Here is a 55,319-nt window from a genome sequence, read left to right on the forward strand (position 1 = left end):
CTGACCAACGGCATCGCCGCACGCGTTCTGGTCAAGCTCGAGTACCTCAACCCCGGTGGTTCGGTGAAGGACCGCGCTGCCGCGGCGATGGTCGCGGCGGCCGAGCAGGCGGGCGAGCTGCGACCCGGCGGCACGATCGTCGAGGGCACGTCCGGCAACACCGGCATCGGTCTCGCCCAGGCCGCGGCCGTCCTCGGCTACCGGCTGATCGTCGTGGTGCCCAACTCCATCGCCGTGGAGAAGATCGACGCGCTGGAGGCGTACGGGGCGGAGGTGGTGCAGACCCCGGCCATCCTGCCCCGCAACCACCCGGAGCACGTGTCGAAGCTGGCCGAGCGCATCGCATCGGAGACCCCGGGCGGATGGCTGGCCAACCAGTACGACAACGTCTCGAACCCGGCCGCGCACCGCGCCACCACCGGCCCCGAGATCTGGGCGGACACGGGCGGCACCGTGACCCACCTCGTGGCGGGCATCGGCACGGGGGGCACGATCTCGGGCGCGGGCGGCCACCTCAAGGAGATCAGCAACGGACGGGTCACCGTGGTGGGCGCCGATCCGGTGACGTCGGTGTACAACGGCGGCGACGGCAGCCCGTTCTTCGTCGAGGCGGCCGGGCACTACCTGCATCCCGACACACCCGAGGACATCTGGCCGCTGTCGTACCACCCCGAGGTGCTGGACCGCATCGAGACGGTCACCGACCGCGAGTCGTTGACCACCGTGCGCCGACTCGCCCGCGAGGAGGGCATCCTCGTCGGCGGGTCCTCCGGACTGGCCACCGCCGCCGCGTTACGGGTGGCGCGCGGCCTCGGCCCCGAGCACACCGTCGTCGCGATCCTGCCTGACTCGGGCCGGGCCTACCTGTCGAAGTACCACTCGCTGACCTGGCTGCGCCGTTTCGGGTTCCTCGACGACGACCGGACCGGCCTGCTTGCCGACGCCCGGTTCGTCGGCACCGTGCACACCGTCACCACCGGGACTCCGCTGGGCGAGGCCGCCGCGACCGCCGCCGGGCCCGCCCGCCACCAGCCCCTGCTGCCGGTGGTGCTCCCCCGCCGGGACCCGGCGTTCGCCACCGCGGTGTCGGAGATCCTGGGGACGCTCGACCCGCTCGGCCTCCAGGCCGAGCTCGCGCGCCACGGGCCGGCCACCCCCTCAGGCGACGTCGCCGGGCCTCCGCCGCTCGCCCTCGGCACGGGAGAAACGGTCGAGGAGGCGCTGGCCCGGCTCGACGCGGATGGACGGCCCCACGCTGTCGTGCTGCGTGACGGGCGACTCGCCGGGGCCGTGTCCCGCGCCGATCTTGTCCAGGCCGTCGAGGTCCGTGATCACGCGAGAACCCAGTTGTGACAGCCTCATCGCCCGCGGGGTTCTTCGGGTCCAGCCGGAACTGTTGCCCACACCGACACCCGAACGTCCGTCAGGCGTCCCGTGCGGCGGTGTCGGCCAGGTGCTGCCGGGTCGGCAATGCGGTCACCGGGGTGCCCCACTGCTCCACCCGGCCGCGCAGCCAGAGGCCGAGCAGCAGCCCGACCAGTACCACCAGGCCGTAGAGGCCGCCGGTGGCCACCATCGCGACGGTCATCCCGGGGCAGGTGGCACCGAGACCGAACCCGATGCCGAACACCGCGCCGCCGTAGATGTGCCGGCGCTGGATCCGGTTGCGGGGCAGGGTGAGGCGCCCGCCCAGCCAGGTGCCCCGGCCCCGGCGCAGCACCAGCAGGCCGACGAACGTGGTGGCCATCGCCGAGCCGATCATGAGGTACATGTACGGGTCGCGCAGCAGCAGGCCGTTGTGGATCGTGTAGTAGTCGCCGAGCCCGCTCGCGGTGAGCAGGAACCCGAAGGCGACCCCGACCGCGCCGGCCACGATGCCGGTGCGGACCGCGGTTCGCCGGGCGGTGCCTGGCTGGCGGTCGGTGCCGGTCGGGCGGTTCATAGCGCACCGCCGGTCAGCGCGTGCAGGCCGAGGGTGACCACGACGGCCACCGCGAAGAACGTGACCGTGGCGGCCCAGCTGTCCGGGGACCCGGCCGGGCAGCCGGCGAGGCCGTGGCCGGAGGTGCACCCGCCGGCCCAGCGCGACCCGTAGCCCAGCAACACCCCCGCGACCAGCAGCACCGGCACCAACAGCGGCGGGCTGAGCAGCACGGACAGCTGGCCGTAGCGGTGTATCGAGACGGGCGGACCGAGCAGGGCCGCCAGCAGTGCCCCGGCGATCAGCCCGACCAGGAACACCACCCGCCACCGGTCGCCGCGCCAGCGCTCCACCGGCGCGACGGTCGCCGCCAGCCACGCCCCGGACACGCCGAGGCGCAGGTTCGCCAGGCCGTACAGCGCGAGCACGCACAGCCCGACCCCGGGCCCGGCCACCCACCACGGCAGCTGCGCCGGCAACACACCCAGCATCAGAACCTCCCGATATTTGCGCTGGTCACCTTCGATGACCAGGCTCGTGCACCATCACCTCACACCGCATCACACGGGGTGGCCCTGGTCATAGGCCACGCCCGAGGCCTGGCAGGTTGCCGCCGGAAGACTTGCTCGGCGCTTGACTATCAGGAGCGCCGCGATCTGAGTTGTTCGGTCGGTGCGGTGCGGTGATCGAATCGAGGCTGTTGCCCAGGGGACCCGAGTTGCGCGGGGTCGCCGCACGGTCCTCGGGTCGGCTCCGCCGCGGTGCCAGGTTGGCCTGGTCCTGGGTCGGGGCGCCTTGCGTCTGATCAGGCCCGACGGGCTGCGGCTCGTCCAGTAGCGGGTCGTTCGGGTCCGCGGCCGGCGGCATCGGAGCGCTTGGTGTGAGCGCGCCATCCGATGGCTGGCCAGAAGGCACCGGGGAGCTGGGCGGCACGGCCTGCGCCGGCGCGCCCTCGGCGGGAGGGGGAATCGATGCCGCCTGTGAGTCGGAGGGCTGCCACGGCGCGGGCGCGACCTGTGCGGGGTCACTCGGCGTGGCGTTCGCGTCTGGCGGCGCCGGGTAGGACGCCGCGGGGCCGGCTGACGGCGCCGCCGGAGAGTCGTCACTGGTCTGCGTGACTTCGGACGCGGAGGTGACGTTCGAGCGAAGCCCGAGTACGACGCAGAGCGCGATCAGGGCGATGGCGGCCCCAATAGCGGCGACAATCCATCTACCCCGCGTGGTACCTACGACACCCGCGATGCGGTGCTGGATCGTGACCCGGCGACGGGCAGGTTCCTCGGCGCCCAGGGCCGATGGCCCGTCACTCACACCAGCAGTGTTCTTGTCCTCCGAAGACTCAGCGGCAGGTGAGAGGGCTGCAGCGGTCGCGGCGTCTGGCTCCTTGATCGCGACTGCCTCCTCACCTGAACTCGCCGTCGGCGAGTCGGTGCGGTGCCCACTCTCTAAGGCGTCCCTCGGGGACGCGGGCACCAGTCCCCTGGGTAGCTGCGCGAGCGGGTCAGCAACTGCTACCGGCATAACGACGCCGGGCAGCGTCGGAGCGTCGTCCGGCCAATTGTCAACGCCGCCGACCGTGCCACCGTTTAACTGACCGCGCACACGCCGAGCAGCGTCGATGAAATCCCGAGGTGCAACTCCTGGCCGCAACCATGGATCCTCATCGAGCTCGGCGCGATGCCGCGGCGCGCTGCCACTGACCTCTGAAGTCGAAAGTCGCGGTTCCCCAATGGTGTTAGAGCTGCCCATCAAACCCAAGTCCCTCCCGTAGCTATCGCCGACTCGGCGCGAAGGTCTGAAGGGTCCGCCGGCGACGATCAGCGTTGTCGTAAGTTCAACGACAACCCCGGTGTCGAGGTGTGATAGCGGCGCCCGACACAGTCGGAAGGGCGCGTCCACGGTTGGCTGACAGCAGGGCTCTCGGCATCACCTTGGTCCAGGTGAGAGGTGCACTCGGGCACTCCGGTGCAACGGGTCGACCCCACAGGTGGGGCGCCGTAGCGTCACCCACTTCGGCGACCAGGTAGAACTCAACCTGCGCTGGGCATGACAGATCACAGCCGCCGGTCTTGACCCTCCGCCACTGATCGGCTTAGCGTCCCTGCGACGGTCACGAACACCAGTGCTCAGCCCCGGCTTGCTGGTTGGCAACCCCCGCGTGCGCTGGGGTGCTCCGGGTGACGACCGGCGGAGGTTCGTCACGGGCCTCCGCAACCGCACGAACACGCAGGAGCGTCGGACATGGTCGCGCTGCTAGCCGCGACATCGATCAGTTGCGCGGCTGCACCACCACCCGCTGTCGCTGACGTCGCCAAGCGGCGGCCCACTGATGTCCCGAGCTGATGTCCTGAGCGCTCCTGCCGCGCCCGTCCGACGGCGCGTTATCCCGAACGGAACAACATGAGATTTCTCCCCCGCGCGCTGGGACACGCCCTGGTTGCCGCGGCGGCCGCGCTCGCACTCACGGCGTGCGCCAACGCCGGCGGCGGCGCCGCACCGACGACCGGCCCCGTCTACTTCGGGGTGTCCGGGCCGGTCACCGGGCCGAACGCCGAGTACGGCCGGCTCTGGAAGCGGGGCTTCGACCTGGCCCTGACCAAGATCAACGCGGCCGGCGGGATCAACGGCCGCCCGGTCGCGCTGAAGTGGGAGGACTCGCAGTCCGACCCGAAGCAGACCGTGCCGATCGCGCAGAAGTTCATGGACGACCGAGAAATCATCGCCGAGCTCGGCGACTTCTCCTCCCCCGCCTCGATGACTGCGGCGAACCGGGGAGGCTCATCTGGCCACCCTGGCCGTGGGCATGGTCGGCATCGGGCTCGGGCTCAGTTTCGGCTGGACGGTTCTCTCGGTGCTTGCGGGGAACGCGGTAGGCACGTTTTTCATGGCCTTCCACTCCACTCAGGGTCCGCAGCTGGGCCTGCCACAGATGATCCAGTCACGGCCGCAGTTCGGCTATCGGGGGCGCACTGCTCATCTGTTCGCCGGGCGGCGCGAAGTCCAAAACGATCTTCACGTCGTCGGGCCGGTACGGCAGCATATCCCGATATTGTTCCAGGGGAATCCGTCGGGTCAGCATTCTTTCAAGCCATGCGGGGTCTGCAGCCGTCAGCGCGGCCGCAGCTTGTGAGAAGTGTCGCGCATTTGCGTTCATACTTCCGAGAAGCACTCGGTTGCCGAGCACAAATTGGAGAGCGGCCAGGCCAAGATCGAGCTGTGTGGACGTGCCAGCTCGCGGGAACCCGACCAAGCAGGTGACGCCGCCCGGGGCGCCAATTTTGACCACCTCCGCAATCACAGTTGCGGAGCCACTGCAGTCAATCGCAATATCGGGAGAGAGACCAGACTCTGAAAGCCGACCGTGATGGTAGGTCGCTCCAAGTGCCCTTACCAAGCTGGGTTTCAGGCCATCCTCGAAAATATCAAAAACATGCACATCGAAACCACGCTGAACTCCAAGCAGGGCGGCCAGCAGGCCGATTGGACCGGCTCCAGTCACTACGACGTTGGACGGGGCCAGCACACTCCGGCGGCCAATGTGCGTGATGTTCTCCCACGCTTTGGCCACGATGGATGCAGGTTCGAGTAGAACACCTAGTCTACCAAGTTCAGCGGGCAGCCGGACCAAGCTTTCCGGATGAGTGCGCCAGCGCTCACGTGCGAAGCCATGCAGATGTTTGATACCGTGCTCAACGTACTCGTGTCCGCGACACATATCCCACTCCCCTTTTAGGCAGGCTTCGCACGGATTCGATCCGAGGCGACGCACCATGCCTACCACGAGGTCGCCGGTAGCGAATCCGGAGCTAGTGGGAGCCTCGACGACTCGGCCCACACTCTCGTGGCCGAGAACAAGAAAATCCGTTCCCCGAGGGGCTTCGCCGAACTCGCCAGCGATGATCTCAACGTCCGTTCCGCACAGTCCTATCTCCATACACTCGACCAACACGGATCCGTCGCTAACTGACGGCTCCGGGAGGTCCCGAATTTCGAGACTGTCCTTTCGACCAGGTTGAACTGTCAGTGCCTTCATGAGCCACCCTGGACCTTTCCGAAGGTTGCTGTGTACGTTCCGAATCTGCGTCTCACGAGTCGGGAGATGCCCCCGCTCCGGATGCCGCCCCGGACCGAGCTCTTTCTATGTCGTTGATATGGGTCTCCGTCCACTCTCGGAGCGCAGTGATCGGCTCGGCGAGGCTGCGGCCGAGTTCCGTCAGCTCGTAGTCGACCCGGGGTGGGATCGTGGGGTGCACGGTACGGGTGACGAACCCGTCGGCCTCGAGACCACGCAGCGTCTGGGTCAGCATCTTCTGCGAAACTCCCCCGATGCGGCGGCTCAGATCCGTGTACCGCATGGTGCCCTCAAGGAGCGCGTCCACGACCAGGACGGTCCACTTGCCGGCGATGTGGTCGAGGACCTGGCGAGTCGGGCACTTCGCGGAGTAGACGTCGGCCGGTAGCCCGGAGGACTCGACGATGGTCTTCATGGAAGGAGAGTAACGCACTAATTGGTGCCTTCTTCCCAACGAAGAGTCACTCTCTCATAGTTTGTCACATGAGAAACCAGACCCTGTCCGTCGCCGAGGCGATCCGCAATCGGCGTACCGTCCGTCACTATCTGCCTGACGCTGTCCCGCCGTCCCTGCTCGCGGAGCTTCTCGCCCTCGCCACAGAGGCACCCACCAGCTGGAACCTGCAGGACCGCTCAGTCGTTGCGATCACCACTGACGAGGGTCGCGAAGGGTTGGAGTGGGCCACCGGAGGGCAGCCTCAGCCGCGAGAGGCACCGGTCATCCTGGTCTTCGTCGCCGAGCCACAGGCCTGGCGTGATGACCACAAGGACGTCTACGACCGGGCACGCCGCGGCGGAGCCTGGAATGAACAGTTCATCGCGATGTTCGCCGCGGCCTCGCAGGCGTTCCAGCAGGACCTGGAGGAACGCGGTCTGCTGCGCGAGTACGCAGTGAAGGACGCCATGATTGCCGCCACCTACGTGATGCTCGCTGCCACGGAGATGGGACTGGCCACCTCGCCGATGAACGGCTGGGACGAGGCCAAAGTCAAGAAGGTCATCGGCGTCGAGGACCGCGACGACCTCGCCATCGCCTTGTTGGTCTCGGTCGGCTACGCGGCCGAGGAGCGGCGTCATCCCGGTCGCCGTCCCGTGGAACACAACGTCTTTCACCAGCGGTACGGAGTCCCGACGAATGCCGCACCTCGGTAATCGCGTTCCACAGCAACGAGGGTAATCAGGACAGAATCTGGCCGCATTGGACACCATGATTGCGAAATGGACCCCACCAAGAGCCACAAACCTCCGACCGCGAAGTTTCGGCACAGCCAGGTCGCCGTGGACGCCTCGTCGATACACGTGGTCGAAGCCGGCGACCCGGCGGGCCAGCCGGTCGTTTTCCTCCACGGCTGGCCCGAGTCCTGGCGCTCTTGGCAATTCTTCTACAACGGGATCACCGCGGACCCGGCCATGATCACCGCCACCGCTCGCGCCGCCTACGTCGCGGCTTACTCCACCGCAGCCGCGCTTACCGCGGGATTCAACTGGTACCGGAGCTTCCCCCGCGACGCCGAGGAGAATCGGCGGACAGGACTGGAGCCGATGACGACTCCACTGCTCTATCTCAGAGGCGAACACGAAAGCGGAGACATCAGCACCTACGTCGCTGGCTTCCTCAAAGCAGGAGCCACCCACGTCAACCACGCAGCGGTCGCAGGCGCACCCAAGAAGAGTCACCGCAAGGAGACATGGCAGCTCATCGCCGACTTCGTCAAACCGTGACGTCGCGTGATGTTTGACATCTGGGGCAGCCCTGGCCTTGACCAACCTCGGGGTGCTCAGTGCTCAGGTGTAGATGGACTGGATCTGCTGGTAATGCCCGATCGACTCCGGACCCAACTCCCGACCCAACCCCGACGCCTTCACCCCACCGAACGGCGCCGTCGGATCCGGCAGATACGTGTTCACCCCGATCGTCCCGGTCTGCACCCGACGCGCCACCCCCAACCCACGCTCCTTGTCCCGCGTCCACACCGTCCCACCCAAACCAAAGTCCGAATCATTCGCGATCCGCACCGCATCATCCACATCCGAATACGGAATCAACGACAACACCGGACCGAAAATCTCCTCCTGCGCAATAGTGTGATTGTTATCCACATCAGCAAAAATCGTCGGCTCCACAAACCAACCCCGATCCTGCCCCGCCGGCCGACCACCACCGACCACCACCCGGGCACCCTCCGCCTTACCCTTCGCGATATACCCCTCAACCCGGTCCCGCTGCCGATCAGAAGCCATCGGCCCGATCTGCGTCGACGCATCCAACGCATCCCCGACCTTCAACGAACCCGCCAACGCCGCGAACACCTCCACCACCTCCGCATAACGCGAACGCGGCGCCAACACCCGGGTCCCCAAAAAACACGTCTGCCCATTATTCAACAACGTCGCCTGGAACAACTTCTCACCGATCGTCGCCAAATCCAGATCAGCATCATCCAACACAATCGCCGCCGACTTACCCCCCAACTCCAAGGTCACCGGCCGCAACAACCGCCCACACGTCTCCCCGATCGACCGCCCCGCCGCCGTCGACCCGGTAAACGAAATCTTGTCCACCCCCGGATGCGACACCAAATACGCACCCACCTCACGCCCCGCCGGCACAAAATTAATCACCCCAGCCGGGACCCCCGCCTCCACCGCCGCCTCAGCCACCAACACCGAGTCCAACACCGTCTCCGGCGACGGCTTGATCACCAACGTGCACCCCGCCGCCAACGCCGGCGCATACTTGAACGCCGCCAACGACTGCGGGAAATTCCACGGCACGATCGCACCCACCACACCAATCGGCGAACGACGCACCACCGTCGTCCCACCCATCAACGCCGGCCGCTCCTCCTCGAACACCGCTTCCTTGATCACTCCCGCGTAATAGCGCAACAACACCGCCGGGAACGCACCCTCGAACGCCGTCGAGATCGCCACCGGCATCCCGTTCTGCGCACTCACCAACCTCGCGATCTCACCACCACGGCGCTCCAACGCACCAGCAAACCGCTCCAACACCACCGCCCGCGCCGACGGCTCCCAGGTGGCCCAACCAGTCGGGTCATCAAACGCCCGCCGCGCCGCACCCACAGCGGCATCAACATCAGCCTCCTGCGCCTCCGGCACCGAACCAATAACCTCCTCAGAACTCGCCGACACCACCGTGATCGTCTGACCCGAACTCGGCGCGATCCACTCCCCACCAATGAACAACGTCTCGTGCTGAGTCATCCGATGTCTCCTTCGTTGCGGGCGGAATCTGGAACGACGCTGCTCACGACTGGTGGGCAGGTGAGATATGGGGCCTGATTTTACTCTAGCCTCCGACTATTTAGCAATCGACCACTCGACGCGACATGTAGGCGCCGTCCGGGCCCAACCACAGGTGTGACGACAGTCATACATACAGCTGTGCGTACAGCTGTCCGGACATGCGTACAGTAGTCTCCTCCGGTCCTGAGAGGGGTGCCTTCAATGACGAAGCCCGCGAGTCGACAGCAGGGAAACCGGCCGGTACCGGTGTGGCCGCACGAGTTGCGGGCCCCCGTGCTGGTCGCGCCGATGTTCGCGGTCTCCGGCCCGAACCTGGTCACCGCATCGTGCCGGGCCGGGTTGATGGGCTCGTTCCCGACCAGGAACGCCCAGACCGTGGGCGAGCTCGCCCGCTGGCTGGATGAGATCAAGGTCGGGCTGGCCGGCCTGGAGAATCCCCAGTGGGCGGTGAGCATGATCGCTCAATCCAGTTACTCCAGGTTCGACCAGGAACTGGAGCTGATCGCCGAGCACCGACCGAACGTCGTGATGACGGCCCTTGGCTCGCCGCGGCGCGTGATCGAGAGGGTGCGCGGTTACGGTGGCGCGGTCTTCGCCGAAGTGACGTCCGTCGAGCACGCGTTGAAGGCCGTGTACGCGGGGGCGGACGGTCTGGCGCTGGTCTGCCGGGGAACCGCGACGTCCGAGGGACCACTGTCAGCACCTGCCTTCGTAGCCGAGGTGCGCAGTTTCTTCGACGGCCCGCTGGTGCTGAGCGGCTCGATCGCGACGGGGGCCGAGGTACGCGCCGCGGAGATTCTGGGGGCGGACCTGGTCTGCGTGGGAGCGCGATTCAACACCTGCACCGAATCACTGGTGGACGACCGCTACCGCGGCCCGGTCCGCCGCGCGACGGCCGAAGACGTGACCGCGACGGCTGCGATGACCGGGGTACCGTCCAGTTGGCTGTTCGAGAGCTTCGGCACCGCCGGCTCCCGCGACGACCAACTCGTCCCCGCGGTGAACCGCGTCGTCGACCAGATCGTCCTCGAGTACCACGCGGCCCGCGCGGCCGAAGAGAACCACAGGGATTTCGCCCGAACTCGTTGAGCGGCTCAGTGCGAACGACGGCGGGCCGGACCGGCGAACTCAGGTGCCGGTCCGCCGAGCCGGTGCATAGAGGGTGTTCCACACGATGCTCGAGTAGGCATCGATCAGCCGCTCGTACTTCGACTGGGACTCTGCCCGCGCCATCCGTGGCAGACCTCGCTCCGCCATCCATTGCAACAGGTAGGACGTCTCGCCCGTAGGCAATTCGGCGTCGACGAAACCCGCCCGCTGGCCGGCCTCGATGTGCTCCCGCAACCCCTTGACGTACTGACGCATCGAATCTTCGACCGTCTCGCGGACATCGTGGTCGTATCCGATGGCCTCGTGCGTGGCCGCCATCAATTCCGGATGTGGACGATAGGCGTCCACGATCTTCTCCAGGGCCGCGCGAAGGTCCGCCTTCGTGGCCGAACCATCCAGTGACCACCAGTGTTGCGCCGCGTCGAGAATCACCTCGGTGATCTCGGCGTACCAGGTCCGCAATAGATCGGTCTTGTCTTCGAAGTAGACATAGAACGTGGTACGGGATATTCCCGCCTCAGCCACCAGGCTGCCGACGCTGATATCGGCAAACGTCTCACCTGCGCGCAGCTGCCGCTCCACAATCGAGAGCACCTTGGTACGTACCTTGTCGCGCCGAGCCCGACCGGACTTCTGAGTCACTCTGCCAGCCGTCACGGCCGCAGTTTACTGTCGCGGCCCACGGGGGCGCTGCTGGTGCCGCGCACTATCCGACGCCGGCGAATTCGAGTGAATCGGCCCAGCTCTTCGACTGCGCGATCAGGCGCCGATATTTCATGATCTGGGTGGGCCGGTCGATGCTGATGCAGCCGGTCAGCCGGTCACCGCGGCGGTAGAGGGCGAGGAACCTGTCCTCACCCAACTCCTCGCTGACCACCCGGATCTCGTCCGCCTGCGGGATACCGACGAACTGGATCCGGCTGTCGTACCAGTCCGACCAGAAGTACGGCACACCCGCCGCCGGCTTCGCCTCAGCCGGGTTGATCGCATTCCGCGCCGCCAACATGCCCTGCTCCGCGGCGTTGGTCCAGTGCTCCAGGCGCATCACCAAACCGTCGAACAGCGGATGCGGAAAATGCGCCACATCCCCGGCCGCGTACACCCCCGCCAACCCGGTAGCCAACGTCTCATCACAGACGATGCCCCCGTCCCGCTCGTGCAACGTCACACCCGAGCCGGCCAACCAGTCCGTATTCGGGGCCACCCCGGTACCCACCACCACCAGATCAGCCGGGATCGTGCTGCCGTCGTCCAACGACACCCCGGTCACCCGGCCGTCCGCACCGCACAGCCCGGTCACCTTCACCCCGCAGCGCAGGTCAGTACCGTTCGCCAGGTGCAGCTCGGCACACGCCCGACCCATCTGCTCGCCCACCGACCGCACCAGCGGCACCGGCAACGCCTCCAGCACCGTCACCGGCAGACCCCGCTTGCGCGCCCCGGCAGCCACCTCCGACCCGATGAACCCGGCACCCACCACGACCACCCGCGCACCCGTATCGAACGCCGCCCGGATCGCCACCGCATCATCCAGCGTGCGCAACGTGTGCACCCCGGCCAACTCCTCGGTACCCGGCAACGTCCGCGCCTTCGCACCGGTGGCGATCACCAGCGAGCCGTACTCCAGCTCGCCACAGCCCGCGCCCTCCAGCGAGAGCATCTTGCGGCCGGCGTCCAACCCGGTCGCCCATGTGTTCAGCCGCAAGTCCAGCTCCAGCTCGTCGCGCAGCTCGGCCTCGGAACGGAACGTCGGAGACTCCGGCCCGTCAACGCTGGCGTCCAGGTAGGCCTTGGACAGCGGCGGGCGGTCGTACGGCAGGTGCACCTCACCGCCGACCAGCGTCATCGAACCTTCGTGGCCCGCTTTGCGGGCCGCCTGGGCCGCACGCAGACCGGCCAGCGACGCCCCCACAATGACCATCCGGTCCGTCATGGCTGATCCTCAGTCCTCGACGATCGACAGTGCCTCGGTCGGGCAGGACTCGACGGCCGCCTCGAGCTCCTCCCGCTTGTCCTGACCGGGCTTTTCGATGAGCACGAGCAGGGACCCGTCCTCCTGCACCTCGAACAGATCCGGAGCCTCGGCCTCGCACATGCCCAAGCCGGTGCATTTCTTGTGATCGATCACGATCCGCATGGCAGGCTCCTTCTCCGCGTCCACGGCGACAAGATATAGTCTAACACTAGAATATCTAGCCTGCGAGTAGTTGCGGTGGACGATGGTCGCTGCCGGGCTATCGACTAGTCGAGGGTCGCCCGGGCCCGGTCGCGGCCGGCGATCCGCCCGATGGCGTTGCCCACCTCGGTGACTTCGTCGGCGAACTCCCGCCGCCGCTTGCTCAGGTAGGGGGCGCCCGGTCGCAGCAGGTCGCGGTGCCCGGCGAGTTTGAGCGCGGTACGGAACATCTCTCCCGACACCGACTCCTCGCTGGCCAGGGTGCGTTGCAGGGACCACTGGTGACCGACCCGCAGGCAGCTCTCCACCAGGATCGCCTCGGCCGCGGTCTCGTCGTCGTCGAGCGCGGCCAGCTGTTCGCCGACCACTCGGTAGGCGTCCAGGAACGGCCGCAGCGCCAGGTGCGCGACGAGCGGGCGGGCCGCCGCCAGCCACTCGCGCGCCTGCTCCCGGGTGACGTCCAGGCCACTCGAGGTGTCGGTGCCGGCCAGAAGCGCGATCTCGGCGGCCAGGTCGTCGATGAACTGCTCGCGCTGGGCGAAGAAGAAGTCGAACTTGAGCAGCTCACGCAGCCGCAGTGCCTCGTCCAGCGCGGGGTGCCCGGCGGAGGTGTCACTGTCCGCGGCACCCTCGGCCACCGCGAGCAGCGCCAGCTCCGCGATCGCCCGGAGCAGCAGCACGTGGATGGCGCTGTTGCGGTACATGGCCGCGATGAGGTGCTGGTCCTCGCCGATCCCCCACACCGTCTCCGAGCCGCCGGAGTAGGAGGTGAGCACGCCGGAGCGGACCAGTTCGCGCAGTGCCCAGCGCAGCGTGGAGCGGTCGGTCAGCGTTGCACCGCCGGCCACCGGCCAACCGCGCGCCCGGATGTAGTCCGCCAGCGGGCGCACGGTGGTGAGTACCTCGTCGAGGGTGAGTGCTCGGTCGGCGGCGAGCAGCGCGATGCAGACCGCGGCGGTCGGCGTCACCGGGGTGGCCGCGTTGATCCGGTGGCAGACGTCCAGGGCGACCCGCTCCACCTGGTTCTCGGTGACCTCGTCGGCGCGCAGCTCCTCCAGCCGTTGGCGCAGCGGCAACGGGGTGCCGAAGTCCAGGTACACCCGGCCGAGGCGCTCGCGCAGGCCGGCGGCGTAGTTGACCAGCCAACGGAGATCCTCGGCCTCCTTGCCCTGCCCGCGCGCCTCGGATGCCATCCGGCCGACCTCGTGCACCGGCAGCTGGTCGTACATGAACGACACTGGCACCAGCAGCGGGTCGGCGTCGGCGAGTCCGTCGACGGCATCGGCGACATAGCGCAGCAGCCCGAACCGCGGCGGGCGCAGCTTGCCGGTCCGGGTGCGACCGCCCTCGATCGACCAACACAGGTTCGCTTTGTTGGCCACCATCTGACCGACGAAGGAGCGCAGCGCCAGCCGGTAGATCGGGATGTCCGCCGTGGACCGCCGCACGTGGATGATGCCGGTGCGCCGGGCCACCGGGCCGAGCGGGAAGAAGTTCAGGTTGTCCCCGGCCATGCCGAACAGGGGTGACAGGTCGCCGGCCTGCACGAGCGGGGGCAGGATGAACTCGTCCAGGTACGAACGGTGCGAGATCAGGAAGATCAGCGCGTGCTTGCGGTCCAGCCGGCGCAGCTCGGCCAGCCCGTCGTCGTCGACAACGATGTCGTATCCCCTGGTCATCCAGGTACCGAAGCGCTGCCACAGGTCGCTGATCCGCTTGTTGTGCAGTGCCGACATCTCGCGCAGGTAACCGGCCGCCTCGATCGTCGCGTCCGCGCTCGACATACCGAGCTTGGCGGCCAGCTTCGAGACATCCGCGCGGAAGGCGTCCGCCTCCAACAGCTGGCGAACCTCGACGGTGTCGGCCGACCGCGGCTCACCGGTGGAACGTTGCCTCTCCCGACCGAGCAGCGCCCCGCCGATCGGGGACCTGCCGAGGAGCGCCATCGCACTGTCCCGAACGGCGGACGGGTCTACCTGCATGAGTGCTTTCCTTCTCCCCGGACGACTGTGGCTGTCTACTCCGCGCGGCGCGGTCGAGGGTTGCTCGCGGTCGGCCAGTCGTCCAGTGTGTCGGCGTAGAGCTGGCGTACCGCGTGGACCTGCTTGTCGATGTCGTCGTGGGTCCAGCCGTCGGTGCTGATCGGCGGCAGCACCGCCACCTGGACCGTGCCCGAGCGGGCGGTGCGGGCGTTGCGCCACATGATCTCCCCGGCATTGCGGATCACGATCGGCACGATCGGCACCCCCGCCTGGCTCGCCAGATGGAAACCACCTTTCTTGAACACCCCCAGCCGCGGTGTCATCGACCGGGTGCCCTCCGGCGCCATCACCACCGACGTACCCGACCGCAACATCTCCACCGCCGGCTTCAACGCCTCCAACGCCTTCGCCCGGTTCGCCCGGTCCAGGAACGCCACCCCGGCCAGATCGAACAACGGCCCGACCACCGGCATCTTCTTCACCTCCGCCTTCGCCACCGCGGTGAACCCGGTCCGGATCACCCGGGTGGTCACCAGAAAGTCGACCAACGTGCTCTGGTGGTTGATGAAGAACACCGCCGGCCGCGCCGACCAGGCATGCTCCTCACCGACCACCTCCACCTCGATATCGGTCAACGGCCCGGCGACCGTCGTGAACAGGGAGGTGGCCAGGTCGACACCCTGGCGGCGGTTTCCGTTCAGCGCACCCACCGCGATACCCGCCCCGGCGGCGGCGAACAGGGTGCCGAACAAGGTCGCGGTGCGCAGTACGGGCGTCGGGTCGAACCGGCCGGTCTTGTGGGACTCGAACTCGAGCACCGGCCAACCCCGCTTCGCCGCCTCCACCGCGAGCTCCGGTTGCGGGTTCACCGGGTGCGGGTGGCCCACGCCGGCCAGCAGCGGCACGTCCTCGTCACCGTTGGCGTAGGCATGGCTGGCGGCCAGGTCGAGGTCGCGCGCGGTCAGGAACTCGCGCACGGCGTCGATCTTGCCCGGCCCCCACAGCGTGCGACCGTCCACCTTCCCGGTCAGCAACCCGCCCTCGACGGCCAGCCGGGTGCACAGCACGTGCTCCACACCCAACTCCCGGGCCAACGGCGCGACCTGCAACAACGTCGCCGACGTCGCGATCACCACGGTGTGCCCGGCCCGCTGGTGCGCCTTCACCAACCGCCACGCCGGATGGAACAGGGTCCCCGCGATCCCCTGGGCGAACAACCGCTCACCCAGCTCCAGCATGTCCTCCTCGGTGCGACCGGCCCAGCCCCGGATACCGTCCTCCACAAGAGCGGTGAACTGGTCCTCGGTCATGGTCGGCCCCATCGAGGCACTGACCATGCGGACCAGCTCGCCGGGACCGATCTCGAAGTTGCGGAACCGGTGCTCGTAGAGCGCGGCGGCGGAGTAGCCGTCGATGAGCGTGCCGTCGAAGTCGAAGATCGCCGCGATCTGAGGTCCGGTCGGACCCGACCGGACCGACTCGATCAGGTCCTCCGTCGGCGTCATGACACCCTTCCGTTCGGGTTGGGTAAGGTCGCTGGCCGCTTGAGCAGCGTCAGCCCTTGAGCAGCGTCAGCCCTTGAGCAGCGTCAGCCCTTGAGTAGTGGCAGCAGACCCTTGAGCTCGTCAGTCACCGAGCCGGGCACGATGTAGCCGTCCTGGTTGCGGATGTCGTCGATGTGCGCGGCCACGTCGTCGGCCGACACCTCCACGCCCTTACCGGCGAACCAACCCGGCGCCAACCCCACGAACACCCGCGCGTACCGGCCACCACCGGCGGAGAACACCTCATGCGTCAACCCGCACGCCTCGCTGGCCAGATACACCACCATCGGCGTCACCAGCTCCGGCTCCACACTCTCGGCCAACGGACCCAGAATGTCCTCCGTCATCCGAGTACGCGCGATCGGACAGATCACATTGCTCTTGATGCCCGCCTTCGCACCCTCGATCGCCAACACATTCGACAACCCCACCAGACCCATCTTCGCCGCACCGTAATTGGTCTGCCCGAAGTTCCCGAACACCCCCGCATTCGACGCCGTGAAGACAAAACGGCCGTAACCGTTCTCCTTCATCACCCGAAACGCCGGCTGGCTCACATGGAACGCACCCCGCAGATGCACATCCAACACAGCCTCGAGGTCCTGGTTCTCCAACTTCGCGAACGTCTTGTCCCGCAAGATCCCGGCATTGTTGATCACAATGTCGACCTTGCCGAACGAGTCCAACGCCGTCGCCACGATCGCCGCACCACCCTCGGGCGTCGACACCGAATCATGCGACGCGACCGCACTGCCACCCTTCGCGATGATCTCATCGACCACCTTCTGCGCGGCCGAAGCATCACTGCCGACCCCCGCCGCGGACCCACCAAGGTCGTTGACCACCACAGCCGCGCCACGCGCCGCCAGATCCAGCGCGTACGTCCTACCCAATCCACCACCGGCACCGGTCACGATGGCCACTCGGTCGATGAAAGAAATCTCGGTCATGCGGGCATCCTCGTGTCTCGTCGCGTTTCAGCAGGAGAGCCGGGGCATCGCCAGTCGCGATGCCCCGGCAGACCATGGGGAGCGGCTCAGCGCTTTTCGGGGGTCCAGGTGCCGGGCATCTTCATCACGCCGTTCATGAAGTTGGACAGCATGATCGTCCGCTCGCCGACCTTGAGGTCCTTCATCCGGGTGTAGATCTCCCACATCTCGGCCTTGAGCATCTGCTTGCCCAGCATGTTGCCCAGGCAGTAGTGCGGGCCGCCGCCGCCGAACGCCTGGTGCGGGTTGCTCTTGGCCGCCCGGGTCACGTCGAGCGTGTCGGGGTTCTCGAACACCTCGCCGTCCCGGTTGCCGGAGATGTACCAGAGCACCACCTTGTCACCGGCCTTGATCGTCTCGCCACCGAGCTCGTAGTCCGACACCGCGGTGCGCCGGAAGTGCATCAGCGGCGGCTCCATCCGCAGGCACTCGTTGACCGCGTCGTCGGCCCGGTTGTCGAAGTCCTCGAACACGTACGCCAACTGGTCCGGATGCTGGTCGAACAGCGCCAGCACGTGCGCCATCGAGTGCCGGGTGGTGTCGTTCGCCGCGCCGGCCAACAGCGCGAAGAACACCCCAACCTCCTCCACCGTCATCTTCTCGCCCTCGTACTGCGCCTGCGAGACCCAGCTCATCAGGTCCTCGGTCGGCTTCTTCTGCCGCTCCTTGGCATGGCGCAACGCGACCTCGCCGAGGCGGCTGGTGGCGTCCGCGAACACCTGCAGCGGCGAGCCGATGTGCTTGTACTCCGGATCGCTCCAGGCACCCATCTGCTCGGACAGATCCATCACGTACTGCCGCTCGTCCCGGTCGGCGATACCGAAGAACGACGCGAAGATGCGACCCGGCACCTCCTTCGTGATCAGCTCACACAGGTCGCCCTCGCCCAGCGGCGCGGCATGATCGATGATCTCCCGCACCGTCCGCCGGGTATCCTCCTCGACCTTCTTGATGTGCTTCGGGGTGAACGCCACACTGATGATGTTGCGGAAACTGGTATGCCTCGGCGCGTCGGTGACGATGAACGACAACATCGTCTCCAACTGCGGGAAGTCGTCCAGGAAGACACCCTCGGCCGAGCTGAACACCTGCGGGTTGCGCGACACCTCACGGATGTCCGCGTGCTTCACCACCGACCAGTAACCCTGGGCGTTGTCCAGGTTGGGGTCCAGCGCCTCCGGCGGGCCGTGCCAGCTGACCGGCTTGTTCTCCCGCAGCCACTTGAACGTCTCGTGGTGCACCTGGCGGGGCTTCGCCCAGAACTCGAGCGGGCTGAGGTTGTGGTCGACGGTCTCGGTGGTCATTGCATCCTCCTCATGCTCTGGGTCACCCGGTGGGAGGCTGGGTCTGGATCAGCTCGAGCCTGAACCAGTTCGAGGGCGTCCCCGATCACCGTCCGGCTCCAGCGCGATACCGATCGACGTCCCTGGCCCGACGCCGAAGTCGATCATCGGCGCTCCCGGAAGGTGTTCGATCCGCTCCCCCAGACGGTATGGCGGAGCGGCGAAAAAGTCTAGTGCTCATTATTTTAGTACACGAGTAACTGTCGAGCCAAGACCGCACCGCGAAGCCGACTGCTCCATAACTCGATAGTATAGGACTAGAGCTTTTCTGATCAAGGCGGACGCCGTACCGTCGCCAGGTGGCCGACCAGCACGATCGCACCGGACACCGACCTGGCGAGGATCCGACGAGATGCGGGGACCAATGGCCGATCCAGATCCCGAACACCGTTCCGGCGAGGGCACACCCCTGGTGCTGGTACACGGCATCACGTCGTCCTGGCGGGCGTGGCGGCCGGTCATCCCGCTGCTGGCCGAACGCCACGACGTGTTCGCCCCGTCGCTCGCCGGTCACCACCAGGCGGCGCCGGTTGCCGCCGATACGGCGTGGTCGGTGCTCAGGTTGACCGATGCGCTCGAGGCACAGCTGGACGCGGCCGGCATCGGCACCGCCCACGTGGCGGGAAACTCGCTCGGCGGCTGGGTGGCGCTCGAGCTCGCCCGCCGGGGCCGCGCGCGCTCGGTGGTCGCACTGTCACCGGCCGGTGGCTGGCGCGAGCCGAAGGAGCTGCGGCGAGTGCTGCGGATGGTCCGGGTCGGGCGGGCCTTCGCACACCATCCGCTGCTCGCCGTGATGCTGGCGCGCCCCCGGGTGCGCCGGGCGATCCTGCGGGGAGTCTCCGAGCGGGGCCAACGGATGAGCCCGTCGGACGCGCGCCAGTTCTTCGACGACATCCTCGGCTGTTCGGCGCTGGACGGCCTGCTCGCGGCCATCGAGCGGGACGGCCCGCTGCCCCCGCTGAGCGAACCGACGTGCCGGGTGCGCATCGCCTGGGGCCAGCACGACAGGACCATCCCGTTCGCGCGCTACGGGCACCCGCTCGCCGAGTGCGTACCGCACGCGGAGCTGCTCAGCATGATCGGGGTCGGGCACGTGCCGATGTACGACGATCCGGCACTGGTCGCCGACACCATCCTGGGCCTCACCGGGCAGGTGGACCTCGATACCCGGCACCCGGTCGATACCCGGCACGCGCGCGCCGTCGGCAGGTTGCGCGGCGTGCTGGGCCGGGTCACCCAGGCCGCTCGCTCGGGCGACCACCGAGGCGACCAGGGCATCCGCCCCGGCGAGGCGGCACGCAACGGTGCGCCGACTCAGCGGGCCGGATCCGTCGATTTATAACGTATCCTCAACTGTCGAGTACTAGACCATGCTGATAGGACGCACATGAGCGCGGAGCAGGATCCGGTCGAGTTCGTCCACGAGCACTGGGCGCAGCGGAGCCAACCCGGCGTGGAGCACTTCGCGGCCATGGGGGCGATGATGCGCGCCCATCAGATGATCGTGGCCGAGCTTGACCGGGTACTGAAGCCACACGGACTGAGCCGGACCGCGTTCCTGCTGATGGCCACACTGCTCATGTCACGCGATCACACCCGACCGCTCGGCCAGCTCAGTCGACACCTCATGGTGCACCCCACCACCGTCACCCTGGTGATCGACCAGCTCGACGAACGAGCACTGGTGACCCGTGCTCCGCACCCGACCGATCGCCGAGCCGTGCTGGCCGCCCTCACCGCGAAGGGCCGCGACCTGGTGACCAGGGCAAGTGCTGACCTCACCGCCGTCCAGTTCGGGCTCACCGGCGTCAACGAGTCGCTGGCCCAGCGCCTCACCGCGGTGCTGGGTCAGATCCGGGTCAAGATGGGCGACGCGTCCTGAGTCACCGCGCGGCGGGCCGGGCCAGCGGGTCGGACCGGAGCGTCACGGCCGAGTGGTCCTGCCCAGCGCGAGCACCTCGTCGAAGCCCTTGTCCAGGCAGTCCTCGAACAGTTCGAGATCCGTGATCACGTCCGGGTCGAGGTTGATCCCGAGGCAGCAGGTGCCGTCCTGGGAGACCATGGTGACCATCGCGGCGACACCGGGTCGCGGACCCATCGGGTACATCCGCAAGACCTTGGCTCCGGCCAGGTAGACCGGGTAGCCGAGGCCGGGGATGTTGGAGGCCTGCACGTCCGACACGTTGGTCAGACCGCCGGCGATCTCGGTCAGCGCGGCGGACGGCAGCCGGCTCAACATCGGGGCGAGCACCTCCAGGAAGCCGATCGCGGGTTCCGACCGGGCGGTCAGGATGAACTCCCGGATCAGCTTGATCCGGACCGCCGGGTCCGGTTCGCCGACCGGTGCCACGAACCGTGCGCCGGCGAACCTGTTGCCGCCCTGTGGGTCGTCGGTGTTGCGCAGACTGATCGGGATCGCGATCGGCATGTGGTCCGGCGACAGGCCGAAGTGCTCGTGGTATCGGCGGAACGCACCCAGGATCCCGGCCAGGAATGCGTCGTTCAACGACCCGCCGGCCGCCTTGCCCGCGGCTTTGAGCGAGTCGAGGGCGACATCGTGGACCACGAGCCGGTAGCCGAACCCGCCGTCGCGCAGCAGCGGTGAGCGGACCGACGCGGGGGGCGTCAACATCCGGCGCAGCGAGAGGCTGTAGTCGACGGCGCGGCCGGCGGTGCCGACCGGGTCCCGCAGGGCGCGCCCCAGCAGTCCGAATGCCGCCCGCCCGCCGCCGAGCAGTCGCGCCGGGGCCCCGGTGAGCTGCTCGCGCAACTGGTCCGCGGTCAGGCTGAGCGGGGTCACCTCGGGTGCCGGGCGCGCCGTCGATGCCGTCGCCGGCCGGAGCGGACGTCCACCCGGCGTGGCGCTCCTGCTGTGTGACAGGCCCAGCAACTGGACGATGCCCAGGCCGTCGGTCATCGCATGGTGCAGCTTCAGCACGTAGCCGGCCCGACCTCCCGCCAGCCCCTCGACCAGTACGACCTCCCAGGGCGGCCGGTTGTTGTCGAGCGGCCGGGCCTCGATCTGCGCCGTCAGGTCGAGCAGCTGTCGCATCGAGCCCGGCTCGGGCAGCCGCAGGCGCTGTACGTGGTAGGAGAGGTCGAAGCAGGTGTCCGGCGTCCAGGTCGGCGTGGCGACCGGCAGCATCGGCTCGACCACCTTGTCGCGCAGCCGGGGGATCGCCCGGGTGGCGCGCTCGTGCGCGGCCAGGAACCGCGGCCAGTCCGGCACCGAGTCGAGCAGCTCCAGCAGGACCCCGGTCGACCTGGTCCTCGGATCCCCCTCGGCCCGCCACATGACGGCCTCCCAGGCGGTCATCTGGGCCGATCCGCCCCAGTCGCTTCCCTCGAGCCGATCGTCGCGGTCCGGCCCAGCGGTCATCTCACTCATCTCTTTCCGTCCGTGCTGGCGGCTGTTGCGCCGGTGCCGGGCGGTGTGCCGGCGCGGCTGTCCACGGCGTCGGTGACCTCGAGAATCAACCGGGCAACCGCCTGTGGGTCGTCTGACATCGGCACGTGCCCGACGTCGTCTAGGAACAGCAGTTCGGCGCTCGGTAGTTTGTCGACGAGCGGCTGACCGAAGACCGGGAACGGGATGACCCGGTCCTTGCGGGCCCAGACCACCCGCACCGGGCAGCCCGGGTTCCGCAGCGGCTGGAACGGGTGCTCACCGAGCACCGACAACAGGGGTAACAACACCGGGGCATGACGCAGCGCCCTGATATCGGCGGCCAGGTCGGCCGGGTCGAACCGCTCCGGGTGTGCCACCATCGCCGAGACGAACATCCCGCGCGTCCGGGGGTTGCGGGCGAGCGCATCGGCTCTGGGTCCGAGCACCTCGAGCAGTTCGAAGGCCACCCGCATGCCGGCGACCAGGGTGGCCAGCCGCAGGTTCGAGCTCCAGCCGCCGGCCGGGGAGAACACCACGACCGAACGGGCCCGGCCCCGGCGGGCCAGTTCGAGGGCGAGCCACCCGCCGAGCGAGTTGCCCACCACGTGCACCTGGTCCAGCCCGAGCGAGTCCAGTTCCGCGATCACCCCGTCGAGCAGCGCGTCCACCGACGGGGCGACCCCCTCGGCGAGCATCGCGGCGCCGCTGTGCCCGAGCAGGGTCGGCGCGATCACATCGTGGTGCCGCTCCAGCAACGGGAGGACCGGCTTCCAGCTCCGCCAGGTCACGCTGAACCCGTGCAGCAGCAGGATCGGTGTGCCGGAGCCGCCGCGGTGACCGGGCGTGTCCGGCTGGATGTGCTCGGCGGTCGCGGCTGGCTCTCCCCCGGCGCGCCGTCGGCGAGCCCTGACCGCCAGGTAACCGGCAAGCAGCCCGGCCGCACCGGCCCCGTGGACGACGCGCCGCCTACGGTTCACCCTCGGTCCTCTCATCTCTGTTTTACTCTAGATATAGATTATCGATCACTAGACCATCTTCCGTGCCCGCCCGCAACCGGCGGCGTCGATTTACTCTAAGATTCAATACTCGACAGCTAGACTATTTCGGCCCTACCATACCGTCAGCCCCGACCTGGAGGACTCCGTGGAGATCACCGCCGCCGTCGCGCACAAGCCGTTGGCCGATTTCACGTTGGAGACGTTGACTTTGGATGGCCCGAAGGCGGGCGAGATCCTGGTGAAGATCAAGTCGGTGGGGTTGTGTCACACGGATCTGGCGGCGCGGGAGGGCATTGTGCCGATCCCGATGCCGGCGGTGTTGGGGCATGAGGGTGCGGGCACGGTGCTCGAGGTCGGTGCGGGTGTCACGAAGGTCAAGGCCGGGGACAAGGTGGCGTTGACGTTCAACAGTTGTGGGTCGTGTGAGAACTGTGTGTTGGGGTCGCCGGCGTACTGCTACCAGTTCCTGATGTTGAACTATGCGGGGGTGCGCCCGGATGGGAGTTCGCCGATCACCTCGGCGGAGGGTCCGGTGAACTCGGTGTTCTTCGGGCAGTCCTCGTTCGCCTCGCATGCGTTGGCGAACGAGCAGAACGTGGTGAAGTTGGCTGATGACGCGCCGTTGGAGCTGGTGGGGCCGTTGGGGTGTGGCATCCAGACCGGTGCGGGTGCGGTAATGAACTCGATGGCCGCGCACGAGGGGTCGTCGCTGTTGGTGCTGGGTGCCGGGTCGGTGGGGTTGGCCGGGGTGCTCGGTGGGGTGGTGCAGGGCTGTTCGACGATCATCGTGCTGGAGCCGCACGCCAGTCGCCGCGCGCTGGCCCTGCAGCTGGGTGCCACGCACGCGTTGGACCCGGCGGCGGGCGAGCTGGCCGAGCAGGTCCGGGCGATCGTGCCGATCGGCGCGCAGTACGTGTTCGACACGACCGGGATTCCGTCGGTGATCGAGGCCTCGCTCGGTGCGATGGCCCCGCACGCCGCGCTGGGCCTGGTCGGGGTGCCGACCGATCCGACCGCGGCGATCGGGTTGAGCCTGATGCAGGCGATGATCATCGGGATCAAGATCTACGGGATCATCGAGGGTGACGCGGTGCCGGACGAGTTCATCCCCCGGTTGGCGGCGTTGCACCGCGAGGGCCGGTTCCCGTTCGACAAGATGATCACGAAGTTCCCGTTCAACCAGATCAACGAGGCGATCGAGGCAGGGCACCGGGGCGAGGTCGTCAAGGCGGTCCTGGTCCACGACTGACCGTGCGGGCCGACCGGGCCAGCGATACCGAAGTTCCCCGCGGCAGCACCGGCGGAATGATGAGTTCGGCCAGGTGCGAGCGCGGGATTGCAGGGCCGCGTTCCGCTCCTCGATGGCCTGCTCGGTCGTCGGGAAGAGGAGAGCGGCTCCCTGACCGGCGATCCGGGCTCGGCCGGTTCAGTCATCCGTCCATGCGTCGGCGGTGAGGGGGTCGTAGAGCTCCTCGATCTCGGCGTGATGCCGCGCGGCGATCACCGCGCGCTTCAGCTTCATCGTCGGGGTCAGCTCACCGGTCTCGATGCTCCACTGGGTGGGCAGCAGCGCCCAGTTCTTGACCTGTTCCACGCGCGACAGCGTGGCGTTGCCCGCGCCGATGGAGCGGGCCACCTCCAGCCGAACCTGCCCGTTGGTGACCGCGTCGGTGAGCGAGTCGACCTCGATGCCGCGCGCGGCGCACCAGTCCCGCCAGCCCGGGTCGAGTGCCACGAGGGCCACCAGGCAGGGCTTGTTGTCGCCGTGCACGTAGACGCTGCCGACCAGCTCAGAGCTCTGCGACAGGGCGAGCTCCACGTTGCCGGGCGAGATCGTCTTGCCGGACGCGGTGTTGATGAGCTCCTTCTTGCGGCCGGTGATGCGCAGGTAGCCCTGCGCGTCGAGCACGCCGATATCGCCGGTGTGCAGCCAGCCCGCCGCGTCGATCGCCTCCGCCGTCGCCTCGGGCAGGTTCAGGTAACCCGGGGTGATGTTGGGGCCCTTCGCCAGCACCTCGCCGTCCCCGGCGGTCTTCAGCTCGACACCCTCCAGCGCGCGCCCGACGCTGCCCAGCCGAGGCGCGTCCAGCGGGCTCGCCGCCAGCATCCCGCAGGTCTCGGTCATCCCGTACACCTCGATGATCGTGATGCCGACCCCGGCGAAGAAGGCCGACACCTTCGGCGGCAGCGAGGCCGCGCCACTCACCGCGAGCACTACTCGATCCAGTCCGAGAGCCGCGCGCAACCGCCGGTAGACCAGGCGCTCCATCAGCGGGTACCGGCGGCGGACCCACCAGTGCGGCGTCTCGCCGGTCAGCCGCGCGATGCCGGCCTCCTGGGCCACCGAGAACGCCGCGCCGACCAGCAGCCGCCGGAGCGGGTTCTTCGAAGCCGTACCCCGCTCCCGGATCGTGGCGTAGATCCGTTCCCACACCCTCGGCACGCCGAGGAACAGGTGCGGCCGGGTCTCGGCCAGCACGTGCGGCAGCCGCGCGGTGTCCCGTACGTAGCTGGCGGTGACCCGCCGCGCGATGGCCTGGTAGTGCGAGAACAGCCGCTCCGCCACGTGGGCCAGCGGCAGGTAGGACACCGTCGACCAGCCCACCGGCACCGGCCCGCCGAGGTGTTCGACCAGCTGCCGCTCCACCTCGTCCAGGACCCACAGCGCGGCGGCGTGGGTGATGACCGTGCCCTTCGGGGCGCCGGTCGTGCCGGAGGTGTACACGATGGTCAGCGGGTCGCTCGGCTGGACCTTCGCGCTGGCCCGGTCGACCTCGCCGCCGCGCGTGTCCAACCCCGCCGCCGCGAGCGCCACGACCTCCTCGAACCGCGTCACACCGGCCGGCGGTGTGTCATCCGGCGGCAGGTCGAGCACGAGCACGTGCCGCAGCTCGGGCAACCCCTCCCGGATCGTCAGCCACAACGGCAGCTCGACGGCATCGATAATCACAACTGTCGCCGCCGAGTCGTTCGCCACGTACGTGAGCTGGTCCGCGGCGAGGGTGTTGTAGTAGCTGCACGGGACGCCACCGGCCATGAGCGTGCCGATGTCGGCGAGCACGTGCTCCGCGCGGTTCACCATGTGCAGGCCGACCACGTCGCCGGGAGCCACGCCCAGATCGAGCAGCGCCAGCGCGATGGCCCGGGCCCCGTCGCGGTACTCCGACCAGCTCAACCGGGTTTCGCCATCCAGGATGGCCGGCAGCTCGGGGTGCGCCGCCGCGTTGCGATCCACCACGTCGAGCAGGGTGGGTCGGCCGTGCCGGTTCCCCACCCGTACCCTCCTCGACCCGATGATCAGCGACTCATCGCAGTATTGGACAGTCACCCGTTCGTGGCAACTCGATGGGCAGGCGGCAGAGCCTGCCGTCCTCAGCGACTTTCCCCTACAAGTGCTGGCGGGCTCAATTTTCCTCACGACCACAGCCATCCCCATGGTTGTGCCTCATCGCTTGGCGATGCGGGCGGGGCCGGTGTGTATCGGATGGGAAAAACGACTCGGGCCGGTGATGAAGGTCGATGTGAGCCGTTGGATCGGCCCGGCCCGCTGCAGGTCAGGGAGTCGCCGGGCAAGTTGGCCGAGAAGCGCGCCGATCTCCAAGCGAGCGACCTGCGCGCCAAGACACAGGTGCGGGCCCCCACCGCCGAAGCCCATATGGGGATTAGGGGTCCGGGCAAGATTTAGTCGGTCCGCGTCGGGCCACATTGTCTCGTCACGGTTAGCAGACGGATAGAACATCACCACTTTATCGCCGGCGGCGATAGTTCTCCCGCCCAGTTCCGTATCGACCATGGCTGTTCGACGCATGTGGATCACCGGGCTGACGTACCGGAGTAGTTCCTCCACCGCGGTCGGCATCAAGCTGTCCGGATTGGCGATGATCCTCGCCCACTGGTCAGGCTGCTGGAGCAGAACCTCCACGCGGGAATCCCCATCAGGTCGGCGACGACCTGGATAGGCAGTTCACTCGCAATGTCGCTCACTAAGTCGCATTCCCCCCGCTCCGCGACAGCATCGACGATGGCGGCAGCCCGCTTGGCGACCCGCGCCTCCCAGGATCGGATCCAGGTTCGCCCCGAACCCATGCCAGTACCGCCGAGCTGTCGAGCACGAGCTGCCGCGCCGGTGGCCACCATGTCGCCATGTCCGCCGGGGCCACGCCTCTGAGCGCGGTCTCTGGCGGTGAACCGGAGTAGCGTCGCGAGCGGTGTGGTGGAGCAGAGAATCGACGGTCACGATTACCGACGCGCAGCCGTCGGCGGACGATCAGCTGCGCCACCGTCGCCGGGTCTACACGGTGATCATGGCGATTCACATCATCGGGTTCGCGGTGGGCGGCGCACTGTACGCCCGCGCCTGGTGGACAGGCATGATCATCATCATCGTGACGGGCCCGCTGCAGTGGGTCGCGGTACTCCTGGCCAACGCTGCCCCCCGCCACCGCCACACGCGCACCCCGCCCTAATCCCTTGGGCCGGGGGCTCTCGGCCTGGTCGACTCAGGTGCTCGACGCCGCGTAGATGTCGCCGATGGCCGTGCCGAGCACGGAGTTGAACTCCTGATCGGACTGCTCCACGGTCAGCCCCTCGGTGAGCGCGCGCGAGAAGCTGGCGATCACGCCGTGGTTGGGCGCCAGCCGCTCGTCGGCCTCGGCGCGGCTGTAGCCACCGGAGAGCGCAACCACCCGCAGCACCTTGGGGTGCTCCACGAACACGCGGTAGAAGTCGACCTCGGTGGGGATGCTGAGCTTCAGCATCACCTGCCGGTCGGCGGAGACCGCGTCGAGGTGCTCCACGATCGCCGCGCGCAGCATCTCCTCGGCCGCGGCCTTCTGCTCACTGTGGATGTCGACCTCGGGCTCGAGGATCGGCACCAGGCCGGCGTCGAGGATCTGGGCGCCCAGCTCGAACTGCTGGTCGACGACAGCGGCGATGCCCCCCTTGTCGGCCGTCGTGATGAACGACCGCATCTTGGTGCCGAACATGCCCTTCTCCACCCCTCGGGCCAGCAGCGCGTCGAGACCGGGGATGGGCTTCATGAGCTGGACACCCTCGGCGGGATCCGCAAGGCCCTTATCGACCTTGAGGAACGGCACGATCCCCTTGACCGACCAGAGATAGTCGCCTGTCTCGCGGCCATCAATATGGCGGTTCATCGTGTCCTCGAACAAGATCGCACCGAGCACCCGCTCGCCGGTGAACGCCGGGCTGGTGATGATCCGTGCGCGCATGGCGTGCACCTGGTCGAACATCTCCGCATCGCCGTTGTAGGACTCCTCGTTGACGCCGTAGAGGGCGAGCGCCTTCGGAGTGCTCCCGCCACTCTGGTCGAGCGCGGCGAAGAAGCCTGTGCCAGAGCCGATGCGCGTGTGCTGTTCAAGGTTCACGCCCACAGTCTTCCCTGCCCCGAGACGCCGAACCATCGCAATCCGCCAGGAGATAGGTGCCTGTCCGGCACGGTTTATCGAAGTCCTGCCTTCACCGCGTCGAGGATGTTGCCGATGTTGGATTGGCCGGTGACGACCGGTCCAGTCGGGACTGACTGCTGGGCGCCGATTACGCTTTTGTTCTTGTGGTAGAGCCACTGCGAGTCTATCGACAGGTAGCCCTGCAGGTAGGGCTGCTGGTCGATGCACGCCTCGTCCTCGACATCTGAGGCCCCACCCGCGCATACCTGGCCGTCGTCGCCACCCTGGGTTTCGGCAGAGATGTCCGCCTCAGATCCCGCCGTGGTCCTTGCCCATGGAGCGTGGGCTGACGGCTCCAGCTGGAGCGCCGTGATCAGCGCACTGCAGGCCACCCTCCGGCCGCACCCCGTCGACCACACCCCACTCGTGACCGCCCCGACCGCTGTCGTTGGCCTCCTGCTTGAGGCAGTCGACCACGTCACGTCCAGCTGAGAACGCAGCACGGTCACCGCCATCAGCTCGGGATCAGCGCCAGCCCAGCTCGGGCGCGACGTGGGTGAGCACGCTCTCGATGACGTGGGCGTTGTACTCGACGCCAAGCTGGTTGGGCACGGTGAGCAGCAGCGTGTCAGCGGCGGCGATCGCCTCGTCCTCGGCGAGCTCGGCGACCAACTTGTCCGGCTCACCCGCGTACGTTCGGCCGAACCGAGCGTTGCCGCCGTCCAGCCAGCCGACCTGGTCGGTGCTCTCCCGCTGCTGCCAGAACAGCTGCCGATCGAGGTCGTTGACGATCGGGAAGATACTGCGGCTGACCGAGACGCGCGGCTCGCGGCTGTGCCCAGCGGTCTGCCAGGCGTTGCGGAACCGCTGGATCTGTTCGGCCTGCAGCTGATGGAAGGGCACGCCAGTGTCCTCGGACAGTAGCGTCGAGCTCATCAGGTTCAGCCCCTGCTCGGCCGTCCACTCCGCGGTCGCCCGGGTTCCCGCGCCCCACCAAATCCGGTCCCGCAGACCCGGTGAGTGCGGCTCGACCCGCAGCAGACCCGGCGGGTTGGCGAACATCGGGCGTGGGTTGGGCTCGGCGAAGCCCTCGCCCTTGATCACCTCGAGGAACACTTTGGTGTGCTCGCGGGCCATGTCGGCATCGCTCACACCGTCCGGCGGCACATACCCGAAGTAGCGGAAGCCATCGATCACCTGCTCCGGTGATCCACGGCTGATGCCCAGCTGCAGCCGGCCACCGGAGATGAGGTCGGCGGCACCGGCGTCCTCGGCCATGTAGAGCGGGTTCTCGTACCGCATGTCGATCACGGCCGTGCCCAGCTCGATCCTGCTGGTCCGCGCGGCGGCCGCGGCCAGCAGCGGGAACGGGGACGCGAGCTGCTGAGCGAAGTGGTGCACCCGGTAGTACGCGCCGTCGGCTCCAGCCTCCTCAGCGGCCACCGCCAACTCGATCGACTGCACCAGAGCGTCTGCCCCCGACCGCACCATCGACTGCGGCGACGCCGACCAGTGCCCGAAGGACAGGAAACCTATCTTCTTCACCCCACCACCAACTCGGCGGCGACGGGCGGCATTCCGACGGCGGAGTTGGGCGGCACCCGCGTTGCTCGGCGCAGGCGGAGAGTGTTGCTCGGAATCACCAGCTAGGCCGATGACGACCGACCATCGACGCGGGATGCTGTTCAGCCCCCTGTGGCAGACCCGGACCGCGCGGACCTCGGTCTGGCAACCGAGGATGGCCCTGGCCTGGACCAAATGCGGCAAGCCGGCGAACTGGAGGGGTACCGAGACCTGTCAGCGCACAAAGGGAGGCCATCATGAAGGCTGTCCGCCTACATGCCTACCAGGAGCCGCCGCGCCTCGACGAGGTGCCGGAACCGGAGATCACCGGGCCGCATGATGTCATCCTACGAGTCGGCGGCGCCGGGCTGTGCCGCACTGACGTGCACATCCGCGACGGCTGGTTCGCCCCGGCGGTGCCAACCGAGCTACCGCTGACCCTGGGCCACGAGAACACCGGCTGGGTACAGGAGACCGGCCCAGGAGTGGAGAACATCGTCGTCGGTGACGCGGTGATCTGCCACCCGCAGCTGTCATGTGGGCTCTGCCCGGCCTGCCGGATCGGTGACGACATGCGGTGCGCGCGCGGTCTGAACTTCACTGGTCTGAATCGTCCCGGCGGGTTCGCCGAGCTGCTGAAGACGACCGATCGTGGGGTGCTCCCGCTGCCGTCCGGACTGGAACCGGCCGCCGTTGCCCCGCACGCTGACGCCGGACTGACAGTCATGCACGTGGTTCGGAAGGCCGTGCCGCTGCTGGGCCCGGGCACTCGGGTCGTAGTCGTCGGGATCGGCGGGCTAGGCCACATCGCTGTGCAGTGTCTACGCGCGCTGTGTGCCGCCGAGGTCATCGCGATCGACCCCGACCCCGAGGCACTCAAGCTAGCTTCGGACTGTGGGGCGCACCATGTTCTCCCGGCCGGCGACGGTATGGGCGAGCGTGTCCAACGGATCACTGGTGGGGCCGGTGCCGAAGTTGTGATCGACTTTGTCGGCGAGGGCGACGCGGTCGGTTCCTCCCTGGCAATGGTTCGGGCGCGGGGCACGTACTTCGTCGTGGGCTACGGCGGCGAGCTTCGGGTACCAACTTTCAACCTGGTTCTGCCCGAGATCAGTGTGGTGGGCAACGCGGTGGGCACCCATGACGATCTACGGGAGCTGATCGCGTTGGCAGCCGCCGGTGGAGTGAGCGTGCGTACCCGCAGCTACCCGCTCGACGCCTTTGCCGATGCCATCGCGGACCTCGAAGGCGGCAAAATGCACGGTCGGGGCGTACTGGTTCCCTGAGGTCGCCTTCGTGAACGAACCGGATGACGGGATCGAACCCGCGTGTTCAACGTGGGAACACGGTCCGCGATCGTGGTCCGATCGCTGACCTCGGGGTAGCGGCATCGTCCGCGGGCTGATGCTCCCGGTCGTCGACGAACCGTCCCCTTCGCCCTGTTCGTCCAAAGCCTGGTCATCGCCTGGTACTCAGTGGTAGTTGGGCATCCACGACGCGAGTAGCAGCAGCGTGCCGGCCTCACCGAGCCGTTTCGCCGCGTCCGCCGCTCGGCGCCGGTTGACCTGAACGGCCCGGCTGATCATCTTCACCCGGGTTCCCGATCCGGTCGCGGTCACCTCGAGACAGTGGGTGAGTGCGCGCATCATTTGCAGGCCCCGACCGCGCGAGCCCGGGGAGACCGCGCGTGGTTTCCACCAGCCGTGGTCGGTGACGCTCACGACCACTCGGTGGGTGTCGTCAGTGGTCGTCGTGTCGCTCACGCACAGTTCCACCCCCAGCCCATCACGGTGGGTCCGTGCGGGGATCGGACCGTTGTAGGCGTGCTCGACGGCGTTGCTGACTGCTTCGTCCACTGCCAGCAGCAGGTCCTCGGCATCCTCGCGCGGCCACCGGAGTACCTCGAGCCACCGCCACAGCTGCCGCCGAACCTCACCGGGCGTACTGGGATGCACCGGCAGGTGCAAGCGCAAAGGCCGCACGATGTGTCCTCTCCAGGTCAACGCGCTGCGATGGCCGCCGACGGCGACACCTACACAGTCGCGTTCCCCGTGCAGCTCTCCCGCACACATCGCGGGGGGCTCAACCCACCACCGGTGTACCGCGTGGGTCGCCCGGGCCCCCTGCGACGGGTTCAGCCGCTTAGGGCCGACACGGCGGCCGCGGCGCTGGGATAGATCGGGAACATCGACTCCAGCCCGGTCACCTGCAGTGCTCGTGACGCAATGCGGTTCATGCCCGCCAGCACGATGGGTACGGACGTGGTGTCGGCGTTTTGCTTGCTCTCGAGGAGCGCCGAGATCCCTGACGAACCCAGGAAATTGCACCCGCTCATGTCGACGATCAGGCCTCGGCACTCGCCACTGAGTTCTTGAATGAGCAGCTGCGCGAGCGAGGGCCCTGTGAGGATGTCCAGCTCGCACCGCACCTCGATCACGCAGAGCCCTGCCCGAGGATGGGTGACCGTCAGCTCAGGCTGTTGCCCGCCACTGTCTAGCTGTGCATCCGCGACCATCGCGAGACCTCCCTGAAGACATCACCCGTGCTCGGCCTGCCTTCTGAAGCCTCGCCGTGGAATCCTCTCAGACCAGCTCGCATCCAGCGACGCCACGAGTCCGCGCGTATCCGCCGGCACCCGTTGCGGCCTGAGGTCGCGTTCCGTCAGCGGCGCGAGTTACAAGAGCCATTACTTCACGCCGCCGTGGCCCGAACACGTGCCAGCATGATGCTGGCTCAGGCTGTACTCCCCATCTGTGCATTGCGCAGTCGCTCCCGACGGCGCCGAGCCTGTCGTCTCCGGCCGGTGAATGCAGTTCCCGCTGGAGTTGATGTAGCTCGTCGACTCGTTGCATGTGGCTGCCCTCGCCTGGGCCACTGAAGACGCTGCCGCAGTGAGCTCGATGTTGCGAATAGGCGCCGGGATCAGATGCAGCCCTCAGCGCAGATAGCCCGGGGGCAGACGAGCCGATCGACGGTGCCAACGCCATTGCAGCGGCAAGCGCGGTCGGTTCGCTGTACCGCTTCGTGCCGCTCATGGCTTGATCTACCGCACCGGCATACCGGAACTTCGTCGAACAACGGGTGATCACCGAGCTCAATCAGCGGGATTCGTCACCCGCGCGTTGTGGAAGGACGCGATCCGCCACTCGCCGTCGTCCTTGACGAGGACGTATGTGAGGGTGTTGCGGCTGTCCTCGTCGGGGGAGGCGCCGGGCGCCGTCTCCACCCCGCCGTCCTGGACGGCGACGACGACGTCGGGTCGCAGGAAGCGGTAGCTCGCCTGTTGGTTGAGCAGCCGCGAGCCGCGGTAGGCGCTGGCGAAGACGCGCCGGTGACCTTCGGCGATCCCCCCGCGGCCGATCAGCTTGCGGCCGAAGTAGGTGACGTACACGGCGTCGTCGGTGAACGGGCGGGCGTACGCCTCGAGGTCACCGGCGTTCCAGGCGGCGACCAGCTCGCTGAGCGTGGCGTCCAGCGCGGCCACCTCGGTCGGGTCGAACTCCGATGATGTTGTTTGGGCGGCGGCAGGCTCCGTCATGCCGACAGCCTAGATGCCGCTGGCCAGGGCCGGTCTGGCCGAACTCGGAGCTATCCCGTTGATCGCTGCTTGGGCCAGCCGCCGAGCCGGACGGTGTTACCTGGCAGTTCCAGATTGCTGACCGTTCCAGGCTGGGTCGAGCCAGTTGGTGGCGTCGGGGGCGCGCAGGAGTTCCACCAGGGTGGGCAGCGCCCGTTCGACGTCGCGGGCCCGGAAATGCTCGGCCGCGTAGAGCACCCCGTAGGTGAAGGCGCTGTGGCCGTGCCGGTCTGCCTGCAGGCCGAGGCAATGCAGGGTGGGGCGCGCGACAGCGGCGTCCTGGTGCTCGCCCAGCATCCCCTGCAACTTGCGCATGGTGCGGCGTAGGCGTTTGGCTGGCTTGCCGACGGCCGGCACGGCCACCTCGCACATGTAGTGCACTCGTTTGGCCGCCTTGCGGGCCTCGTGCAACGCATCCGCCCGTTCCAGCTCGTGCTCGACCCGCAGTGCGGAGCAGATCATCTGGTCCAGCTGCCGATGCGCCTTGGCCACTCCGCGCGGCAACTCCTCGCGGGCCGCGCGGCCGGCACGCTCGGTAAACGGCGGATCGGTGAGCAACTCGTCGAGCTGCTGACGCAGGCCCGCGTACCGGGCGCTGTTCAGTGTGGCCAGGATGCGCCGGGTGTTCTCCTCGACGCGTTGGCCCAGGTGCTCGTCGAGGTCTGCGGCGACCGGCCCTCGGACCAGCTCGTGCGGGAGTGCGTCCAGGACCTGGGCGAAGCGCTCGGCCATCACCTCGGTGTCCCGCTCATCGGCCAGCTCGGCGCCCAGCCACTTGAGGTCGGCGACGATGGGGTCGGTCCGGGCACGGTCGAGGCAGCGGCGGAAGCCGGTGAGGATGCAGCGCAGCTCGCGGGTGTCGATTCGCATGGCGGACACCGCGTCCGGGGCGTGCTCGCGGATGCGGGGCTCCTGGGCGAGCAGATGCTCGGTCCGCTCGGTCAGGGCGTCGAGCAGGACGGCGGCGGCGGTGAGCGCCCCGGTGGCTGTGCGGTCGTCGTCGGGCCTGGTCAGGGTTCCGGTCATCGGGCCTCTTCTCGCGGGGGTGTGGAGATCTCCTCGACCACCCCGCCTCGGTGCAGGTAGACGGTCCGGTTGGCCAGCCGGGTCAGCTCGGGCTGGTGGGTCGTCATGATTACGGTACGACCGTCCATGAGCCGTGTGAGCGCTTGGACAACAAGTTTTTCGGCGTGGACGTCAAGCCCGACGGTCGGTTCGTCGAGCAGCACCACCGGGGAGTCGACCAGCAGCGCGCGAGCGATGCCGACCCGCTGGCGCTGCCCACCGGACAACCCCACCCCGCCGGCGGCGACGACGGTGGACAGCCCGTCGGGCAGCAGGTCGGCAAACTCGGTGACCAGCGCGGCCTCGGCCACGGCGGCGACCTCCTCGTCGGTGGCCTCGGAGTGACCGTAACGCAGGTTGTCCATCAGGCTGCCGGAGAACAGGAAGGTGTCCTGCAACACCATGGCCACCTGCTGGTGCAGCCAGTGCTCGGGCAGGTCCGGCACGGACAACCCGTCGAGCAGCACCTGGCCGCTGGTCGGCCCGTAGAGCCCGCCGATCAGCGACATCGTGGTGGACTTGCCAGCGCCGTTGTCGCCCAGCAGCGCGACCCGCTCGCCGGCGCGTACGGTCAGGCTCAGTCCGGACAGCACCGGCCCGCGCCCGTAGTCCAGCCCGACATCGCGCAGCTCGATCTCCCCGGTGACCCGCTGGGCCAGCCCGTCGATCGGGCCCAAGTGCTCGCGGGGCTCGTCCAGGATGGCCGCGATCCGTTCCGCGCTGGCCGCGCCCTGGTTGAAGCTGGGCGCCAGCTTGGCCAGGTCTTTCATCGGTTTGAGCATGTTGTTCAGATACGTGGTCACCACGACCAGCACCCCGACCGACCACCAGCCGCGCAGCGCCCCGAAGCCGCCGACCACCAGCAGCGCCGCGGTGCCCACCGCGCTGACCGCCTCCAGTGCGGGGGTGAACCGCGCGGACAGGTCAACCCGCCGCAGCCCCAGCCCCAGGACCTGGGTGTTGGTCGCGCCGAATCGGGCGTCCTCGGTCTCCTGGCTGCCGAATGCGTGCACCGTGCGGATGCCCTGCAGCGACTCGGTGACGAACCCGGTCAGCTCGCCGACCGCCGCTCGGCGGCGCCGGGCCAGCACCCTGGTCAGCTTGGCGTAGTGCAGCGCGGTGACGAACACCAGCGGTGCCGTGCACAGCCCGACCAGCCCCAGCCAACCGTTCACGAACAGCAGCACCGTCATGGTCCCGACCAGCGTCAATGCCGCCGGGATGAGGGTGCTGAACAGGTCGACAAGGCTGTCCTCGATGTTCGAGGTATCGCTCATCACCCGATTGCTGAGCTCACCGACCGACTGCCGGTCGTGGTACCCCATCGGCAGGCGCTCGACGTAGCCGAACACCGAGGCCCGGATCCCCGCGGTGATCTTCTCCCCGGCGCCGTTCATCGTTCGGTCGCCGAGATAGTCGAACAGCCCGGACAGCAGCGTGAACAGCACTGTGGACGCCCCGGCGACCAGCAGCAAAGCCCAGGGCGAAGTGCCGAACCAGCGGGCCACGTAGATCAGTGGTCCGCCGGTGCTCTTGCTCCCGCCGCCCAGCAGGTCGTTGATCACCAGTGCCAATGGCCACGGGGTGGCCAGATCGGCCAGCGTCTCCGCCGCCCGGAACACCACCCCGAGCAGCAGGGATGACAGATGAGGCCGAGCGAAGTCGCGGAAGCGCCACAGCTCCCGCAGTGTCCCGATGTCGCGCCCGGAAATGTCCGAGGACGCGCCGGTCCGGGCCTTGACCGGCGCCACCCCGCCCTGGCTCGGAGACGTTGCCGGGTCACCCGTCGAGGCCGACTTGGTCATGATGCTGACCTCCGTACGCATTCGCTGACGCCGCGCCGCGGCGCTGTGTAGCCAGGACTTATAGCGCCTCGAGGGACGTGGGCCCAGCGACGCCATCCCCCCGATGGTGGCAGCGTCCCGGCTTGGCGCTCGTCCGCGTGCCCGGTCACAACCGGGTTGGTGGCGCCCGCCACCGGAACCAGCCCCGCAGGCGAGGCGACGGTCGAATCTGTCACAGCCAAACTCCCTACCCTGAACCGGCCTGCAACCGCCCGTTCATCTCTTGGATCAGCCGCCCCAACACCCTTTTCGGTGCCGGCAGGCACCCCTCGACGACATCTCGGCACCATCTCGGATAACCGGTCACTGCTCAAGACTCCTCATGCCGAATTTCGTCGCAAGTGGTCCGCACCGTGCCGTTGCCGAACCGGCGATTCCTCCGCGGAGTCAGATCCCGGCGCACGCCCGCCGACAGCACCGGTTAACCGCCGCCCAGGATGGTCGGGCACCACAGCAGCTCCACCACGTCCACCAGGTCCAACCGCAACGCCTCGGCAGCAAGTGTGAATGTCGAGGAGAACACGACCGCACCCACCACGCAGCACTCGACGTCATCGACATCCCCGACGCCGAACACGGTTTCGAGGGCTTTGGCAATCCCGAGCACTCCCGAACCGCGGTTCGACAGGTCATGGACCTGGTATCGACCGCTGTTCGCGGCTAGGTGTGAGGTATCGCCGGACGGCAAGGCAGCGTTGGTGACCGGGGGCTCGCGCGGTATCGGCCGGGCCATCGCTACCGGGTTGGCGGCTCGGGGCGCGATTGTCGTGATCGGCTACGTGCGCGGCGCGGAGGCGGTGGTCGCCTGACCAGGTCTTAAGATCGTTGACGTCGAGCCGTTGTGGCCCGCGGCGTGATGGGAGGCTCCGATGGGCTCGTTCGACGTGCTGCTGGACGACGAGCGCAGCCAACTCGATGCGTTCGTCGAGGAGTACCGGAGCGCCCTTGAGGTGACCCTCGACTGTCTCACCGAGGAGCAGGCTCGCCGCCGGCTCGTCTCGTCGGCGACGACGTTGCTCGGGCTGCTCAAGCACGTCACGTGGATGCAGCGGGTGTGGTTCGAGGAGTGCGTCGGCGGCACGTCCCGTCGGGAACTCGGCCTGGTGCAGAGCCCGGAGGACTCCTTCCGGCTCGCCGACGACGACACCGTCGCCTCCGTCACGGCGGCCCACCGGGAAGCCTGCACGACCGCCCGGGCAGCGGTCGCCGACCTCCCGTTGGACGCCGTCACGACCGGCCACCGGTCCGGGCCGCGCACGCTGCGCTGGGTGTACTTGCAGGTTCTGCGCGAGCTGGCCCACCACTGCGGGCACGCCGACATCCTGCGCGAGCAAGTGCTTGCCGGCTGAGTTCCGAGACCCTGAACGAACCAGCTGATCATGAATTTGGCTGGAGTCGGGTCAACCATGCCTCGCGGTCCCGGCTGGTCCTGGGTGTCGAGCTGGGCGATTGCGGCGGAACGAGTTGCTACGACTCGGCGATCTGGCGGCACAGCCAGCTCAGCGCGACCGGGTAGCGGTAGTCGATCCCGCCGTGGCCCGCGTCGAACAGCTCGAAGTGCACCCGTTCATCGGGCAGCCCGACGGCGCGGAGTTGGTCGCGGAACGCTTGCGTGCCCACATCGACGTACCACTCGTCCCGGGTCCCTGCGTCCAGCCACACCGCCCGCAGCGAACGCAACGCTTCGGCGTACCGCGGCACCATCCGCACCGGGTCCCAAACATGCCGACAGGCCCAACAGGCATCGACGAAGATCACCAGCGCGGGCGGCACGTCGCCGGCGGCGAACACCGCGTCGGCGGCTTCCGGGAACGGCTGGCGGTACGGGGTTCGGTTCCGCCACATGGCCAGATGCCCGGTGTAGCCCTGGATCACTATCGATCACCTGCTCGTCGAGCCGACCAGCAAGTTCGGTGGACCAAGGCAGCATGACGCTCATCGGCGCTGCTGCTACGCTGACGGGATGGCCGGGGCCAGCCGGTTCACTTCAGCGAGTCGCCGTCGCAGCGTCTTCAGCTCCTCGAATCGGGCGGTTACGTCCCGCAGGATGGCAGCCATCCCGGCCATGTGGCCCTCCGCGTCGCTCAGCGGCACGATGGTGAACTCCAAGGAGATGCGCTGGCCATCCTTCCGGATACCCGGCACGGTGAGCAGATCCCCGCTGCCGTACCGGCTCCGCCCGGTCCCCATCACCTCGGAGTATCCCTTCCAGTGCGCGTCGCGCAGCCGCTCCGGGATGATGATGTCCAGCGACTGGCCGACCGCCTCAGCGGCCGAGTAGCCGAACACGCGCTGCGCCCCCTGGTTCCAGAACGCGATCATCCCATCCCGATCGGACCCGATGATGGCATCCGACTCACCCTCCAGGATCGCCCGGACGAGGGCGCCAGCAAAATGCTCAGTATTGTCAGCGCTAGTCATGGCGAAGTCCTTGCTCTGGGTACCACCTGTTCGATTCGCCCTCTACATTCGGCGGTGCACGGCTCCACGTCCAAGACTGAGCGCCGACCAGTCGATAAGTGTTGACTATCAACTCCCCGCCTCGCCCGAGGCACGTCATCGATCTCATCGTCGCCCAGAAGATCGGCCAGCACGACGGTGAGGACCCGGCGGCCCTGCGGGCCCGCGCCGCCGAGGCGACGGACGCCCGGGCCGCGCGGGGCACCCCGTACGTCTTCCTCGGCCTGCCCTCGGCGATCACCGGGTCCTTCGACGACGTCGTGCTCCCCGCCCGGGGCACGGAGCACGACTGGGAGCTCGAGCTCGGTGTGGTGATCGGTCGCCCGGCGTACCGGGTGCACCGCGACCAGGCCCTCGAGCACGTTGCCGGCTACACGATCGTCAACGACGTCACGACGCGCGACCTGGTGTTCCGCCCCGACGTTCCCGGGATCGGTACCGACTGGCTGGCCAGCAAGAACGCTCCCACCTTCTCCCCCACCGGCCCCTTCCTCGTACCGTCCGCATTTGTCGACCCCGCCGCGTTGCGGGTGCGGCTGCGGCTCAACGGTGAGGTGATGCAGGACGGTCCGACCAGCGACATGATCTTCGACGTCGCCCGGCTCGTCGAACACACCTCGGCGATCACCGAGCTGCGCCCCGGCGACCTGCTCATGACCGGCAGTCCCGCGGGCAACGGCGCCCACCACGGCCGGTTCCTGCGGCCCGGTGACGTGATGGAGGGCGAGATCACCGGACTGGGGACCCAACGCAACCGCTGCGTGGGAGAACGGGCGTGAGCAGCGGCCCGGTTCGGAAAACCTCTATTGCCCACCCGCGCGGCGGAGATTGACCGAGGATCCAGTCGGCATATCTTCGCCTATACGATCCGAAACGTCAGGCACGTTGATCGTTTGCCTACGTATGCCGATCTATGGCGCCTGGACGGATAACCCGACACTGTCCGCGGCATCTGCCTGGCGCAAGTCGTAGGTCACCATCGCATCAGCGTTGGCTCGCAGTGCGGCAGCAACGTGAATCGCGTCAAGACTGCGCAAATGCGGTCCCGGAAGCAGTCCAGCCTCACGGTAAAGAGAACGATCAATCTCCAGCAGGTCGAAGTGTTCGAGCAACCGGGTCACGACGGACTGCGCAACACCTGTCCGCACCGCAAGACGGCGCAGTTCTGTCTCCAGCAACATGCTCGACAGCAAACCGTCATCTTGGTCCACCGCCCGATCGAGGTGCGCCGCCAGCCGGGACGACTCAGGCTCCTCGATGATCAGCTTCGCCGCCGCCGAGGTCTCAACGTAGAGGATCACCGATCGCCACGAAGCTCGTCGAGCACGCCCTGGACCGGCTCCGCGATCCGCACCCGCTCAAGATCACCGAAACCGCCACGGACCGTCGCCCGCCGAAACCTCAACGACGCATCAGCACCGCGCGGGGGTGGAATCAGCACGGCGACTACCTCACCGTTATTGCTGACATACACGGTCTCACCAGCCTGAACGTCACGCAGCACAGCTCCACTGTTATTGCGCAACTCGCGATGTGGAATCGTCCGCGCCATCGCCACCACCTCCGTAGCAACCGTAGCACAGGGGGCACGACCATCACCCCGACAGTTCGTCCGCCACACCTTCTCGAACATCAACAACACCGGGTCGAACAGGATCTCGTGTTCACCCGCGGCACCGGCCGACCACTACGACCCGAATACGTCCTGCGCCACCTACACAAACTCATCGACGACGTCGGCCTGCCCCGAATACGGGTGCACGACCGACTCGGGGAGACGGTCGTCGCCCAACGTGGCCAGGACCGCTCGTCTTACCCATATTGCTGAGAGTCCCGACACAGAACCTCAGGTCAAGAAGGGCATGAACTCGCCGATCCGACTGTGAGAGCCCGGACACGCTCGCCTGTTCGGGGCCGTAGGGCAGGCCTGTGAGTGCCGGCTGGTGATTGTTCAGCTGCGGGAAACGACCTCAGTGGCGTGTTCGGTGTTTCGAGAAGGCGCCGGCGGGAATGCGGCGCGTGTCCGCGACTACGTAGTTCAGTCCGCGCTGCCGTCCTTGCCTCGAACCCGTGGTCGATCTTCTTGTCGCTCCGGCCGATGGCAGGAGTCCGGCAGCCGCCGATCCAGCGGAGAGGATCTTCATGGAATCGACTGATCTGTTGATCGTGGGCGGTGGACCGGCGGGACTGTCCGTGGCCACGGGCTACCGGGAGGGCGGAGGAACTGGGTCAGTGCTGCTGATCGGCGACGAGTCGGTTCATCCCTATGCGCGGCCACCGCTGTCGAAGGACTTCCTGCGCGGCGAGTGTGCGGAGGACGCACTTCCCCTGCAACCGAGTGCTCGATATGGCGAGCAGGCGGTCAACCTGCGATTGTCCCGGCGCGTCGAGGGTCTCGACCCGGCCACCCGCGTGGTCACCCTCAACGACGGTGAGCAGGTGCACTACGGCGATTGTGTGCTGACCACCGGTGCAGTACCTACGGTGCTGTCCGTATCGGGGGCAGATCACCCGTCGGTCCGCTACCTGCGGTCACTGGCGAGTGCGCAGGCACTGCGGGTCGTGGCGTCGTCATCGAGGTCGGCGGTGGTGATCGGGTCCGGTTTCATCGGCTGCGAAGCGGCTGTGTCGCTGGCCCGGCGCGGACTAGCGGTCACCGTGGCGAGCGCGGAACCCCGACCCCAGCAGGCACGCCTCGGCGCGGACGTCGGCGCGCGGATCGCCGATTGGCTCGACAGCGAGGGAGTCACGCTGATGAGCGGAGCGGCGGTTCGCGCCGTCGTCGACGGGTGTTCCGTCGAGCTCGACGGACACGCGCCGGTGCGGGCCGACCTGGTGCTCGCGGCAACCGGCATCACGCCATGCTCCGGCCTGGCCAGGCGCGCCGGCGCCGAGCTCAACGACGACCGCGTCGTGGTGGACGAACGGATGCGCACCTCGGTGCCTCGCCTGTTCGCCGCCGGCGATGTCGCCTACGCCCGCAACGCCACCGCCGGTCGGCATCTCGTCGTCGAGCACTGGGGGGAGGCACTGGAAATGGGTCGCATCGCCGGCAACACCATCGCCGGCGGGCACACCCGCTGGGCCGAGGTACCGGGATTCTGGTCGACCGTCGGCGACCGCACGCTGAAATACGCGGCCTGGGGCGACGGCTATGACACCACCCGGTTGGTTGAGCACAGCGGGGGCGGCTTCACCGCGTGGTACACCCGAGACGACGTCGCGGTCGGTGTCGCAACGCACCGGGCCGACGAAGACTACGACCTGGGGCGAGAGCTCATCGAGCGCGGCGACCCGGCTCCCTAGCCACCATCCGAGGCCAACCCGCCCCGCGGACAAGCATGGCGAGTTGCCCAGCGCGGCTCGCGTTCTAGCGCCGTCCCTGACTGCGCAGCCCCCAGGCCTGGGCCGCGGTATCCACCAGTCCCAGGACCGCGAGTCCCAAGCCGATTCCGGCAACCGCGCCCACACCCGAACCCGGGACCACCGCCCACCACACCACGGCCAGGCCCGGCCACCACACCAAGATCGCCGCCATGTTGGCGCCCAGCGTGGGCGGCCCGGTCTCGTTCGCTACGTGTGCAACTTGCGGGCCAGGGCCATGCATAGGTGTCCGATACCCTGGCCGAACTGGCCAAAACCGGCTTCGCTGACCTACCCCCCGGTCGGCCTAGACCTCCGCGGGTCGCCGACCTCGTAGCTGCTGTTCCGGCGGCGGCCTCGGTCATGATGTGTTCCCTGAGGTGGGGTCGGGATGGGTCGTCCCGATCTGGGCGTACGCGATGTCGGCGATCTGTGCGTGGGTGGCGAACCAGACGTCCCGGTGGCTTGCGATGTGGGCCAGCAGTTCGCGGAGCACCAGCAACCGGGACCTGTGCCCGATGACGTGCGGATGCAGGGTGAGCTGGAAGAGCCCGCCCTCTGCGTGCGCGGCGTCGAACTCGTCGCGCCAGATCTCGAGCAGGGCCCGCGGTGGCGTGTAGGGACGCAGCGCGCCGTAGCGCTCCATCATCAGGTAGGGCGCGTCGTCGCGGATCCACTCGACGGGGATCTCCACGATCCCCGTCGGCCTGCCGTCCGCGACCAGCTCGTAGGGCTCGTCGTCGGCCATCAGCGACGAGTCGTAGCGCAGGCCGAGCGCCTCGATGATGGCCAGCGTGTGGTCGGAGAAATCCCAGCTCGGGGTGCGGATCCCGACCGGACGGACACCGCCGAGCTTCTCCAGCGTCTCCAGCGAACGGCCGGTGAGGTCCATCTCGTGCTCACGGGAGAGCGTCATGTTGCGCTCGTGGATCCAGCCGTGCACGCCTACCTCGTGACCGCCTGCCACATAGGCCTGCACCTCATCGGGGTGGAGCAGCGCCGAGACCGCAGGCATGAAGAAGCTGGCGGGAACGCCGTATTCGGCCAGCAGCGCAAGGATCTTCGGCACGGCGACCCTGGCGCCGTATTCGCCCTGCGCGAGCTTTCCAGGGCGGGTCTCCCCGTCGCGCAGCGGGATCGTCTCGTGGTCGGGGTCGAAGGAGATCGCCACCGCGACCCTCGCCCCGTGCGGCCAGCCGGCGGGGATCAGGCTCGCACCGGCCCGTACCCGCTCGACATGGCCGCGCCAAGTGGGTTCGTCCCACTGCCACGGTTCGGTCGTCTGGCCGTTCTCATCGGTCATCAGATCGCTCTCCGCTCCGGGCGCCGTCGGCGGCGATGCGGACCCAGGCGCACTTGAGGGTGCGCGCCTGCCGCGTCCTATCGGCGATGCGGACTCCCGGTAACGCACCGACCACACCGGGCCAGTATTGGTAGAGATCGCCGTAGCTGGGAAGTACCCCGGGCAGGCACAGGTTGAACCGTCCGGTGGCGGCGGATCAGTCGCTCGATGGCTCTTGGCCGGACGAGTAGGACTGAGCCCGCCGGGTATCCCGACGTGGTGGGGGCCGAACGGTGGGAGGGCTGGTGAAACCGACAGCGACAACACCGACGCGGTCTCCGGAGCGGGCCGGTAGGCGGCCCCGCCATGACGAGGCGGCCCGGCTGCTGGTCGACTATCTCGGCGCGGTTATTGCCGCCCTGGACGGCGAAGGGTTGTCAGTCACGGGGATTCGGATGGGTTGCGGGGTGACCCTGCATGCTCGACTAGCGCTGGCCCGGACCGGACCCGCGTCGGGGGCGCCCGACCGCATGCCCGGGGCCATCACCTTGATGTGGGCGGAGGACCTGGGCTGGTCACTGTCACACACCCAGCTGCGCGACAGCCGCGCCGGGTGGCGTCATCTGCCCGGTGGGCTAGCACCGAGCCCGGCAACAGTGGCCCGGTTCGTCACAAACGCGCTGTCCGACCGGGTCGACCCCGCGACGGGCTCACCTACCCCGGTCGGCCACCACGGGCAACACCTGGCACCGTTGATCGACGCCCTAGCCCACCACAGCCTGGTCACCACGACAGTGAAGCCAGCCGGCTTTTAGTCCTTGGGTTCGGCAGTGCCTCCGGGGTAGGGCTCTGGGCCGCGACGGCAAGGAAAAAGGCCCGCTGTCAGGCCTCGGACAGCACGACCAAGGTGTCGGGGTGAACACCGTCGAACTTCATCGCGTCGGCCCCGACTTCCGAACCCATGATCTCCTGGAAGGCGTCCATGTCGGGGATCTCCAGGATCAGCCCGACCTGCTTCGACTCCGCTGCGCCCCGGAACACACGGATCGTGATGCCCAGCGGCCCGAAGACCTCCGCCCGCTTCGGCGAGCTCACCCAGTGGTCGACGTCGTCAACGTCGTGGACTACAAGATACGTTGCCATGGGGCATCGTCCGTCCTGCGGCCTCGGCCGCGTGCTGTCCCTCGATCGTGATATTCATCCTGTAAACACCCAGACCACGGACGGCACCTGGTGGTTCATGCTCGCCAGGCACCCCGTTGGTGCCGCCGTGTGCGCTTTGTCTCTGAGAGCACCATGACAGTCCTCGCGCCAGAGACGGCGGTCAATCGGCCATCCAGCGGAGCGATACCTAGCCAATTCAGAAGGCCGTGCCGAGCTGGCGCTCACCGCCGTTGACCTCGTCGCCGGGTCGGCTCGATCACGAGTTCCGGTGCATGTCCTGCGCAAGATCGCCGGGCACGGCTCGTTGACCAGGCCAGAACTTCGGTCCAGGTTCGTCCCGGCCGGACATAGTCCACCCGAGCGGGCATGCCCGATCCTCGAGGATACGACGAATCCCTGAACCGGATCAGACGCGAGGTTTCGCCAGTGTGCTACGCCGAGGAGCTGGTCGAGGGCGGCTTCGCTATCGAGGTGGCCGACGCCGCGTTGCTCCACGACGGGCTCAACGTCGCCGATCTGGCGCACGTGCTGGTGCTGCGCGAGCGTGCGGTCGTGCCCGACGACGCTGCCCGCCGACTGCTCGCTGTGCTGCTGGAAGCGGTCAGCACCCCGGTAGCGGAGTTCGGCTACGACCCGGTGCACGGGGAGGCCTACAACTGTCGCGAGCGCCGCTTCGCCGGGCAGATCGGCCGGGACGCCGGGTGGCTGCATGCCGGTCGGCCGCGCCGCGAGGCGGTCCGGATCGCCATGCGGCTGCGGGTACGCCGGGACACCGCCGACCTCATCGAGGCGGCCGCCGAGTTCGCCAGGGCGGCCGCCGAAGTCGCCGGCGAGCACGCCGAGACGTTGATGGCTGAGCAGACCTACCTGCAGCACGCCCAGCCGTCCACATTCGGGCACTACCTGCTGGCGACGGTGTACCCGGTGCTGCGCGAGATCGATCGACTCACCGCACACCTGGACTGGGTCAACCGCAGCCCGGCCGGCGCGGGCGGGGTGAACGGCAGCCCGCTGACCGGTGACCGGGAACGGATGGCCGAACTGCTGGGCTTCGACGGCGTCATCGAGCACACCCGGGACGCGATGTGGCAGGCCGACGGGCTCACCGGGGTGGTCGGCTCCGCCGCCGGGCTGGTCACCACACTGGCCAAGCTGGCCGAGGACCTGGAGATCTGGAGCAGCAGCGAGTTCGGATACGTGAGCCTCGCGCACCGCCACACCCGCTCCAGCGTGCTGATGCCGCAGAAGCGCAACCCCTATGCGTTGACCATGGTCCGAGGGGAGGCCGGCATCCTGATCGGCCGCGCGACCGGGATGCTGGCGATCGCCAAGAGCCCGTCGGCGCGCAGTGACAACCTGATCTTCGCCTACGGCGAGGTGCCCAGGGCGCTGGACCTGGCCCGGCGGGCGACCCGGCTGATGACCGGCGTGGTCGGCGGCCTGACCGTGGACGCCGACCGGATGTATGCCGCGCTGCTGGCCGGTTTCTCCCAGGCCGCCGACCTCGCCGAGTACGTGATGACCACGTACGGGCTGGACTACCGCTCCGCCTACGACCTGGTCGGGGTGTGCGTGCGGCGGGCCGCGGCCGACGGCCTGCGTGGGGTGGACATCACCGGCGACATGCTCGACGCGGCGGCAGCCGAGCTGGCCGACGTCGACCCGCGGTGGCCGGGTGCGCCGGTGTTCGGCGGCACCGACCTGCGCGAGGTGCTCGATCCCGGCGCGATCGTGCGCTCGCGGCGGTCCAGGGGCGGCGCCGCGCCCGACGTTGTCCGAGGCATGACCAAGGAGTGTCTGAACGCCGCCGACGCCGCGCTCGCCACCGTGCGGGCCCGGCGTGCCGGCTTCGCCGCGGCCGAGTCGGCGGTGCTCCGAGACGCCACGGCCGTGGTGGGCTGATCCGCATGCCTCATCCGCGTCCAGATCTTGCGGTCACCTCATCCCAGCCAGCACCAGGACGGAGTGCACATGGACATCCGGGACTTGCATCTCAACCTCGCCGAGTGGAACGAGCTGATCGAGCGGTGCCTGGCCGACCCCGGGTCCGAGCCTGTGCTCAATCTCGACCGGGACCCTGAGTCCGGCACTGACTCCGGCGCTGACCCGGGCTACGACGCGGTGTTCGTCGGCGGTGGTGCCGGCGGCCGGTTCGGCGCGGCGTACATGAGGGCGATGGGCGGGCGGCCGCTGATCATTGACGCCTGGCCGTTCCTCGGCGGCTCCTGCCCGCACCAGGCGTGCGTGCCGCACCACCTGTTCTCCGAGGCCGCGGAGGAGCTGGACCGGATGCGGTGGTTCTCCGACGAGATGTTCTTCCCGAAGTTCGACGCCTCCCGGGCCAGCATCCTGGAGCTGGTGAAGGTGTTCGTGGCCGGGCGGGGCAGCGCGCACGCGTTCATGAACTGGCAGACGAAGGAGCAGCTGGACGTCGAATACGTGCTGAACGCCCGCGCGACGATCGTCGACAAGCACACCGTGCAGGCCGCCGGCCGGACGTTCCGGGCCAAGAACCTGGTGCTCGGGATGGGCGCCCGGCCGGTGAACCCGGACATCCCCGGCCTGGACAAGCGGGGCGTCTTCGACTTCGTCGGGCTGGTCGAGGAGCTGGACTACGAGCCCACCCGCTGCGTGATCATCGGTGGCAGCAAGGTCGCCATGGAGTACGGGTCGTTCTTCCACGCCACCGGGTGTAACACCACGATCGTTTCGCGCTCGCCGCTGATGCGGACCAAGGCGCTGCACCACGTGGACGAGGACCTGCGGCAGTACGTGGTAGGCGGCATGCGCAAGCGCGGCATGGAGATCCTCGAGGGCGCGCAGCCGGTCTCGGTGAACGGCGGCGACCGGGTGCGGAGCGTGACCGTCGCGCTGGCCTCCGGCGAGGTCGTCGACATCGAGACCGACTTCGTGTTCATGGGCACCGGCGAGCGCCCGAACGTCGCGCAGGCCCGGCAGGTGATCGGCATCGAGGTCAGCCCGAACGGCCGGGCGGTGGTCGACAAACGGATGCGGACCAACGTGCCCGGGGTCTACGCGATCGGAGACATGATCGATGGCCCGATGGAGATGTTCAAGGCCCGCAAGTCGGGGGTGACCGCCGCCCGGAACATCATGGGCGAGGACCTCGAGTTCGACTACACGGAGTTCCCCGACTTCCTGCACACCACCTACGAGGTCACCTGGGTCGGGCTCACCGAGGCCGAGGCCCGCGAGCGGCACGGCGACGATGTGATCATCATCCAGATGCCGCCCTACGTGGAGGGCCTGGACACCCCCAACCTGCCACTCCCCTGCGCCGAGGGCACCATGCTCTACGCCTTCCGCCGCCCGGAGCTGAGTGGGTTCCAGAAGCTGGTGGTGCACGGTGCGTCCCGCAAGGTGCTCGGTGCGCACCACGTCGGCTACGGGGCCAAGGACGCCTTCCAGTACCTGGACTACCTCATCCAGCAGCCGGGGGGCCTGACCATCGATACCCTCGGCTGGATGAACGAGCTGTTCCTCAACCCGGAGCACTTTGTGCAGCTGTCCCGGTTGCGGGCCGGAAAGGCGCAGCTCAAGCACCTCTAGGTGAACAGAGTCGGAGCACCGCCGGACACCAGGAACACCACCGGGCCGGTGACCTGGCCGCCACGGATGGCGGCCAGCAGCCCGGCCATCGCCTTGGCCGCGAAGATCGGGTCGAGGAACACGCCCTCGGTCCGGGCGACCAGCGCCGCCGCGACGTCACCCTCCGGGGAGCGGCGACCGTACCCAGGTCCGACGTGGCCGCCGAGCACACACGGCGGGCGGGTCGGCGCCGGAATGCCGATCCGGTCGGCGACCTCGCGGCCGAGCCTGCCGATGCGGGCCACGCACTCGTCCACCGGCCTGCTGACGGTCACGCCGATCACCTGATAGCCACTGCGCTGCCACGCAGCGCCGGCCCACAGCCCGGCCTGGGTGCCGCAGGATCCGGTGGCCAGCCAAAGCTGGGCGGCGGCGAGCCCGAGTTCGTCCAGCTGACCGGCGAGCTCGAGGCCGGCCGCGAGGTAGCCCAGCGCCCCGGTCGCCGTCGCGCCACCTCGACCGACCGGGTACGGCCGGCGTCCCTCGGCACCCAGCTCGGCGGTGATCTCCTCGATGGCCCCGTCGACCGAGGCGCGGTCGGGGTCACCGGTGAACCGGATCTGCGCGCCGGCCATCGTGGCCAGCAGCATGTTCCCGGACGGCGGCACCGGATCCCCGTAGCAGACCAGCACGCTGTCCATGTCGAGGTTGCGGGCCCCGAGCGCGGCGAGCATCGCCCAGTTCGAACCCGGTCCGCCGCCGGTCACCAGGCAGTCGCACCCTTGTTGCTGAGCCTCGCCGAGCAGGAACTCCAGCCCTCGGACCTTGTTGCCGCCGAGGCCGAGTCCGGTGAGATCGTCACGCTTGAGCCATACCTCCACCCCGGCGGCGGCCGACAGCCGAGGGGCCGGGCGCAGCGGGGTCGGCAAGGTGGCCAGCCGTACCCTCGGCTGCGCCAGCAGGCCACTCACGGCGGCCCGACCGGCTCACTCACACCCCCGACCACCCGGTCCACGAACGCGGTCGTGGCGCCGAGCGCGCGCCCCGGGTCGGAGGCCTCGGCGATCTCGGTGGCGTCCAGCAGACCGTCGGCGAGCAGCCGATCGGCCAGGTCGGTGCCGTCAGCCCGGGCGGCCATCGCGGCCGCATAGACCGCCTCGTGCGCGGAGTGCTTGCCGATGCGCTTGGCCAGCGCCGCCATCAACGGCTCGGACAGCAGCGAGCCGCCGTGGGTGTCGAGATTGGCGCGCATCCTCGCGGCGTCGACCTGCAGGCCCTCCAGCAGCCGCGAGGCGAACCCGAGCGCCGCCCCGGTCAACTGACTGGCCTCGGGCAGCACCAGCCACTCCGCCTTCCAACCCCGCCCGTCCCGCTCGTGCAGGGCGACCAGGCCCTCGACCGCGACGCCCGCGTCGGAGCGGACTATCCGGGCCAGCGTGTCCAGGTGCTCGGACAGCTCCGGGTTGCGCTTGTGCGGCATCGTGATGCTGCCGACGGTGCCCTCGGTGAACGGTTCGGCCACCTCGCCGATCTCCGGGCGCTGCAGCTCGAAGATCTCGTTGCCGATCTTGGCCAGGGTGCCGGTGACCAGAGCCAACAACATGACGAACTCGGCGATCCGGTCTCGGGCGGTGAGCCACGGGAGCTCCGGTACGCCGAGGCCGAGCTGAGCGGCGAACCGGTCCAGCAGCGGCAGAGCCTCCTTGCCCCAGAACTCCATGGTGCCCAGCGCCCCGCCGAGCTGGACGATCTCGACCCTGGGCCGCAGCTGGGCGAGCCGCTCCCGGTGCCTGGCCAGCTCGGCTGCCCAGACGGCGGCCTTGAACCCGAAGGTGATCGGCAGCCCCGGCTGGCCGTGGGTCCGCCCGCACATCACGGTGTCCCGGTGTCGGCGTGCCAGCTCGACGGATGCCGCGTGGCACCGGTCCAGGTCGCGGTCCACGATGTCGGCGACCGCGCGCATCGTCAGCCCGAACCAGGTGTCGGTCAGGTCCTGGACGGTAGCCCCGTAGTACACCCATTCGCGGGCCGCCTCGGGCAGCACCGCGCGCAGGCAGCGGATCAGACCGAGCGTGGAGTGCCCGCTGGCCCGCGTCCCGACGCCCACCTCGGCCAGGTCCAGCCGCTCGACCCGCGCGTGCCGCTCGATCGCGTCGGCGGCACCGGCGGGCACCAGACCGACGTCGGCCTGAGCGTGCGCGAGCGCCACCAGGATGGCCAGCCAGGACCGGGTACGTCCGGTGTCGTCGAACAGTTCGTGCAGCTCAGGCGTAGTCCACAGGTGGCCGTACAGCACCGAGTCGGTCAGGTGCGAACTCATAGCAGGAGCTTCCGCAGGCCTTCGCGGACCTCGTCCAGGTTCGCGCCCCACGGCACCACCGCGGTGTCCTCATCGACCTCGAGTCCGCGCTCCAGCAGGCAACACTTGGTCAGCGTCAGCGATGCGCCACCCGAGGTCGCCGCGCGGGCCCGGGGGCACAGGTCGACCCGGGCGGGTTCGTCACCGTAGAAGTGGCGGTGGAACTGGACCGAGCGCTCGCAGCCGATCAGCAGCCAGTCGGCCCGCTCGGCGGGCCGAGTATCCAGGTAGGCGACCGACGCGCCGCCGAGGTCGACGCCGGACCCTCGGCACGGCAGCAGGTAGCTCTCACAGGGGTGGGTGGCGGCGAGGTCCTCGACCCGGACGGCGTCCAGCACCAGCTGCACCGGCGGCAGGTCCTCGTCGAACTCGACGGCCTGGCGGGCCTGGGCCAGCAGCTTCGGCGGTTCCGGCGGGACGACCTCGGTCACCCGCACCCGGATCGGCTCGGGGTGGTAGATGAAGTTGACGTGCTCGAAGCGGCCGAGCACGACCGTGGTGTCCGCACCCGGTACGGCGGCGCCGGCCAGCGCGGTGGCGTTGCCGACGTCGAGATCCGGTTCATGTACCCACGCCGTCCGGTCGGGGCCGGAGATGACCCGGGCGGCCACCACCGGCGCGAACAGCGGCCCGGTGCTCGCCTTGCGCACCTCGACGAGCGCGGTGGCCGACCCGTTGCGCAGCGCCAGGAAGTCGGTACGGCGGTAGACCTCCCGACCGTCCAGATGGGACAGGATGGCGTGCTCGGTCAGCGGGATGTCCACCTCCTGCACCGACAGCCCCCGGTACGGGTGTGCCCGGGTGTTCGGCGTCGGCTCCGGGATCGGGATCACCATCACCGCACGGCTGTGTCGGCGCGCAGGCCGAGGCGGAGCGTCTCCAGCGCGAGGACGTCGTCCACCGCGATGTTGCCCAGGTTGACATCCGGCCCGAACCGGCGGATGAACCAGGCCTGCTGCGCCTTGCACGGTGCCTCGAATATCACCCGGTCGACCGGTACGGAGCCCACCAGGTCCTCGACCAGCGCGGTACGGATCGACCCGTCAGGCTCGTAGAGGCCGACCGTGCCGGACTCCCGACCCTCCGCGACCACCCAGGTGGCGCCGGCCGCGAGGTCGGCGTGCATCTCCCGCGCCCACGCCGCCGCCGCGACTGGAGCGGCGGCATCCTTCGCGCCGGCCTCGGCCAACACGATGAACTCGGCCGCGAGCTCGGCGACCAGCTCGCGTTTGCGGCCGGCAGGCAGCCAGCCGAGCCCGTTGGAGACCTCCAGCGCGTCGATGCCCTCGGCCGCCGCCCATGCGGCGAGTGCGCCGAGTTTGTCCTGCGCCACCGCGATCTCGAGCAGGGTGCCGCCGAGGCAGACCTGGATGTCCTCGCGCTGGTAGGCGGCGACCCGCTGCTTGAGTGCTCGGTCGAGGTACCCGATCCCCCAGCCGATCTTCACCACGTCGATGAAGTCAGCGGCCGAGGACAGCAGACCTTCGACCACCGCGGCCGGCGCGCCCTTGTCCAGCACGTGCGTCACACCGGTCGACCTCGGCTTCGCGGCCCGCTCCGGCAACCGCAGGAAATCGGGACAGTCCCACATGAGGAAAAGCTACGGCGCACGAGGAACTCAGGCCTCGTCCAGCGCGGACGAACCCGACCCCGCGCTTTGTCCGCCGAGGACGTGTCCACACCCACCACTACCTGGTGTGATAGGCGTCCGGTGGTACGAGTTCCGCCAGCCGGACGACGCTGTGGGCCCGCACTCGCCAGTACCGTATCTGTCCGGGCGCGGGCCGCCAAGTCAACGCCTGGGGAGCCTCTGTGGGCGCCGAGGAGTGCACCGTGACGACGGACGCGTCGACCAGCAGGCCCGCTGACAGCGGGACCGGTACCGCGCTGCGGCTCTACGAGCGGATGGTGTTCATCCGGCACTTCCTGACCAAGGTCGACGTGCTGTACCGGCAGGGCCGGGTGCGCGGGCCGGCGCATCTGGGCATCGGCCAGGAGGCCATCGCGGTCGGCGGCGCCTCGGTGCTCGGCGAACACGATCAGTCGATCGGCACCTACCGTGGGCACGCCCACGCACTGGCCCGAGGAGCCTCCGCCGAGGCGGTGCTGCGCGAGCTGACCGGCCGCGGCGGCGGTATCTGCGCTGGCAAGGGCGGCTCGATGCACATCACCAGCGTCGAGCATGGCTACTACGGCTCCTATGCCATCGTCGGCGCCCACCTGCCGATCGCCTGCGGGCTGGCCTGGGCAAACGTGCTACACGGCAACGACCGGGTCACCATGTGCTTCTTCGGCGACGGCGCGGTCAACATCGGCGCCTTCCACGAAGCGGTCAACCTGGCCGCGGTGTGGCAGCTGCCGCTGGTCTTCGTCTGCGAGAACAACCAGTACATGGAGTACACCCCGATCGCCGAGGTGATCCCGGTGGCCCGCCCGGCCGCCGACCGGGCCGCCGGGTACGGGCTGGACGCGGTCGTGGTGGACGGCAACGACGTGCTCGCGGTGCGCGAGGTGCTTGGCGAGGCGGTGGCCCGGGCCCGCGACGGTGGTGGGCCTGCGTTGATCGAGGCCAGTACCTACCGGATGTGCGGGCACTCGTGCGCCGACCCGGGGGCGTACCGCCCGGCCGACGAGGTCGCCGAGTGGGCCACCCGCGACCCGCTGTTACGCCAGGCCGGCGTGTTGGCGGCGTCCGGCGTCGCCGAGGCCGACATCGCGGGGGTGTCGGCCAGGGTGGGCGCCGAGGTCGACGCCTTGGCGGTCCGGGTGCTCGCCGCTCCCGCGCCGAACCCGGCGACGGCCTGGACCGACATGTGGAGCGACGGGACCTCGACATGGCGCAACTGACCTACCGGCAGGCCGTCGCTGCCGCGCTGGCGCAGGAGATGGAGCGCGACCCCCGGGTGGTCCTGCTCGGCGAGGACATCAGCTCGGGCGGGGTGTTCAAGACGACGCTTGGCCTGCGTGAACGGTTCGGCGAACGGCGGGTGCGCGACACCCCGATCTCCGAGCAGGCCATCGTCGGCGCGGCCATGGGCGCCGCGATAGCCGGTCTGCGGCCCGTCGCGGAGATCATGTTCTCGGACTTCTATGCCACCTGCTGGGACCAGGTGGTCAACGAGATCGCCAAGGCCCGCTACACGACCGGTGGCCAGCTGTCGCTGCCGCTGGTGATCAGGGGGGCCAACGGCGGAGGCCTCGGCTTCGGCAGCCAGCACAGCCAGGCCGTCGAGAACTGGGCGATGTGCGTACCCGGGCTGAAGATCGTCGCGCCGGCTCATCCGGCCGACATGCTCGGGCTGCTCGCGGCGGCCATCCGCGACGACGACCCGGTACTGGTCTTCGAGCACAAGGCACTCTACGGCGGCAAGGCCGACTGCCCGGACGGTGAGCACGTCGTACCGCTCGGGCAGGCGGCGCTGCGCCGGACCGGCGACGACATAACCCTGGTCGGGCTGGGGCTGACCGTGGGCACCTGCGAGCGGGCCGCGGACACGCTGGCCGGGCACGGCGTTGCCGCTGACGTGCTCGACCTGCGCACCCTGGTCCCACTGGACGCCGCCGCCGTGCTGGCCTCGGTACGGCGCACCGGCCGGATCGTCATCGTCGAGGAGAACCCCGGCCAGCTCGGTTGGGGCGCCTCGATCGCCGCGCTGGTCGCCGAGGAAGCGTTCCACCACCTGGTCTCCCCCGTCACCAGGGTGAGCGGCGGCAACGTCCCGCTGCCGGTCGCCGCGCCGCTGGAGGCCGAGGTCAGCGTCTCCCCAGAGCGGGTCGTCGCCGCCGCGCTGGGCCTGCTGCGCCCCGCGACCGCCGGATCGACCTCGGCTCCCGGCCTGACCTGAAGTGAACCCCCGCGGCCCCCTCGGCTACGCATCGGCGCGCAGCCAGAGCATGAAGGGAAACAGCAATGGAGATCCGTAGCGAGGAAGTACTGCTCCCGGTATCGGCGGTGTCTGCTTTCCCGAGGCCACACTGGTTGCAGGGCCGGGTGTTCGGCAGCCAGTACGAGCCGACCTACCGCAGCCACAACATCCGGGTCACCTACGAGGACGCGAGCAAGATCGTCGCCAGGGAGCAGGAGCTCGCCGGTCTGGACATCCTGTGCGACGGGGCGCAGTACTACGAGTGGGAGGCGCCCGGGTTCCAGCTCGAGCCGATCTTCCACTACATCCCGGAGATGCTCGGCGGGATCACCAACTACGGCCCGCCCGGGGACGGCGCGAAGTACAAGCCGTTCTACAAGGGCACCGTGAACGGCAAGGTCGAGTGGGTCCGCCCGATCTTCGAAGGCGTCGTCTACGCCATGCAGAACGCCACCGACCGCCCGTTCAAGGTCGCATTCCTCGGCCCGGCCCAGCAGAGCGTCATCCTGGACGACCAGCACTACGGCGACGGCGTCGAGCTGGCCAAGGACATCGCACGGGCGCTGAACAAGGAGCTGCACTTCCTGCAGGACATGGGGCTGGAGGCGGTGCAACTGATCGACGTGCTGCCGCCCTACACCCAGGACATGTGGCAGATCGAGTGCCAGGAGATCTTGTTCGAGGGCATCAACATGATCAAGTTCTGGCACGTCTGCTACGGCAGCGTGGATGGCCAGCGCGACGTGTTCGACGACCACGCCGCCACCATGATGCCACTGTTCGCGGCCTCCCCCGTCGACGTCATCCATCTGGAGTTCACCAACAAGAACTTCAGCGAGCTCGACGCGTTCGGGAACTTCCCGGCCGACAAGGTGCTCGGGGTCGGCGTGGTGGACGCGAAGAACACCATCGTTGAGTCGACCGACCAGATCGCCGACCGGATCCAGCGCGCATTGAAGATCATCCCGCCGGACCGGCTACTGGTGGCGCCGGACTGCGGCCTCGGCTATTTCAGCCGGACCACCG

55 protein-coding genes, 3 pseudogenes and 1 riboswitch (2 of these 59 only partly in view) are annotated in these 55,319 nt (G+C 68.5%); of the genes and pseudogenes, 21 read left to right on the top strand and 37 right to left on the bottom strand.

Translation table 11 applies throughout. The features are described 5' to 3' along the window. A protein-coding gene (locus ACTXG6_RS31565; protein ID WP_445183055.1) for a pyridoxal-phosphate dependent enzyme crosses the window boundary here: on the top strand, window positions 1-1,353 show its 3' portion. The gene continues 87 nt to the left of window position 1, outside the view; 1,353 of the gene's 1,440 nt are visible here — the last part of the coding sequence; its start codon lies off the left edge, out of view; its stop codon occupies window positions 1,351-1,353. 70 nt (window positions 1,354-1,423) lie between these two features. Here the strand turns inward: ACTXG6_RS31565 and ACTXG6_RS31570 are convergent, their stop codons facing one another. Both ACTXG6_RS31570 and ACTXG6_RS31575 read right to left on the bottom strand, forming a co-directional pair. Then, window positions 1,424-1,942 (bottom strand): DUF6691 family protein, encoded by a 519-nt coding sequence (locus ACTXG6_RS31570; RefSeq protein ID WP_445183056.1) that lies wholly within the window; start codon window positions 1,940-1,942, stop codon window positions 1,424-1,426. Beyond that, window positions 1,939-2,412, bottom strand: a complete 474-nt coding sequence (locus ACTXG6_RS31575; protein WP_445183057.1) for a YeeE/YedE thiosulfate transporter family protein — start codon at window positions 2,410-2,412, stop codon at window positions 1,939-1,941. The genes ACTXG6_RS31570 and ACTXG6_RS31575 overlap by 4 nt, the downstream gene beginning before the upstream one ends. Before the next feature lie 1,617 nt (window positions 2,413-4,029). Then, window positions 4,030-4,144: riboswitch (SAM riboswitch) on the top strand. Between the two features lie 177 nt (window positions 4,145-4,321). On the opposite strand from ACTXG6_RS31575, the pseudogene ACTXG6_RS31580 reads away from it, so the two are divergent. Together ACTXG6_RS31580 and ACTXG6_RS31585 are read left to right on the top strand one after the other, a co-directional pair. Beyond that, window positions 4,322-4,627 (top strand): annotated as a pseudogene (locus tag ACTXG6_RS31580) (ABC transporter substrate-binding protein); the annotation flags it as partial. Between the two features lie 97 nt (window positions 4,628-4,724). Beyond that, window positions 4,725-4,832, top strand: a pseudogene (locus ACTXG6_RS31585) (cytosine permease); the annotation flags it as partial. A 27-nt stretch (window positions 4,833-4,859) separates the two neighbouring features. Here ACTXG6_RS31585 and ACTXG6_RS31590 read toward each other — a convergent pair. Next, window positions 4,860-5,954 (bottom strand): glucose 1-dehydrogenase, encoded by a 1,095-nt coding sequence (locus ACTXG6_RS31590; protein WP_445183058.1) that lies wholly within the window; start codon window positions 5,952-5,954, stop codon window positions 4,860-4,862. A gap of 52 nt (window positions 5,955-6,006) precedes the next feature. Next, on the bottom strand, window positions 6,007-6,408 hold the full coding sequence (locus tag ACTXG6_RS31595; RefSeq protein WP_445183059.1) for a winged helix-turn-helix transcriptional regulator: 402 nt from the start codon (window positions 6,406-6,408) through the stop codon (window positions 6,007-6,009). Window positions 6,409-6,476: 68 nt separating this feature from the next. Between ACTXG6_RS31595 and ACTXG6_RS31600 the strand changes: the two genes are divergently transcribed. Further along, complete coding sequence (locus tag ACTXG6_RS31600; protein WP_445183060.1) at window positions 6,477-7,145, top strand: nitroreductase family protein; 669 nt, start codon at window positions 6,477-6,479, stop codon at window positions 7,143-7,145. A 66-nt stretch (window positions 7,146-7,211) separates the two neighbouring features. Next, window positions 7,212-7,715 carry an alpha/beta fold hydrolase gene (locus tag ACTXG6_RS31605; protein ID WP_445183061.1) on the top strand — a complete coding sequence of 168 codons (504 nt, stop codon included), beginning with the start codon at window positions 7,212-7,214 and terminating at the stop codon, window positions 7,713-7,715. Window positions 7,716-7,778: 63 nt separating this feature from the next. Here ACTXG6_RS31605 and ACTXG6_RS31610 read toward each other — a convergent pair whose 3' ends face one another. Next, entirely contained in the window at window positions 7,779-9,221 is a 1,443-nt protein-coding gene (locus ACTXG6_RS31610; protein ID WP_445183062.1) for an aldehyde dehydrogenase, read from the bottom strand. Window positions 9,222-9,638: 417 nt separating this feature from the next. Here ACTXG6_RS31610 and ACTXG6_RS31615 point away from each other — a divergent pair, with 417 nt between their 5' ends. Next, window positions 9,639-10,352 (top strand): NAD(P)H-dependent flavin oxidoreductase, encoded by a 714-nt coding sequence (locus ACTXG6_RS31615; protein WP_445183063.1) that lies wholly within the window; start codon window positions 9,639-9,641, stop codon window positions 10,350-10,352. A gap of 39 nt (window positions 10,353-10,391) precedes the next feature. Here ACTXG6_RS31615 and ACTXG6_RS31620 read toward each other — a convergent pair whose 3' ends face one another. The 7 genes from ACTXG6_RS31620 to ACTXG6_RS31650 all read right to left on the bottom strand — a co-directional run bounded on the left by ACTXG6_RS31620 (window position 10,392) and on the right by ACTXG6_RS31650 (window position 18,368). Beyond that, window positions 10,392-10,955, bottom strand: a complete 564-nt coding sequence (locus ACTXG6_RS31620) for a TetR/AcrR family transcriptional regulator (protein ID WP_445183064.1) — start codon at window positions 10,953-10,955, stop codon at window positions 10,392-10,394. A gap of 124 nt (window positions 10,956-11,079) precedes the next feature. Further along, a complete protein-coding gene (locus ACTXG6_RS31625) occupies window positions 11,080-12,306 on the bottom strand; it encodes an NAD(P)/FAD-dependent oxidoreductase (protein ID WP_445183065.1) in 1,227 nt (408 codons plus the stop codon). A gap of 9 nt (window positions 12,307-12,315) precedes the next feature. Continuing rightward, window positions 12,316-12,510, bottom strand: a complete 195-nt coding sequence (locus ACTXG6_RS31630) for a ferredoxin (protein WP_445183066.1) — start codon at window positions 12,508-12,510, stop codon at window positions 12,316-12,318. 104 nt (window positions 12,511-12,614) lie between these two features. Continuing rightward, on the bottom strand, window positions 12,615-14,531 hold the full coding sequence (locus ACTXG6_RS31635) for a lysophospholipid acyltransferase (protein WP_445183067.1): 1,917 nt from the start codon (window positions 14,529-14,531) through the stop codon (window positions 12,615-12,617). A 35-nt stretch (window positions 14,532-14,566) separates the two neighbouring features. Then, window positions 14,567-16,036 carry an HAD-IB family hydrolase gene (locus ACTXG6_RS31640; protein ID WP_445183068.1) on the bottom strand — a complete coding sequence of 490 codons (1,470 nt, stop codon included), beginning with the start codon at window positions 16,034-16,036 and terminating at the stop codon, window positions 14,567-14,569. 83 nt (window positions 16,037-16,119) lie between these two features. Further along, window positions 16,120-17,025: an SDR family NAD(P)-dependent oxidoreductase gene (locus ACTXG6_RS31645; protein ID WP_445183069.1), complete on the bottom strand. Its 906-nt coding sequence runs from the start codon at window positions 17,023-17,025 to the stop codon at window positions 16,120-16,122. Between the two features lie 86 nt (window positions 17,026-17,111). Next, entirely contained in the window at window positions 17,112-18,368 is a 1,257-nt protein-coding gene (locus tag ACTXG6_RS31650; protein ID WP_445183070.1) for a cytochrome P450, read from the bottom strand. 403 nt (window positions 18,369-18,771) lie between these two features. Between ACTXG6_RS31650 and ACTXG6_RS31655 the strand changes: the two genes are divergently transcribed. Continuing rightward, window positions 18,772-19,749, top strand: coding sequence for an alpha/beta fold hydrolase (locus ACTXG6_RS31655; RefSeq protein WP_445183071.1), 978 nt, complete (start codon window positions 18,772-18,774; stop codon window positions 19,747-19,749). A 45-nt stretch (window positions 19,750-19,794) separates the two neighbouring features. Continuing rightward, entirely contained in the window at window positions 19,795-20,289 is a 495-nt protein-coding gene (locus ACTXG6_RS31660; protein WP_445183072.1) for a MarR family winged helix-turn-helix transcriptional regulator, read from the top strand. Between the two features lie 42 nt (window positions 20,290-20,331). Here the strand turns inward: ACTXG6_RS31660 and ACTXG6_RS31665 are convergent, their stop codons facing one another. Continuing rightward, window positions 20,332-21,795: a wax ester/triacylglycerol synthase domain-containing protein gene (locus ACTXG6_RS31665; protein ID WP_445183073.1), complete on the bottom strand. Its 1,464-nt coding sequence runs from the start codon at window positions 21,793-21,795 to the stop codon at window positions 20,332-20,334. Beyond that, entirely contained in the window at window positions 21,792-22,772 is a 981-nt protein-coding gene (locus tag ACTXG6_RS31670; protein WP_445183074.1) for an alpha/beta fold hydrolase, read from the bottom strand. Before ACTXG6_RS31670 ends, ACTXG6_RS31665 begins: the two co-directional genes overlap by 4 nt. A gap of 166 nt (window positions 22,773-22,938) precedes the next feature. Here ACTXG6_RS31670 and ACTXG6_RS31675 point away from each other — a divergent pair, with 166 nt between their 5' ends. Then, window positions 22,939-24,042 (top strand): NAD(P)-dependent alcohol dehydrogenase, encoded by a 1,104-nt coding sequence (locus ACTXG6_RS31675; RefSeq protein WP_445183075.1) that lies wholly within the window; start codon window positions 22,939-22,941, stop codon window positions 24,040-24,042. Between the two features lie 177 nt (window positions 24,043-24,219). Here the strand turns inward: ACTXG6_RS31675 and ACTXG6_RS31680 are convergent, their stop codons facing one another. Both ACTXG6_RS31680 and ACTXG6_RS31685 read right to left on the bottom strand, forming a co-directional pair. Continuing rightward, window positions 24,220-26,067 carry an AMP-dependent synthetase/ligase gene (locus tag ACTXG6_RS31680; protein WP_445183076.1) on the bottom strand — a complete coding sequence of 616 codons (1,848 nt, stop codon included), beginning with the start codon at window positions 26,065-26,067 and terminating at the stop codon, window positions 24,220-24,222. 171 nt (window positions 26,068-26,238) lie between these two features. Further along, window positions 26,239-26,715, bottom strand: a complete 477-nt coding sequence (locus ACTXG6_RS31685; protein ID WP_445183077.1) for a cytochrome P450 — start codon at window positions 26,713-26,715, stop codon at window positions 26,239-26,241. A gap of 286 nt (window positions 26,716-27,001) precedes the next feature. Here ACTXG6_RS31685 and ACTXG6_RS31690 point away from each other — a divergent pair, with 286 nt between their 5' ends. Beyond that, complete coding sequence (locus tag ACTXG6_RS31690; protein ID WP_445183078.1) at window positions 27,002-27,259, top strand: DUF3099 domain-containing protein; 258 nt, start codon at window positions 27,002-27,004, stop codon at window positions 27,257-27,259. Window positions 27,260-27,292: 33 nt separating this feature from the next. Here the strand turns inward: ACTXG6_RS31690 and ACTXG6_RS31695 are convergent, their stop codons facing one another. From ACTXG6_RS31695 to ACTXG6_RS31705, 3 genes are all read right to left on the bottom strand, one after another. Beyond that, window positions 27,293-28,180 (bottom strand): fructose bisphosphate aldolase, encoded by an 888-nt coding sequence (locus ACTXG6_RS31695; RefSeq protein WP_445183079.1) that lies wholly within the window; start codon window positions 28,178-28,180, stop codon window positions 27,293-27,295. A gap of 74 nt (window positions 28,181-28,254) precedes the next feature. Then, complete coding sequence (locus ACTXG6_RS31700) at window positions 28,255-28,710, bottom strand: hypothetical protein (RefSeq protein ID WP_445183080.1); 456 nt, start codon at window positions 28,708-28,710, stop codon at window positions 28,255-28,257. Between the two features lie 16 nt (window positions 28,711-28,726). Next, window positions 28,727-29,746, bottom strand: a complete 1,020-nt coding sequence (locus ACTXG6_RS31705) for an LLM class flavin-dependent oxidoreductase (RefSeq protein ID WP_445183081.1) — start codon at window positions 29,744-29,746, stop codon at window positions 28,727-28,729. Between the two features lie 275 nt (window positions 29,747-30,021). On the opposite strand from ACTXG6_RS31705, the gene ACTXG6_RS31710 reads away from it, so the two are divergent. Next, window positions 30,022-31,050, top strand: coding sequence for an NAD(P)-dependent alcohol dehydrogenase (locus ACTXG6_RS31710; protein ID WP_445183082.1), 1,029 nt, complete (start codon window positions 30,022-30,024; stop codon window positions 31,048-31,050). A gap of 186 nt (window positions 31,051-31,236) precedes the next feature. Here the strand turns inward: ACTXG6_RS31710 and ACTXG6_RS31715 are convergent, their stop codons facing one another. From ACTXG6_RS31715 to ACTXG6_RS31745, 7 genes are all read right to left on the bottom strand, one after another. Next, window positions 31,237-31,746 carry an ATP-binding protein gene (locus ACTXG6_RS31715; protein ID WP_445183083.1) on the bottom strand — a complete coding sequence of 170 codons (510 nt, stop codon included), beginning with the start codon at window positions 31,744-31,746 and terminating at the stop codon, window positions 31,237-31,239. Between the two features lie 152 nt (window positions 31,747-31,898). Next, entirely contained in the window at window positions 31,899-32,279 is a 381-nt protein-coding gene (locus tag ACTXG6_RS31720; protein WP_445183084.1) for an STAS domain-containing protein, read from the bottom strand. A gap of 171 nt (window positions 32,280-32,450) precedes the next feature. Further along, window positions 32,451-32,696 (bottom strand): DUF3761 domain-containing protein, encoded by a 246-nt coding sequence (locus tag ACTXG6_RS31725; protein ID WP_445190146.1) that lies wholly within the window; start codon window positions 32,694-32,696, stop codon window positions 32,451-32,453. A gap of 162 nt (window positions 32,697-32,858) precedes the next feature. Beyond that, window positions 32,859-33,302, bottom strand: coding sequence for an SgcJ/EcaC family oxidoreductase (locus tag ACTXG6_RS31730; RefSeq protein ID WP_445183085.1), 444 nt, complete (start codon window positions 33,300-33,302; stop codon window positions 32,859-32,861). A 96-nt stretch (window positions 33,303-33,398) separates the two neighbouring features. Further along, window positions 33,399-34,367 carry a CHAD domain-containing protein gene (locus tag ACTXG6_RS31735; RefSeq protein ID WP_445183086.1) on the bottom strand — a complete coding sequence of 323 codons (969 nt, stop codon included), beginning with the start codon at window positions 34,365-34,367 and terminating at the stop codon, window positions 33,399-33,401. Beyond that, a complete protein-coding gene (locus ACTXG6_RS31740; protein WP_445183087.1) occupies window positions 34,364-36,211 on the bottom strand; it encodes an ABC transporter ATP-binding protein in 1,848 nt (615 codons plus the stop codon). Before ACTXG6_RS31740 ends, ACTXG6_RS31735 begins: the two co-directional genes overlap by 4 nt. Before the next feature lie 460 nt (window positions 36,212-36,671). After that, window positions 36,672-36,857: a hypothetical protein gene (locus ACTXG6_RS31745; RefSeq protein WP_445183088.1), complete on the bottom strand. Its 186-nt coding sequence runs from the start codon at window positions 36,855-36,857 to the stop codon at window positions 36,672-36,674. Between the two features lie 43 nt (window positions 36,858-36,900). On the opposite strand from ACTXG6_RS31745, the pseudogene ACTXG6_RS31750 reads away from it, so the two are divergent. Then, window positions 36,901-37,047 (top strand): annotated as a pseudogene (locus ACTXG6_RS31750) (SDR family NAD(P)-dependent oxidoreductase); the annotation flags it as partial. A gap of 72 nt (window positions 37,048-37,119) precedes the next feature. Then, complete coding sequence (locus ACTXG6_RS31755) at window positions 37,120-37,599, top strand: DinB family protein (RefSeq protein WP_445183089.1); 480 nt, start codon at window positions 37,120-37,122, stop codon at window positions 37,597-37,599. Between the two features lie 118 nt (window positions 37,600-37,717). Here ACTXG6_RS31755 and ACTXG6_RS31760 read toward each other — a convergent pair whose 3' ends face one another. Both ACTXG6_RS31760 and ACTXG6_RS31765 read right to left on the bottom strand, forming a co-directional pair. After that, complete coding sequence (locus ACTXG6_RS31760; protein ID WP_445183090.1) at window positions 37,718-38,125, bottom strand: hypothetical protein; 408 nt, start codon at window positions 38,123-38,125, stop codon at window positions 37,718-37,720. Between the two features lie 75 nt (window positions 38,126-38,200). Then, a complete protein-coding gene (locus tag ACTXG6_RS31765) occupies window positions 38,201-38,671 on the bottom strand; it encodes a PAS domain-containing protein (protein WP_445183091.1) in 471 nt (156 codons plus the stop codon). Between the two features lie 101 nt (window positions 38,672-38,772). Between ACTXG6_RS31765 and ACTXG6_RS31770 the strand changes: the two genes are divergently transcribed. Next, window positions 38,773-39,489 (top strand): fumarylacetoacetate hydrolase family protein, encoded by a 717-nt coding sequence (locus ACTXG6_RS31770; RefSeq protein ID WP_445183092.1) that lies wholly within the window; start codon window positions 38,773-38,775, stop codon window positions 39,487-39,489. A gap of 132 nt (window positions 39,490-39,621) precedes the next feature. On the opposite strand, the gene ACTXG6_RS31775 is transcribed toward ACTXG6_RS31770, so the two are convergent. Beyond that, window positions 39,622-40,011 carry a type II toxin-antitoxin system VapC family toxin gene (locus ACTXG6_RS31775; protein WP_445183093.1) on the bottom strand — a complete coding sequence of 130 codons (390 nt, stop codon included), beginning with the start codon at window positions 40,009-40,011 and terminating at the stop codon, window positions 39,622-39,624. Then, entirely contained in the window at window positions 40,008-40,262 is a 255-nt protein-coding gene (locus tag ACTXG6_RS31780) for a type II toxin-antitoxin system Phd/YefM family antitoxin (protein WP_445183094.1), read from the bottom strand. Before ACTXG6_RS31780 ends, ACTXG6_RS31775 begins: the two co-directional genes overlap by 4 nt. Before the next feature lie 590 nt (window positions 40,263-40,852). On the opposite strand from ACTXG6_RS31780, the gene ACTXG6_RS31785 reads away from it, so the two are divergent. Continuing rightward, entirely contained in the window at window positions 40,853-42,016 is a 1,164-nt protein-coding gene (locus ACTXG6_RS31785; RefSeq protein ID WP_445183095.1) for an NAD(P)/FAD-dependent oxidoreductase, read from the top strand. Window positions 42,017-42,080: 64 nt separating this feature from the next. On the opposite strand, the gene ACTXG6_RS31790 is transcribed toward ACTXG6_RS31785, so the two are convergent. Together ACTXG6_RS31790 and ACTXG6_RS31795 are read right to left on the bottom strand one after the other, a co-directional pair. Further along, window positions 42,081-42,248, bottom strand: coding sequence for a hypothetical protein (locus ACTXG6_RS31790; protein WP_445183096.1), 168 nt, complete (start codon window positions 42,246-42,248; stop codon window positions 42,081-42,083). A 186-nt stretch (window positions 42,249-42,434) separates the two neighbouring features. Continuing rightward, the gene (locus ACTXG6_RS31795; RefSeq protein WP_445183097.1) at window positions 42,435-43,376 is read right to left on the bottom strand and encodes a polysaccharide deacetylase family protein; all 942 of its coding nucleotides are present in this window, start codon (window positions 43,374-43,376) and stop codon (window positions 42,435-42,437) included. Window positions 43,377-43,660: 284 nt separating this feature from the next. On the opposite strand from ACTXG6_RS31795, the gene ACTXG6_RS31800 reads away from it, so the two are divergent. After that, window positions 43,661-44,170 carry a DUF6292 family protein gene (locus ACTXG6_RS31800; RefSeq protein ID WP_445183098.1) on the top strand — a complete coding sequence of 170 codons (510 nt, stop codon included), beginning with the start codon at window positions 43,661-43,663 and terminating at the stop codon, window positions 44,168-44,170. 67 nt (window positions 44,171-44,237) lie between these two features. On the opposite strand, the gene ACTXG6_RS31805 is transcribed toward ACTXG6_RS31800, so the two are convergent. Continuing rightward, window positions 44,238-44,498 (bottom strand): hypothetical protein, encoded by a 261-nt coding sequence (locus ACTXG6_RS31805; protein ID WP_445183099.1) that lies wholly within the window; start codon window positions 44,496-44,498, stop codon window positions 44,238-44,240. Between the two features lie 447 nt (window positions 44,499-44,945). On the opposite strand from ACTXG6_RS31805, the gene ACTXG6_RS31810 reads away from it, so the two are divergent. Both ACTXG6_RS31810 and ACTXG6_RS31815 read left to right on the top strand, forming a co-directional pair. Continuing rightward, window positions 44,946-46,421 carry an argininosuccinate lyase gene (locus ACTXG6_RS31810; protein ID WP_445183100.1) on the top strand — a complete coding sequence of 492 codons (1,476 nt, stop codon included), beginning with the start codon at window positions 44,946-44,948 and terminating at the stop codon, window positions 46,419-46,421. Window positions 46,422-46,490: 69 nt separating this feature from the next. After that, complete coding sequence (locus ACTXG6_RS31815) at window positions 46,491-48,089, top strand: FAD-dependent oxidoreductase (RefSeq protein WP_445183101.1); 1,599 nt, start codon at window positions 46,491-46,493, stop codon at window positions 48,087-48,089. Here the strand turns inward: ACTXG6_RS31815 and ACTXG6_RS31820 are convergent. Genes ACTXG6_RS31820 through ACTXG6_RS31835 form a run of 4 tightly spaced genes read right to left on the bottom strand, consistent with a single transcriptional unit; the run spans window position 48,086 to window position 52,018 of the window. Further along, window positions 48,086-49,039, bottom strand: a complete 954-nt coding sequence (locus tag ACTXG6_RS31820; RefSeq protein ID WP_445183102.1) for a 1-aminocyclopropane-1-carboxylate deaminase/D-cysteine desulfhydrase — start codon at window positions 49,037-49,039, stop codon at window positions 48,086-48,088. The genes ACTXG6_RS31815 and ACTXG6_RS31820 overlap by 4 nt on opposite strands. Further along, complete coding sequence (locus ACTXG6_RS31825; RefSeq protein WP_445183103.1) at window positions 49,036-50,388, bottom strand: class-II fumarase/aspartase family protein; 1,353 nt, start codon at window positions 50,386-50,388, stop codon at window positions 49,036-49,038. The genes ACTXG6_RS31820 and ACTXG6_RS31825 overlap by 4 nt, the downstream gene beginning before the upstream one ends. Then, window positions 50,385-51,263, bottom strand: coding sequence for a DUF7714 family protein (locus ACTXG6_RS31830; protein ID WP_445183104.1), 879 nt, complete (start codon window positions 51,261-51,263; stop codon window positions 50,385-50,387). The genes ACTXG6_RS31825 and ACTXG6_RS31830 overlap by 4 nt, the downstream gene beginning before the upstream one ends. After that, entirely contained in the window at window positions 51,263-52,018 is a 756-nt protein-coding gene (locus ACTXG6_RS31835) for a phosphosulfolactate synthase (RefSeq protein WP_445183105.1), read from the bottom strand. The genes ACTXG6_RS31830 and ACTXG6_RS31835 overlap by 1 nt, the downstream gene beginning before the upstream one ends. A gap of 242 nt (window positions 52,019-52,260) precedes the next feature. On the opposite strand from ACTXG6_RS31835, the gene ACTXG6_RS31840 reads away from it, so the two are divergent. From ACTXG6_RS31840 to ACTXG6_RS31850, 3 genes are all read left to right on the top strand, one after another. After that, a complete protein-coding gene (locus tag ACTXG6_RS31840) occupies window positions 52,261-53,274 on the top strand; it encodes a thiamine pyrophosphate-dependent dehydrogenase E1 component subunit alpha (protein ID WP_445183106.1) in 1,014 nt (337 codons plus the stop codon). Next, complete coding sequence (locus ACTXG6_RS31845) at window positions 53,262-54,272, top strand: alpha-ketoacid dehydrogenase subunit beta (RefSeq protein WP_445183107.1); 1,011 nt, start codon at window positions 53,262-53,264, stop codon at window positions 54,270-54,272. Before ACTXG6_RS31840 ends, ACTXG6_RS31845 begins: the two co-directional genes overlap by 13 nt. 65 nt (window positions 54,273-54,337) lie before the next feature. Then, a protein-coding gene (locus ACTXG6_RS31850; RefSeq protein ID WP_445183108.1) for a hypothetical protein crosses the window boundary here: on the top strand, window positions 54,338-55,319 show its 5' portion. The gene runs 59 nt beyond the window's last position; the window shows 982 of its 1,041 coding nt (coding positions 1-982); its start codon is at window positions 54,338-54,340; its stop codon lies beyond the right edge, outside the window.

Source organism: Pseudonocardia sp. Cha107L01 (assembly GCF_052566575.1).

Excerpts from the sequence above, each read along its gene's own strand:
- ACTXG6_RS31720 (WP_445183084.1), bottom strand. The coding sequence starts at position 32,279 with ATGGTCGCGGATGCACAGCTAGACAGTGGCGGGCAACAGCCTGAGCTG.
- ACTXG6_RS31610 (WP_445183062.1), bottom strand. The coding sequence starts at position 9,221 with ATGACTCAGCACGAGACGTTGTTCATTGGTGGGGAGTGGATCGCGCCG.
- ACTXG6_RS31830 (WP_445183104.1), bottom strand. The coding sequence starts at position 51,263 with ATGGTGATCCCGATCCCGGAGCCGACGCCGAACACCCGGGCACACCCG.
- ACTXG6_RS31835 (WP_445183105.1), bottom strand. The coding sequence starts at position 52,018 with ATGTGGGACTGTCCCGATTTCCTGCGGTTGCCGGAGCGGGCCGCGAAG.
- ACTXG6_RS31645 (WP_445183069.1), bottom strand. The coding sequence starts at position 17,025 with ATGACCGAGATTTCTTTCATCGACCGAGTGGCCATCGTGACCGGTGCC.
- ACTXG6_RS31570 (WP_445183056.1), bottom strand. The coding sequence starts at position 1,942 with ATGAACCGCCCGACCGGCACCGACCGCCAGCCAGGCACCGCCCGGCGA.
- ACTXG6_RS31605 (WP_445183061.1), top strand. The coding sequence starts at position 7,212 with ATGGACCCCACCAAGAGCCACAAACCTCCGACCGCGAAGTTTCGGCAC.
- ACTXG6_RS31655 (WP_445183071.1), top strand. The coding sequence starts at position 18,772 with ATGGCCGATCCAGATCCCGAACACCGTTCCGGCGAGGGCACACCCCTG.
- ACTXG6_RS31665 (WP_445183073.1), bottom strand. The coding sequence starts at position 21,795 with ATGAGTGAGATGACCGCTGGGCCGGACCGCGACGATCGGCTCGAGGGA.
- ACTXG6_RS31790 (WP_445183096.1), bottom strand. The coding sequence starts at position 42,248 with ATGGCGGCGATCTTGGTGTGGTGGCCGGGCCTGGCCGTGGTGTGGTGG.
- ACTXG6_RS31795 (WP_445183097.1), bottom strand. The coding sequence starts at position 43,376 with ATGACCGATGAGAACGGCCAGACGACCGAACCGTGGCAGTGGGACGAA.
- ACTXG6_RS31730 (WP_445183085.1), bottom strand. The coding sequence starts at position 33,302 with ATGACGGAGCCTGCCGCCGCCCAAACAACATCATCGGAGTTCGACCCG.
- ACTXG6_RS31780 (WP_445183094.1), bottom strand. The coding sequence starts at position 40,262 with ATGGCGCGGACGATTCCACATCGCGAGTTGCGCAATAACAGTGGAGCT.
- ACTXG6_RS31595 (WP_445183059.1), bottom strand. The coding sequence starts at position 6,408 with ATGAAGACCATCGTCGAGTCCTCCGGGCTACCGGCCGACGTCTACTCC.
- ACTXG6_RS31660 (WP_445183072.1), top strand. The coding sequence starts at position 19,795 with ATGAGCGCGGAGCAGGATCCGGTCGAGTTCGTCCACGAGCACTGGGCG.
- ACTXG6_RS31575 (WP_445183057.1), bottom strand. The coding sequence starts at position 2,412 with ATGCTGGGTGTGTTGCCGGCGCAGCTGCCGTGGTGGGTGGCCGGGCCC.
- ACTXG6_RS31625 (WP_445183065.1), bottom strand. The coding sequence starts at position 12,306 with ATGACGGACCGGATGGTCATTGTGGGGGCGTCGCTGGCCGGTCTGCGT.
- ACTXG6_RS31845 (WP_445183107.1), top strand. The coding sequence starts at position 53,262 with ATGGCGCAACTGACCTACCGGCAGGCCGTCGCTGCCGCGCTGGCGCAG.
- ACTXG6_RS31590 (WP_445183058.1), bottom strand. The coding sequence starts at position 5,954 with ATGAAGGCACTGACAGTTCAACCTGGTCGAAAGGACAGTCTCGAAATT.
- ACTXG6_RS31785 (WP_445183095.1), top strand. The coding sequence starts at position 40,853 with ATGGAATCGACTGATCTGTTGATCGTGGGCGGTGGACCGGCGGGACTG.
- ACTXG6_RS31635 (WP_445183067.1), bottom strand. The coding sequence starts at position 14,531 with ATGCAGGTAGACCCGTCCGCCGTTCGGGACAGTGCGATGGCGCTCCTC.
- ACTXG6_RS31710 (WP_445183082.1), top strand. The coding sequence starts at position 30,022 with ATGAAGGCTGTCCGCCTACATGCCTACCAGGAGCCGCCGCGCCTCGAC.
- ACTXG6_RS31755 (WP_445183089.1), top strand. The coding sequence starts at position 37,120 with ATGGGCTCGTTCGACGTGCTGCTGGACGACGAGCGCAGCCAACTCGAT.
- ACTXG6_RS31815 (WP_445183101.1), top strand. The coding sequence starts at position 46,491 with ATGGACATCCGGGACTTGCATCTCAACCTCGCCGAGTGGAACGAGCTG.
- ACTXG6_RS31600 (WP_445183060.1), top strand. The coding sequence starts at position 6,477 with ATGAGAAACCAGACCCTGTCCGTCGCCGAGGCGATCCGCAATCGGCGT.
- ACTXG6_RS31805 (WP_445183099.1), bottom strand. The coding sequence starts at position 44,498 with ATGGCAACGTATCTTGTAGTCCACGACGTTGACGACGTCGACCACTGG.
- ACTXG6_RS31765 (WP_445183091.1), bottom strand. The coding sequence starts at position 38,671 with ATGACTAGCGCTGACAATACTGAGCATTTTGCTGGCGCCCTCGTCCGG.
- ACTXG6_RS31740 (WP_445183087.1), bottom strand. The coding sequence starts at position 36,211 with ATGACCAAGTCGGCCTCGACGGGTGACCCGGCAACGTCTCCGAGCCAG.
- ACTXG6_RS31640 (WP_445183068.1), bottom strand. The coding sequence starts at position 16,036 with ATGACGCCGACGGAGGACCTGATCGAGTCGGTCCGGTCGGGTCCGACC.
- ACTXG6_RS31630 (WP_445183066.1), bottom strand. The coding sequence starts at position 12,510 with ATGCGGATCGTGATCGATCACAAGAAATGCACCGGCTTGGGCATGTGC.
- ACTXG6_RS31825 (WP_445183103.1), bottom strand. The coding sequence starts at position 50,388 with ATGAGTTCGCACCTGACCGACTCGGTGCTGTACGGCCACCTGTGGACT.
- ACTXG6_RS31735 (WP_445183086.1), bottom strand. The coding sequence starts at position 34,367 with ATGACCGGAACCCTGACCAGGCCCGACGACGACCGCACAGCCACCGGG.
- ACTXG6_RS31650 (WP_445183070.1), bottom strand. The coding sequence starts at position 18,368 with ATGACCACCGAGACCGTCGACCACAACCTCAGCCCGCTCGAGTTCTGG.